This is a genomic window from Azospirillum sp. UENF 111221, assembly GCF_058780625.1.
In genome coordinates, this window is the sequence record NZ_JBSNCH010000005.1 from 447748 (window position 1) to 504934 (window position 57187).

45 protein-coding genes, 1 tRNA gene and 5 pseudogenes (2 of these 51 running past the window's edge) are annotated in these 57187 nt (G+C 67.6%); 26 read left to right on the forward strand and 25 right to left on the reverse strand.

What is annotated here, in order from left to right; genetic code table 11:
* On the reverse strand, positions 1-199 hold the start of the coding sequence (locus tag ACWPN3_RS16550) for a LysR family transcriptional regulator (RefSeq protein ID WP_109446172.1). The gene continues 704 nt to the left of window position 1, outside the view; only the first 199 of its 903 coding nucleotides appear in the window; its start codon is at positions 197-199; its stop codon lies off the left edge, out of view.
* Positions 200-329: 130 nt separating this feature from the next.
* Between ACWPN3_RS16550 and ACWPN3_RS16555 the strand changes: the two genes are divergently transcribed.
* Positions 330-1523 carry an MFS transporter gene (locus tag ACWPN3_RS16555; RefSeq protein WP_492240532.1) on the forward strand — a complete coding sequence of 398 codons (1194 nt, stop codon included), beginning with the start codon at positions 330-332 and terminating at the stop codon, positions 1521-1523.
* Positions 1524-1532: 9 nt separating this feature from the next.
* Here the strand turns inward: ACWPN3_RS16555 and ACWPN3_RS16560 are convergent, their stop codons facing one another.
* The gene (locus tag ACWPN3_RS16560; RefSeq protein ID WP_492240533.1) at positions 1533-2297 is read right to left on the reverse strand and encodes a class I SAM-dependent methyltransferase; all 765 of its coding nucleotides are present in this window, start codon (positions 2295-2297) and stop codon (positions 1533-1535) included.
* 166 nt (positions 2298-2463) lie between these two features.
* Between ACWPN3_RS16560 and ACWPN3_RS16565 the strand changes: the two genes are divergently transcribed.
* Together ACWPN3_RS16565 and ACWPN3_RS16570 are read left to right on the forward strand one after the other, a co-directional pair.
* Complete coding sequence (locus tag ACWPN3_RS16565; protein ID WP_492261589.1) at positions 2464-3249, forward strand: helix-turn-helix transcriptional regulator; 786 nt, start codon at positions 2464-2466, stop codon at positions 3247-3249.
* Between the two features lie 157 nt (positions 3250-3406).
* Positions 3407-4666, forward strand: coding sequence for a calcium-binding protein (locus tag ACWPN3_RS16570; RefSeq protein ID WP_492240535.1), 1260 nt, complete (start codon positions 3407-3409; stop codon positions 4664-4666).
* A gap of 155 nt (positions 4667-4821) precedes the next feature.
* On the opposite strand, the gene ACWPN3_RS16575 is transcribed toward ACWPN3_RS16570, so the two are convergent.
* The 5 genes from ACWPN3_RS16575 to ACWPN3_RS16595 all read right to left on the reverse strand — a co-directional run bounded on the left by ACWPN3_RS16575 (position 4822) and on the right by ACWPN3_RS16595 (position 11808).
* Positions 4822-4896, reverse strand: a tRNA-Gln gene (locus tag ACWPN3_RS16575).
* A 119-nt stretch (positions 4897-5015) separates the two neighbouring features.
* Positions 5016-7121: a hypothetical protein gene (locus ACWPN3_RS16580; protein WP_492240536.1), complete on the reverse strand. Its 2106-nt coding sequence runs from the start codon at positions 7119-7121 to the stop codon at positions 5016-5018.
* Positions 7121-9844, reverse strand: coding sequence for a DUF4159 domain-containing protein (locus ACWPN3_RS16585; RefSeq protein WP_492240537.1), 2724 nt, complete (start codon positions 9842-9844; stop codon positions 7121-7123). The genes ACWPN3_RS16580 and ACWPN3_RS16585 overlap by 1 nt, the downstream gene beginning before the upstream one ends.
* A gap of 48 nt (positions 9845-9892) precedes the next feature.
* Positions 9893-10822 carry a DUF58 domain-containing protein gene (locus ACWPN3_RS16590; RefSeq protein WP_109446186.1) on the reverse strand — a complete coding sequence of 310 codons (930 nt, stop codon included), beginning with the start codon at positions 10820-10822 and terminating at the stop codon, positions 9893-9895.
* A gap of 20 nt (positions 10823-10842) precedes the next feature.
* Positions 10843-11808 (reverse strand): AAA family ATPase, encoded by a 966-nt coding sequence (locus ACWPN3_RS16595; RefSeq protein ID WP_492241384.1) that lies wholly within the window; start codon positions 11806-11808, stop codon positions 10843-10845.
* A gap of 295 nt (positions 11809-12103) precedes the next feature.
* Here ACWPN3_RS16595 and ACWPN3_RS16600 point away from each other — a divergent pair, with 295 nt between their 5' ends.
* The 3 genes from ACWPN3_RS16600 (at position 12104) to ACWPN3_RS16610 (ending at position 14716) form a co-directional block, all read left to right on the forward strand.
* Entirely contained in the window at positions 12104-12700 is a 597-nt protein-coding gene (locus ACWPN3_RS16600) for a DUF1285 domain-containing protein (RefSeq protein WP_247872961.1), read from the forward strand.
* 32 nt (positions 12701-12732) lie between these two features.
* Entirely contained in the window at positions 12733-13371 is a 639-nt protein-coding gene (locus ACWPN3_RS16605; protein WP_109446190.1) for a CoA pyrophosphatase, read from the forward strand.
* A gap of 85 nt (positions 13372-13456) precedes the next feature.
* Positions 13457-14716, forward strand: a complete 1260-nt coding sequence (locus tag ACWPN3_RS16610) for a CCA tRNA nucleotidyltransferase (protein ID WP_492240538.1) — start codon at positions 13457-13459, stop codon at positions 14714-14716.
* On the opposite strand, the gene ACWPN3_RS16615 is transcribed toward ACWPN3_RS16610, so the two are convergent.
* Positions 14692-15906, reverse strand: coding sequence for a DUF2252 family protein (locus tag ACWPN3_RS16615; RefSeq protein ID WP_109446194.1), 1215 nt, complete (start codon positions 15904-15906; stop codon positions 14692-14694). The genes ACWPN3_RS16610 and ACWPN3_RS16615 overlap by 25 nt on opposite strands.
* A gap of 502 nt (positions 15907-16408) precedes the next feature.
* On the opposite strand from ACWPN3_RS16615, the gene ACWPN3_RS16620 reads away from it, so the two are divergent.
* A complete protein-coding gene (locus ACWPN3_RS16620) occupies positions 16409-17173 on the forward strand; it encodes an SDR family oxidoreductase (RefSeq protein ID WP_492240539.1) in 765 nt (254 codons plus the stop codon).
* Positions 17174-17234: 61 nt separating this feature from the next.
* Here ACWPN3_RS16620 and ACWPN3_RS16625 read toward each other — a convergent pair whose 3' ends face one another.
* Both ACWPN3_RS16625 and ACWPN3_RS16630 read right to left on the reverse strand, forming a co-directional pair.
* A complete protein-coding gene (locus tag ACWPN3_RS16625; RefSeq protein WP_492240540.1) occupies positions 17235-18818 on the reverse strand; it encodes a Ppx/GppA phosphatase family protein in 1584 nt (527 codons plus the stop codon).
* A 23-nt stretch (positions 18819-18841) separates the two neighbouring features.
* Positions 18842-20990 (reverse strand): annotated as a pseudogene (locus ACWPN3_RS16630) (RNA degradosome polyphosphate kinase).
* Between the two features lie 195 nt (positions 20991-21185).
* Between ACWPN3_RS16630 and ACWPN3_RS16635 the strand changes: the two are divergent.
* The 6 genes and pseudogenes from ACWPN3_RS16635 (at position 21186) to trmFO (ending at position 28268) form a co-directional block, all read left to right on the forward strand.
* Positions 21186-21704, forward strand: a complete 519-nt coding sequence (locus ACWPN3_RS16635; protein WP_109446202.1) for a SixA phosphatase family protein — start codon at positions 21186-21188, stop codon at positions 21702-21704.
* Positions 21705-21934: 230 nt separating this feature from the next.
* Positions 21935-22417, forward strand: a pseudogene (locus ACWPN3_RS16640) (CYTH domain-containing protein); the annotation flags it as partial.
* Positions 22418-22658: 241 nt separating this feature from the next.
* The gene (locus ACWPN3_RS16645; RefSeq protein ID WP_492261590.1) at positions 22659-23423 is read left to right on the forward strand and encodes a CHAD domain-containing protein; all 765 of its coding nucleotides are present in this window, start codon (positions 22659-22661) and stop codon (positions 23421-23423) included.
* 168 nt (positions 23424-23591) lie between these two features.
* Entirely contained in the window at positions 23592-26459 is a 2868-nt protein-coding gene (uvrA, locus tag ACWPN3_RS16650; RefSeq protein WP_492261591.1) for an excinuclease ABC subunit UvrA, read from the forward strand.
* 62 nt (positions 26460-26521) lie between these two features.
* On the forward strand, positions 26522-26719 hold the full coding sequence (locus ACWPN3_RS16655; protein WP_109446208.1) for a hypothetical protein: 198 nt from the start codon (positions 26522-26524) through the stop codon (positions 26717-26719).
* Positions 26720-26924: 205 nt separating this feature from the next.
* Entirely contained in the window at positions 26925-28268 is a 1344-nt protein-coding gene (trmFO, locus tag ACWPN3_RS16660; RefSeq protein WP_492261592.1) for a methylenetetrahydrofolate--tRNA-(uracil(54)-C(5))-methyltransferase (FADH(2)-oxidizing) TrmFO, read from the forward strand.
* 27 nt (positions 28269-28295) lie between these two features.
* Here the strand turns inward: trmFO and ACWPN3_RS16665 are convergent, their stop codons facing one another.
* Positions 28296-29150: a phytoene/squalene synthase family protein gene (locus ACWPN3_RS16665; protein ID WP_492240544.1), complete on the reverse strand. Its 855-nt coding sequence runs from the start codon at positions 29148-29150 to the stop codon at positions 28296-28298.
* A gap of 123 nt (positions 29151-29273) precedes the next feature.
* Here ACWPN3_RS16665 and ACWPN3_RS16670 point away from each other — a divergent pair, with 123 nt between their 5' ends.
* From ACWPN3_RS16670 to ACWPN3_RS16685, 4 genes are all read left to right on the forward strand, one after another.
* Positions 29274-30146, forward strand: coding sequence for a squalene/phytoene synthase family protein (locus ACWPN3_RS16670; protein ID WP_098739835.1), 873 nt, complete (start codon positions 29274-29276; stop codon positions 30144-30146).
* A 70-nt stretch (positions 30147-30216) separates the two neighbouring features.
* Complete coding sequence (gene hpnD / locus ACWPN3_RS16675) at positions 30217-31155, forward strand: presqualene diphosphate synthase HpnD (RefSeq protein ID WP_492240546.1); 939 nt, start codon at positions 30217-30219, stop codon at positions 31153-31155.
* Positions 31155-32543, forward strand: coding sequence for a hydroxysqualene dehydroxylase HpnE (gene hpnE / locus ACWPN3_RS16680; protein ID WP_492240547.1), 1389 nt, complete (start codon positions 31155-31157; stop codon positions 32541-32543). Before hpnD ends, hpnE begins: the two co-directional genes overlap by 1 nt.
* A gap of 5 nt (positions 32544-32548) precedes the next feature.
* A complete protein-coding gene (locus ACWPN3_RS16685) occupies positions 32549-33142 on the forward strand; it encodes a superoxide dismutase (RefSeq protein ID WP_492261593.1) in 594 nt (197 codons plus the stop codon).
* 76 nt (positions 33143-33218) lie between these two features.
* On the opposite strand, the gene ACWPN3_RS16690 is transcribed toward ACWPN3_RS16685, so the two are convergent.
* The 5 genes and pseudogenes from ACWPN3_RS16690 to yajC form a co-directional block, all read right to left on the reverse strand.
* Positions 33219-33596, reverse strand: coding sequence for an Mth938-like domain-containing protein (locus ACWPN3_RS16690; RefSeq protein WP_109446222.1), 378 nt, complete (start codon positions 33594-33596; stop codon positions 33219-33221).
* A 30-nt stretch (positions 33597-33626) separates the two neighbouring features.
* Complete coding sequence (gene secF, locus ACWPN3_RS16695; RefSeq protein WP_395459685.1) at positions 33627-34583, reverse strand: protein translocase subunit SecF; 957 nt, start codon at positions 34581-34583, stop codon at positions 33627-33629.
* A gap of 11 nt (positions 34584-34594) precedes the next feature.
* The gene (locus ACWPN3_RS16700; RefSeq protein WP_492261887.1) at positions 34595-35053 is read right to left on the reverse strand and encodes a preprotein translocase subunit SecD; all 459 of its coding nucleotides are present in this window, start codon (positions 35051-35053) and stop codon (positions 34595-34597) included.
* A gap of 103 nt (positions 35054-35156) precedes the next feature.
* Positions 35157-36194, reverse strand: a pseudogene (locus ACWPN3_RS16705) (SecDF P1 head subdomain-containing protein); the annotation flags it as partial.
* Positions 36195-36319: 125 nt separating this feature from the next.
* Positions 36320-36745 carry a preprotein translocase subunit YajC gene (yajC, locus tag ACWPN3_RS16710; protein WP_109446228.1) on the reverse strand — a complete coding sequence of 142 codons (426 nt, stop codon included), beginning with the start codon at positions 36743-36745 and terminating at the stop codon, positions 36320-36322.
* 225 nt (positions 36746-36970) lie between these two features.
* Between yajC and ACWPN3_RS16715 the strand changes: the two genes are divergently transcribed.
* Positions 36971-37852 carry an ATP-binding protein gene (locus tag ACWPN3_RS16715; RefSeq protein ID WP_492240548.1) on the forward strand — a complete coding sequence of 294 codons (882 nt, stop codon included), beginning with the start codon at positions 36971-36973 and terminating at the stop codon, positions 37850-37852.
* Here ACWPN3_RS16715 and ACWPN3_RS16720 read toward each other — a convergent pair.
* The 4 genes and pseudogenes from ACWPN3_RS16720 to serS form a co-directional block, all read right to left on the reverse strand.
* Positions 37809-38939 carry a peptidoglycan DD-metalloendopeptidase family protein gene (locus ACWPN3_RS16720; protein WP_492261594.1) on the reverse strand — a complete coding sequence of 377 codons (1131 nt, stop codon included), beginning with the start codon at positions 38937-38939 and terminating at the stop codon, positions 37809-37811. The two genes, ACWPN3_RS16715 and ACWPN3_RS16720, sit on opposite strands and share 44 nt — an antisense overlap.
* 112 nt (positions 38940-39051) lie before the next feature.
* Positions 39052-39705: a protein-L-isoaspartate(D-aspartate) O-methyltransferase gene (locus tag ACWPN3_RS16725; RefSeq protein ID WP_109446234.1), complete on the reverse strand. Its 654-nt coding sequence runs from the start codon at positions 39703-39705 to the stop codon at positions 39052-39054.
* Entirely contained in the window at positions 39702-40484 is a 783-nt protein-coding gene (surE, locus tag ACWPN3_RS16730) for a 5'/3'-nucleotidase SurE (protein WP_109446236.1), read from the reverse strand. The genes ACWPN3_RS16725 and surE overlap by 4 nt, the downstream gene beginning before the upstream one ends.
* A pseudogene (gene serS, locus ACWPN3_RS16735) lies at positions 40484-41756 on the reverse strand (serine--tRNA ligase). The gene surE and the pseudogene serS overlap by 1 nt, the downstream one beginning before the upstream one ends.
* 239 nt (positions 41757-41995) lie before the next feature.
* On the opposite strand from serS, the gene ACWPN3_RS16740 reads away from it, so the two are divergent.
* From ACWPN3_RS16740 to ACWPN3_RS16770, 7 genes and pseudogenes are all read left to right on the forward strand, one after another.
* Positions 41996-43204 carry an MFS transporter gene (locus tag ACWPN3_RS16740; protein ID WP_109446240.1) on the forward strand — a complete coding sequence of 403 codons (1209 nt, stop codon included), beginning with the start codon at positions 41996-41998 and terminating at the stop codon, positions 43202-43204.
* A gap of 120 nt (positions 43205-43324) precedes the next feature.
* Complete coding sequence (locus tag ACWPN3_RS16745; protein ID WP_109446242.1) at positions 43325-43888, forward strand: 1,2-dihydroxy-3-keto-5-methylthiopentene dioxygenase; 564 nt, start codon at positions 43325-43327, stop codon at positions 43886-43888.
* A 436-nt stretch (positions 43889-44324) separates the two neighbouring features.
* On the forward strand, positions 44325-45608 hold the full coding sequence (locus ACWPN3_RS16750; RefSeq protein WP_492240551.1) for a type III PLP-dependent enzyme: 1284 nt from the start codon (positions 44325-44327) through the stop codon (positions 45606-45608).
* A 143-nt stretch (positions 45609-45751) separates the two neighbouring features.
* Positions 45752-47173, forward strand: a complete 1422-nt coding sequence (locus ACWPN3_RS16755) for a homospermidine synthase (RefSeq protein WP_109446246.1) — start codon at positions 45752-45754, stop codon at positions 47171-47173.
* A gap of 239 nt (positions 47174-47412) precedes the next feature.
* Positions 47413-47688: pseudogene (locus ACWPN3_RS16760) on the forward strand (LPS-assembly protein LptD); the annotation flags it as partial.
* 304 nt (positions 47689-47992) lie between these two features.
* On the forward strand, positions 47993-49726 hold the full coding sequence (locus tag ACWPN3_RS16765) for an LPS-assembly protein LptD (RefSeq protein ID WP_492261595.1): 1734 nt from the start codon (positions 47993-47995) through the stop codon (positions 49724-49726).
* 107 nt (positions 49727-49833) lie between these two features.
* Positions 49834-50559: a hypothetical protein gene (locus ACWPN3_RS16770; protein WP_109446250.1), complete on the forward strand. Its 726-nt coding sequence runs from the start codon at positions 49834-49836 to the stop codon at positions 50557-50559.
* Here ACWPN3_RS16770 and ACWPN3_RS16775 read toward each other — a convergent pair.
* The 4 genes from ACWPN3_RS16775 to ACWPN3_RS16790 are packed head-to-tail and all read right to left on the reverse strand — an operon-like array spanning position 50550 to position 54869.
* Complete coding sequence (locus ACWPN3_RS16775) at positions 50550-52613, reverse strand: O-linked N-acetylglucosamine transferase, SPINDLY family protein (RefSeq protein ID WP_492261596.1); 2064 nt, start codon at positions 52611-52613, stop codon at positions 50550-50552. The genes ACWPN3_RS16770 and ACWPN3_RS16775 overlap by 10 nt on opposite strands.
* Entirely contained in the window at positions 52610-52978 is a 369-nt protein-coding gene (locus ACWPN3_RS16780; RefSeq protein ID WP_109446252.1) for a YdbL family probable chaperone protein, read from the reverse strand. The genes ACWPN3_RS16775 and ACWPN3_RS16780 overlap by 4 nt, the downstream gene beginning before the upstream one ends.
* Positions 52978-53226, reverse strand: a complete 249-nt coding sequence (locus tag ACWPN3_RS16785; protein ID WP_109446254.1) for a YnbE family lipoprotein — start codon at positions 53224-53226, stop codon at positions 52978-52980. The genes ACWPN3_RS16780 and ACWPN3_RS16785 overlap by 1 nt, the downstream gene beginning before the upstream one ends.
* Before the next feature lie 8 nt (positions 53227-53234).
* Complete coding sequence (locus ACWPN3_RS16790) at positions 53235-54869, reverse strand: intermembrane phospholipid transport YdbH family protein (RefSeq protein ID WP_492261597.1); 1635 nt, start codon at positions 54867-54869, stop codon at positions 53235-53237.
* Positions 54870-55141: 272 nt separating this feature from the next.
* On the opposite strand from ACWPN3_RS16790, the gene ACWPN3_RS16795 reads away from it, so the two are divergent.
* On the forward strand, positions 55142-55711 hold the full coding sequence (locus ACWPN3_RS16795) for a peptidylprolyl isomerase (RefSeq protein ID WP_109446258.1): 570 nt from the start codon (positions 55142-55144) through the stop codon (positions 55709-55711).
* 87 nt (positions 55712-55798) lie between these two features.
* On the opposite strand, the gene ACWPN3_RS16800 is transcribed toward ACWPN3_RS16795, so the two are convergent.
* Positions 55799-57187 carry the 3' portion of a serine/threonine-protein kinase gene (locus ACWPN3_RS16800; protein WP_492240555.1) on the reverse strand. It continues 1299 nt past the right edge of the window, so only the last 1389 of its 2688 coding nucleotides appear in the window; its start codon lies off the right edge, out of view; the stop codon is at positions 55799-55801.

Below are 57187 nucleotides of genomic sequence, written 5' to 3' on the forward strand. Positions count from 1 at the left end.
ACAGTTCTCCCTCGGCGGTCAGGCGCAGCTTCCTGGTAGAACGTTCGACCAGCCGCACTCCCAGCCGTTCCTCCAACCGACCGACCAGCTTCGCCGTGGATGACGGCGTCATGCCGACATCGCGCCCGGCGGCGCTGAAGCTGCCCTGGGCGGCAACCCGCAGGAAAACCCGCATTTCCCAGGCGCGCGGATCGCTCATTCCGGCATCTCCATCCTTGCCTTATCCCTGAATGACAAAATCATGCGAACTGGGCTGGTATTCCCCTTCCTGACCTTATGGCGCACATCGTCTCCCCAGCACAGTCCTTCTTGGAATGGAGACCTTGGAAATGCCACTTGCACTGCTGGCGCTGGCGATCAGCGCCTATGCGATCGGGACAACGGAGTTCGTGATCGTCGGCCTGCTCCCCACCGTGGCGAGCGACCTGGACGTCAGCCTGCCGCTGGCCGGCATGGTGGTCAGCGTCTATGCGCTGGGCGTCACGTTCGGCGCGCCCATCCTGACCGCGCTGACCGGCCGGGTGCCGCGCAAACCGCTGCTGCTCGGATTGATGGGGGTGTTCGTCGCCGGTAACCTGCTGGCCGGCATCAGCCCCAATTACGAGACGCTGCTGGTGGCACGGGTGCTGAGCGCCTTCGCCCATGGCGTCTTCTTTTCGGTCGGTTCGACCATTGCCGCCGATCTGGTGCCGGAGGACCGGCGCGCCTCGGCCATCGCCATGATGTTCTCCGGCCTGACCATCGCCATCGTCACCGGCGTGCCGCTGGGCACTTGGATTGGACAGACCTTCGGCTGGCGCGCCACCTTCCTGGCGGTGTCGGCGCTTGGCGTCGTCGGCGGGCTGGGCGTCGCGGCGCTGGTGCCGGCACGGCTCAGCCAGCCGCCGGCCGCCGGACTGGGCACGCAGTTGGGCGTATTGACGAAGCCGCGGCTTCTGCTGGCCTTCGCCATCACCGCACTCGGCTATGGCGGCACCTTCGTCGCCTTCACCTTCCTGGCGCCGATCCTCGAGACGATCACCGGCTTCTCGAACTCGACCGTCAGCCTCGTCCTGGTTCTGTACGGTGCCGCCATCGCGGTCGGCAATGTCGTCGGCGGCCGGCTCGCCAACCGTCGGCCGGTCCGGGCGCTCGCCTGGCTGTTCGCCTTGCAGGCTCTGGTTCTGATCGTCTTCACCTTCACTGCGGACGCCAAGGTTCCGGCGCTGGTCACGCTGGCCGGCATGGGGGCGTTGGCCTTCGCCAATGTCCCGGGCCTTCAGCTTTATGTCGTTCAGCTGGCGCAGCGTCACGCGCCGGAGGCGGTCGATGTCGCGTCGGCGCTGAACATCGCCGCCTTCAACCTGGGCATCGCGGCTGGCGCCTTCTTCGGTGGGCAGGTTGTTTCCTCCCCGCTCGGTCTCGGCGCCACGCCCTGGGTCGGTGGGCTGTTCGTTCTGGGCGGTCTCGTCCTGACGCTGGCGAGCGGTGCGCTCGACAGGCGGGAGACCGACCGCCGGGCGACTGTTCCGGCGACCTGCTGAACCGGCCTGTCAAACCGGGTCCGCCTCCAGCGTCAGCGTGTCGAGCAGGAAGCTGCCGTCATCGGTGATGTCGAAATGGGAGCGGACCTCTGCCGCCGCACTGCGCTGGAGCGAGCGGATGGCCTGGGCGTGGAGGTCCGGGGTGCGGGTGCGGGCGGTCCACACCGGGAACTCCATGCGCAGGCGACGCGGCGTCAGCGACCGGACGGCGAAGCCCGCCCGCGCCAACGCCGCCATCCATTCAGCCGCCGTATAGTTGCGGACATGCGACGGGTCGCGCAGCACCTCGACCACCTGCAAGTGGGTGTCCAGCATGGCGGCGGCCGGAGCGATGCAGTCGATGAAGACCGCAATCCCACCCGGTGCCAGCACCCGCCGCGCCTCCCGCAGTCCGGCCTCGAAATCACGCCAATGATGGGCGGTGAAGCGGCAGAGCACGACGTCGAACCGGCCATCCTCGAAGGGCAGCCGTTCGGCGGGCGCCTGCCGGGTGGCGATGTTGGACAGGCCGCGCTCCGTGGCGGTGCGGGCGACCACCTCCAGCATCTCCGGCGTCAGGTCGACGGCCACGACCTCCGCCACATAGGGAGCGGCGCGGTAGCTGACATGGCCGCCGCCGCAGCCCAGGTCCAGAACCCGCGCATCGGATCGGCCCTGCAAGGCCTGCTCGATCTGGTCCAGGTCGGCGCCACCGGCATGAACTGCGCTGGACACATAGGCATCGGCCCGTGGACCGTAATTCTCGGCAACAACGCCATGGTGATTCCGGGTCATCGAGGGCTTCCTTGTAATTCGGTGGCTGATTTGGCGAGCGTTGCGCCATTCGTAACCGGGTACAAGGCAGGTGGTTATCCTGGTATAAGCACTGCCACCATGATCCGCACATCCGCCCCCACCGGTCAGGCTCCCGCCGATCCAATGGCCGACCGCCGCCGCCTGCTTGCCTCCTTTCTGCGGCGTCACCGCGAACGACTCGACTCCGGCAGAGGCCGGCGTTCGAGCCGGTTCCGCCCGCCGTAGGACGCCCGGCCTGAGGCGGGAGGAACTGGCGCAGCTCTGCGGCATCAGTCCGACCTGGTACACATGGCTGGAACAGGGCCGCGACGTTTCGGTTTCTCCCGCGGCATTGGCGCGTCTGTCGAATGCGCTGCACCTGACCCCGGCTGAACGGGCCTATCTGTTTGAACTGACCCGCAAGCGCGACCCGGACATGCCGAGAGCGGGGCAGGCGGACGGCCCCCCGGCGTCGCTGCTTGCGGCGCTGGCGGCGATGACCGCGCCAGCCTATCTTCTCGACCGGTGTTGGAGCGCCGTCGGTTGGAATTCCCGGGCGGAGCGGCTTTTCTCCGGTTGGCTGGGCAGCGTCGAAACCAATCTGTTGCGCTATGTCTTCCTCGACCCGTCGGCCCGCGATTTCATTCAGGATTGGGAGAATCGTTGCCGCCGGCTGCTGGCGGAGTTTCGTGCCGAAACGGCCCGGCACCCGGACGACCCGACGCTTCGGCAACTGGTCGAGGAACTGCGGCAGGCCAGCCCGCTGTTCGCCCGGTTGTGGGAAGACCAGAGTGTTCTGGAGCGCGAAGGAGGCCTGCGCCGATTCAATCATCCGCTGGATGGCGCCCTGACGTTGGAGCAGGTGACCCTGCGTCCGGGTGACCGGTCCGCATTCACCTTGGTGATGCTGGTCGAGCCTTCCACGAACGAGTTCGCGGAGATCCAGGAGTAGGGCTGCCGATCCGACTGCCCTGCGCCGTTTGGCACCGGTTCACGAGCGGTCCGGGAGAACGGGTCGCAATTTTCTGCCGCAAGCCATTGCAGAAAAATGCAGTTGCATGTTTTTCGTACCCTGAGGTTGTGCTACCCTGAGGCTGTTTTCGTTCAGCTTGAGCGACCTTGAAATCATCATACGAATAAAACGCATCAAGCTGAAGGCGAACGTAACAAAAATCAGGGGAAGGCCTATGGCACGCTTTATCGCGGGTGGTGCGACCGGGGTTAACACCGACAATATCTATATCGCCGATCTTCTGTTTGCGCAGATATCGGGTGCAAACAGCACTTATATTGCAGCGAATTACGGCGGTGGTGCAGTCACCGAGTTCTATGGAAATTTCGCCTACAATTCGACCGGTACCAATGTGGTGGGGGGAACGATCTCCACCATACGCTCCCTGTCGAACGGCACGCCGACCTATACGGTCGATAATCTGGCGGTGCCCGCGACGACCTTCCTCGGATGGCTGTCGAGCGGCGGGAGCAGCACCGCACGCTCCTCGATCCTGTCCGGTGCCGACACGATGTTCGGCTCGGAGTTCAATGATACATTGCGGGGTTATGCGGGGAACGACACCATTCTCGGTGGCGGCGGATCGGATCTTTTGGATGGCGGGTCCGGCAACAACATCATAGACGGTGGGGCCGGTACCGACACCGTCCAGCGCAGCGGGAGCACGACGTCCAGCACCGGCTTCAGCTATGGCGGGTCGGTCTATGTCTACGACTCCAGCGGTTACGATCAGTTGATCGGGGTCGAATTCATCCGATTTACTGACCGGACGGTTGCAACCTCAAGCGTTTCCGCGTTCGATCCGCTGTCCTACCTTGCGGCCAATCCCGACCTTGCGGCAGCATTTGGCGGAAACACCGCGCCGGTGCTGAGCCATTATCTGAGCGCCGGCATCCGCGAGCGCCGCTCGACGACATTCGATGCCGCAGGCTACCTTGCGGCTAATCCCGATCTGGCCGCCGCATTCGGTGCGAACACTGTCGCCGCCACCCAGCATTATATCAATGCCGGACGTCTGGAGGGTCGCAGCACCAGCTTCAACGCGATGAGCTACATCGCCGCCAATCCGGATCTCATCCAGGTATTTGGAACCAACACGACAGCTGCGGCGCTCCACTATGCCACCGCAGGACGGCTTGAAGGCAGGTCGACGAGTTTCAACGCGTCTGCCTATCTTGCGCGGTACTCGGACCTTCGGTGGATGTATGGCACCAGCGAACTCGGCGCCGCGACGCATTATGTGACGTCGGGGTACCGTGAGGGACGGTCTGCCGCACCGTTGACGACATCCACCAGCCGTTCGGCGCAGTTCCTGGCGTCCGAACAGGCTTCGGCTTCGCTGGCCGCCGCTCTTTAAGGAAAGATTGGCTCGGGAGGTACGGAACGCCTCGCGTTCCGTACCTCGTGGCCAGTGCCGATCTCGAAAGGGGGCGGTGCTGGTCCGGCCGCCGGAAACGCGAAAACCCGCCGAAGGGCGGGCTTAAAGTTTACTGATTTAAAAATTGGGAGAGTTGGCTGGGGCGGCAGGATTCGAACCTGCGGATGGCGGTACCAAAAACCGCTGCCTTACCACTTGGCGACGCCCCAACCGGCGCGGCGATCTCTCGTATCGCCGGAAGGAGCGGCACCTTAATCGGAAGCCCGGCCGAACGCAACAGGCTGTTTTCAGAAAATTTTCGCGGTCAATCGGCCCTCCGCGACGGCGCTCAGCGGCCCTCCCTGCGCCATGCCATCAGCAGCCCACCCAGCACCAGGGCCAGCACCGCACCAACGGGCAGCAGCGGCACGTCGGTCACGCCGGTGACCGTATAGTCGCCGTTGGCGCGCAGGCCGATCCAGCCGGACCCGGTCTGGCTGCGGTCGGGCTGGGTGCGGCGCACATCGATGCCGGGATTGGCGCCGGTGTCGGTGTCGGTCACCCAGTGGATGCCGCCGCCGGTCGCCTCCGCCACCGGCTGCATGCGGTCGCCGGTTGACCGCACATCGGCCAGTTCCGGCGTATTCACCGCGCCTACCACCGCCAGCGTCGTCCGATCCCCATCGGAGATGCGGTAGATGCCAGGGGCTGCGGCGGTCACGGTGGCGACGGCCCGGCCGGTGCGGTCGTCGGTCAACTGCAGCGTGCTGGTCCGGTCGGACGGATCGGTGATGGTGACGGAACGCGGATCTGGAGTCAGGGACCGGCGTTCGACCGTGATGCGGTTGCCGTCCACATGGGCGCGCAGGTCGTTCTCCTCCAGCTCCGGCTCCTTCATCAGCCAGTGGGCGAGACGGCGCAGAAGCTCCGCCTGCGGACCGCCGCCCTCGAAGCCGCGGCTCCACAGCCAGATCTGGTCGGAAGCGAGCTGCGCCACCCGACCCTTGCCGACGCGGTCCAGCACCAGAAGCGGGCGGTTGCCGGCACCCTGCATCACCACCGTGCCGCTGTTGGGCGTCACATCCACCTGATGGAACCAGCGGCCCCAGCTCGGCGCCGCGTCCAGCCGGTCGCCGGGCAGTCCGGCGGTCACCGGATGGCGGCGGCCGACATCGGTGACGGTCGGCAGGAACGGGCTGTCCACCGTCTGGCCGCTGGGCGCCGCCGGCAGGATCGATCCCAGCGGCGTACGGTACAGAGACAGCGGCCCGGCATAGCCCTGGCCGGAGGTTTCCAGCAGGGCGCCGCCCTTGCGGACATAGTCGGCGATGTTCTCCAGATACATCTGCGGCAGCACGCCACGGCGGCGGTAGCGGTCGAAGATGATCAGGTCGAACTCGTCCAGCTTCACCTCGAACAGCTCGCGGATCGGGAAGGCGATCAGCGACAACTCACGGATCGGCGTGCCGTCCTGCTTCTCCGGCGGGCGCAGGATGGTGAAATGGACCAGATCGACGGCCGGATCGGCCTTCAGCAGATTGCGCCATGTGCGCTCGCCGGCATGGGGTTCGCCGGAAACCAGCAGCACGCGCAGCCGGTCGCGCACACCGTTCACCACCACCGCCGCGCGGTTGTTGGCGAGGGTCAGCTCCTGCTTCGCCGGCTCGACCTCCAGTTCCAGGACATTCTGGCCGCCATGGGTGATCGGCAGGTCGACGCGCACGTCGCGGCCGACCGGCACGCGGATGGTGCTGGGGGCGCCGCCGTCCTGGCGCAACGTGACCGCAGCGTCGGCGGACTGGCGGCCGGGCATGTCGTCGACACGGATGGTCAATTCGACCGGCTTGCCGACAAGGCCGTAGTTCGGCGCCTGCACGATGGCGATGCGGCGGTCGCCCTCATCGCGGTCGCCGGTCAGCAGCGTGTGGATCGGGCCGATGTCGGCCAGTTTGCCCGGCACCTGCGGAACGTCATGCACCTGACCGTCGGTGATGAAGACGGCACCGGCCATGCGGCGGCGCGGCACATCGGCCATGGCACGGTTCAACGCATCGAACAGATGGGTCTCGTTGATGGTGCCGCCGGTCTCGCCGCCCTCGGCGCTGCGGACGACGCGCACCTCAAGGTCGTTGAAGCGTTTCAGCCGCTCGGTCAGCTGTTCCGCCGCCCGTTCGGTGCGGGCGCGGCGGTCGCCGATCGCCTGGCTCGGCGAATCGTCGATCACCACGATGGCGACATCCTTGATCGGGTCGCGCTTCTCCTGGACAAGCGAGGGATTGATCAATGCCAGGGCCAGCACCGCCACCGCCAGCAGGCGCAGCCATATGCCGCGGGCCCGGCGCAGTGCGGCGATCAGCACCACAAGCAGGGAAAATCCGAAAAGAACGCCCAGCACCGGCCAGGGCAGCAGCGGCGCCAGCGCCACCGAAAGTCCGGAGAGCAGATCGACGGGCATCACTGGCCGAGCCTTTCCAGGATGGCGGGCACATGGACCTGATCGGCCTTGTAGTTGCCGGTCAGCGCGTACATCACGAGGTTGACGCCGAAGCGATAGGCGATTTCGCGCTGACGCTCGCCGCCGGGGATGACCGCGAACATCGGCTGGCCGTTGCGGCCGACCGCCCAGGCCGAGGCCCAGTCGTTGCCGCCGATAACGACGGACGACACGCCGTCATTCGCCGGCCCCTCGCGTGCTTCGATCCACAACTGCCCGCCGGCATAGCGTCCGGGAAAGTCGGTCAGCAGGTAGAAGGACTTGCGCAGCACATGATCCTGCGGCACCGGGGCGAGCGGCGGGATGTCCAGGCCCTGCACCAGCTGTTGCAAAACGGCCGGGCCGCCTCCCGGCGCCTGATCGCGGGTGTCGAACAGGATGGTGCCGCCGCTGCGCATATACTCGTTCACCCGCTGGCGCGCCTGATCGGACAGGGCTTTCTGCCGATCCGACACCGGCCAGTAGAGCAGGGGATAGAAGGCCAGCTCGTCCTGTTCGGGGTTGACGCCGACCGCTCCGGCCGCTTCGACGGCGGTGCGCAGGCCGAGCACGCTGACCAGCCCCTCAAGCCCGGCGCGGGCGGTGTCGTCGACGCTGCTGTCGCCGGTCTGGACATAGGCGAGGTAGGTCTCCGCCGTCACCTTGACCGCCTTGTCCTGATCGAGCGCGCGGGCGGGCTGCGGTGCCGAAGACAGGGCGAGTGCCAGCAGCAGGCCGGCCGCCGCGCCGCCGGCCCCGCGCCGCAGGCTGGGCGGGCGCAGCAGGCCGCGCAGGGCCAGCGCGATCAGCAGGTCGATGGACAGCAGGGCCAGGGCCGCCGCCAGCAGCGACGGCTTCAGCGGAACCTCGCCGCGGCCGCCATAGCCGTCGCGGCCGATACCGGCCGGCATCGGCGGCAGCGGGTCGATGGCGGTGACGGCGGCGGACAGGTTCAGCGCACGCCGGGCGTCGTCAGTGCCATAGAATCCCGGCGGATGGCGCGGTCCAATGACATCGGCTGTGGCGTTGCCGGGGATGGGGAAGGCGGTGGGCGGCGGCGGGACCAGCCGGCCGGTGCCGTCCAGCACCTCGACGGGATCGAGCGAGGCGGTGGCCGCCGTCCCCGTCACGCCGCCGCTGAGTGCCACCAGCCGGCGCAGCATGTCGACGAACAGGCCCGACAGCGGCAGGTTCGACCAGTCCGGGCTGGCGGTGGTGTGGACCAGCACGATCCAGCCGTCGCCGCGCTTCTGCGAGGTGACCAGTGGCGTGCCGTCGGCCAGCCGCGCCCAGGTGCGGTCCGCCAGATCCAGGGCGGGTTCGGCGAGCACCTGCCGGTTCACCTGGACATCGGGCGGAATGGTCAACCCCTCGAAGGGCGATTTCGGTGGGAAGGGCTGGAGTTTTGCCGGCTCGGACCAGGACAGGGCACCGCCCAGCGCGCGGTCGCCGATGCGCAGCCGCTCCGGCACCAGCGTGTCGGCATGTTGGGCCAGACGCGGACCGGCGAAGCGGACCAGCACGCCGCCCTTCTTCACCCAATCCTCGATGTCCTGAACCTCGGTCCCGGTCAGGGCGCCGATGTCGGACAGGATCAGCACAGCCAGATCGCGCTTCAGCAGATCCAGCGTCTCGCCGCGCCGCACCTCGTTGTAGGGCGACAGCGCGCGTTCGAGATAATAGAGATCGGACAGCAGCGGCTGGCTTTCCCCCTCCGCCCGGCCGGATGCGAGACCGACGGGGCGGCGGCGCCAGCGCTCGTCCAGCAGGACGGTGGCGCCGGCGGTGGTGTCGCCTTCGACCCGCAGGCTGGCGGCGTCGTTGCGCAGCTCGGTCGGCACGTCCAGCCGCACCTCCCGCATCTTCTGGCCCGGCTCGAAGGTGACGGTCTGGCGGGTCAGCAGCCGGCCGTCGGCGGCGGCGAGGCGGACGGTCACCGGCTCCGGCTTGGACGGATCGGCGCGGACGATTCGGGCGGTCAGTGCCGTGCCCTCGCTGGAGGGCGGCAGCAGCAGGTGGGGGGGATGTTCGGCGGAATCGTCGAGGACATCGGCGGAGCCCAGCCGCTGCAATCCGGCGGCGAGAGCGGCGGCCTGTTTGTCGCCGACGCCGTCGCTGAGCCACACCGCATGGATGGAACCGCGCCCGTTGGCCTGTGTCGCCACCGCCTTCAGGGCCTCCAGCGCCGCGGCACGGTCGGTCGGCCAGGGCAGGGGGGCCATCGCTTGGGCCACGCGGCGCGCTTCGGGTGCCGGCAGTACGGCGCTTGCATGGATCGGCTGTCCGTCGGCGGCCGGGGCGGTGGGCAGCAGGATCACCGGCCGCTGCTGGCGGTCGGCCTGGGCGATCAATTCGTCCATCGTGCGCTTGCGGGTCGGCCAGTCACGTCCGGCGGCCCAACCATTGTCCACCACCAGCAGCAGCGGCCCGCCGCCGGGCAGTGCCGCCCGCGGGTTCAGCAATGGACCGGCCAGGGCCAGGATGATCAGCGCCGCCACGATCAGCCGCAGAAGCAGCAGCCACCACGGCGTCCGGGCCGGCGTCTCCTCCCGCGCGGTCAGGTCGCGCAGCAGACGGATGGCGGAAAACTGGATCGCACGCGGGGCCGGCGGCGTCACTCGCAGCAGCCACCAGAGGACCGGCAGGGCTGCCAGTGCGGTCAAGACCCAGGGGGCGGCGAAGGCGATCGGTCCGAGACCCAGCATTGGCGCGTCTTCACGAGGGGGAGGGGCGAGAAAGGGTAGACCGGCGCGTCACACCGCCTCCATCGCCATCGCACCCCAGAGGGTGAGCAGCGCGGATTGCGGCGAACGGTCGGTGCGATGAACGGCGAAACTCCAGCCGGCGGTGCGGGCAAGCGCCGCCAGCCCGTCCTGCTGTGCCTTCAGACGCTCGCGATAGGCGTCGCGGACGGCCTCGACACGGGGAACCAGCAGATTTTGTTCGCCCTCCAGGCCGTGAAAATCGACACGGCCGTCATAGGGCAGCGTCTCTTCCGCCGGATCGAGGATCTGGACCAGATGGCCGCGCAGGCCCCGGCCGGTGAGGCCGGCGACGATGGCGTGGATCTCCGGCAGGGGGGACAGCAGGTCGCCGAACAGAACCGTCTGCGCATGGCGGGGCAGGGGCTCCACCCGCGGCAAAGGGTCGGGTGCGGCAGCGGCGCGCGGGTCGGTCATCAGACGGGCGATGCGGTCGATGGCGGTCTTGCCGTGGTCGGGCCGCACCCCGCTGTTCAGCAGGGCCACCCGCTCGCCGCCACGGGCCAGCAGCACGGCGGTGGCGAGCGTCAGAAGATCGGCGCGCTCCCGCTTGGTCGGCAGCCCGGCAGCGGAGCGGAAATCCATGGAGGCGGAGCGGTCGCGCCACAGCCAGACGCTCTGCGCCGCCTCCCATTCATTTTCGCGGACATAGACCGGCTGCGTCTTGGCCGACTGGCGCCAGTCGATCATCGACGGCGCATCGCCCGGCTGATAGCGACGGAACTGCCAGAAGGTCTCGCCCAGACCGACACGGCGGCGGCCGTGCACCCCCTGGGCAACGGTCGCCGCCACCCGTTCCGCCGCGACCAGAAGCGGGGGCAGGGCGGATGCCAACTCCTCCGCGCGATGCCGCGCCAACAGGGTGTTCGACAGCTGACCCGACGGCTGGTTCTTCTGCGGGGAGGTTGGGCTTCGCGGCATTGCGGCTCCGCTTCGAGGGGTCAGGCCAGGGGCGCGCAGAGGCGGTCGATGACGTCGTCCAGCGTCACCCCGTCGGCCCGCGCTGCGAAGTTCAGCGCCATGCGGTGCTTCAGGATCGGCTTGGCCAGCGCCACCACATCGTCCAGCGACGGCGACAGGCGGCCGTCCAGCACCGCACGGGCACGGGCGGCGAGCATCAGCGACTGGCTGGCGCGCGGGCCGGGGCCCCAGGCGACATGCTGGCGCACCTCCATCAGTTCCGACGTCTCCGGCCGGCCACGGCGGACGAGGTCGAGGATGCCGTCCACCACCCCTTCGCCGACCGGCACGCGGCGGACGAGGCGCTGTGCCGTCTGCAGATCGGCGGCGGACAGCACCGTCACAGCGCGCTCGTCGGTCGAGCCGGTGGTGGCGATCATCATCCGCCGTTCGGCCTCGCGGTCGGGATAATCGACGTCGATCTGCATCAGGAAGCGGTCGAGCTGGGCTTCCGGCAGCGGATAGGTGCCTTCCTGCTCCAGCGGATTTTGGGTGGCCAGAACATGAAAGGGCTGGGGCAGGGGGTGGTACTGGCCGGCGACCGACACCCGGTGCTCCTGCATCGCCTGGAGCAGGGCCGACTGGGTGCGCGGGCTGGCACGGTTGATCTCGTCGGCCATCAGCAGCTGGCTGAACACCGGACCGGGCAGGAAGCGGAAGGACCGGCGTCCGTTGTCGCCCTCCTCCAGCACTTCGGAGCCCAGGATGTCGGCGGGCATCAGGTCGGGCGTGCACTGGATTCGCTTTTCGGCGAGGCCCAGCACGGTGCCCAGCGTTTCCACCAGCCGCGTCTTGGCAAGGCCGGGAACGCCGATCAGCAGGACATGGCCGCCGGCCAGCAGCGTGACTAGCGTGCGGTCGATCACCTCCTGCTGGCCGAAGATCACGCGGCCGATGCGGTCGCGGACGGAGGCAAGGCGGTCGCCCAGCGCCTCGATCTCTTCCATCAGCCGTTGCGGGTCCTCCGGCACGGGAGGCTGCCCCCTCAGGATGTCCTGTGCGCTCAAGGTCTGCTGCTCCCCGATGGTGGGCCGATCGGTGTCATGGTCGCAGGATTCCGCGACGCGAAACACGGGATCCGCATGGTTGGCCCTGTTCCGGCACCTTGTCGACACCCATTTTCCGAATCCCGCCGGCGGATGTGCCGCCGGACGGGTGGTGGCGCCAGGACCATTGGAGTGGACCTAGCGGCCGAGTGTGGCGAAAATGCGCATGTCCGGGGACAAAACGGTTCCCAATTCCATGAAAGTCGGTAACGCGATGGCGAATGACAAGCGCTCAGATGGGCAAACCGGTTCGGAGACGGCGCCGGACCTGCCGTCCGGCTTGCCGGTGGCGCTGGGACGGACGCCGACGCTGGAGCAGTACGACATCCGCATTGCGCGCGACGGCACCTGGTTCCACAATGGCGATCCCATCCGCCGGATCGAACTGGCGAAGCTGTTCTCCACCGTCCTGAGGCGCGACGACGACGGCGATTACTGGCTGATCACGCCTGTCGAGCGCGGCCGGATCGTCGTGGACGACGCTCCCTTCGTCGCGGTGGAGATGACCGTGGCGGGCAGCGGGGCCGATCAGGTCCTGTCCTTCCGCAGCAACCTCGATCATTGGGTGGAGGCTGGCCCCGAACATCCGATCCGCGTCGCCGTGAACCCTGAAACCGGGGAGCCGGCACCCTACATCGAAATCAGAAGCCGGCTTGAGGCGAGAATCCTGCGCCCCGTGTTCTACGACATGGTGGAGCGCAGCGAGACGCGCCGCACCGAAACCGGCGAGTCCGAGGTGGGTCTATGGAGCAACAAGGTCTTCTTCACGCTGGGCAGGCTGCCTGGCGACTGAGCCTGGAGGAAGTCCGCCGACGTTTGCCGGCGATGAGCACCGATGCGGCGGTGGAAAGTGCCGTCCGGTCGAACCGGATGGCGCCGAAGCACGCCGCCAAAATCCGGGGCGACCACGACCTCAATCCGGAAATGGGCCCGCCCTCCACCCTGCGCGAGGCGGCGGTGCTGGTTCCGCTGGTCGACCGGCCGGAGGAACTGACCGTCATCTTCACCCAGCGCACCGCGACGCTGAGTGCCCATGCCGGCCAGATCAGCTTCCCCGGCGGGCGGATGGAACCGGAGGACGGCACTCCGGAGGAAACCGCGCTGCGCGAAACGGCGGAGGAGATCGGGCTGGAGCGCGGCCGGATCGAGATCGTCGGCCGGCTGGACACTTACGTCACGCGCACTGGATTCCGGGTGACGCCGGTGGTGGGGGTGGTGACGCCGCCCTTCATCCTGACGCCCGACCCGACCGAGGTGGCGGAGGTGTTCGAGGTGCCGCTGTCCTTCATCCTCGACCCGTCGAACCCGCAGCGCCACAGCCGCGAGTTCCTGGGCAAGCCGCGCTGGTTCTACGCCTTCCCTTACCCGCAGCGCTATATCTGGGGGGCGACCGCGGGCATGCTGGTGAACCTGCGCGACGTGCTGGGTGCCGCCGCCGGCAAAACGGGGGAGGGGGCGGATTGACGCCTCCGAACCCGAAGGCCAATCAAAAGGCCCGGAACCCGACAGCGGTGGAATGGGGGCCGGGAATCGGATAGCGTCGCGCGCCATGACCGTTGCCGCTCGCCTGTCGCCCCAGCCCTGGATGACCGCCCCCGAAAGCCTTGCGCTGTTCGCTGCCCTGGCCTCGGGCGGTGCCGACGCGCGATTCGTCGGCGGCTGCGTGCGCGATGCGTGGCTCGGCCGGCCGGTGAAGGACATCGACATCGCCACCCATGCGCCGCCCGAACGGGTCATGGAACTGCTGGAGGCAGCGGGGATCCGCGTCATCCCGACCGGCCTCGCCCATGGCACCGTCACCGCGCTGTGCGGCGGCAAGCCCTATGAGATCACGACGCTGCGACGCGACGTGGAGACCTTCGGCCGCCATGCCCGTGTCGAATTCACCGACGACTGGATCGAGGACGCCGCCCGCCGCGACCTGACCATGAACGCGCTGAGCTGCACGCCGGACGGCGCGATGTTCGACCCGTTCGGCGGTCTGGCCGATCTCGCCGCCGGACGTGTGCGCTTCGTAGGCGAAGCCCACCGGCGGATCGAGGAGGATGTGCTGCGCCTGCTGCGTTTCTTCCGCTTCCACGCCCATTACGGCCGCGGCGAGCCGGATGCCGAGGCACTGGCCGCCTGCCGCGATCTGGCGCCGCGCTTGCCGGCGCTGTCGGGCGAGCGGGTGCGGGGAGAGCTGTTCCGCCTGCTGACCGCCCCCTGCGCCGCTTCGGTCTGGCGGTTGATGATGGGGCAGGGGATCATGGTCCATCTGCTGCCGGAGGCGATGGACACGGACCGGCTGGAGCGGCTGATCGCGGTGGAACGCGATCTTGGGGTGACTCCCGACCCCACCCGCCGTCTGGCCGCCGTGCTGGACAGCGACCGGCCGGGCGCGCTCAGGGCTGCCGACGCTCTGCGCCTGTCCAACCACGAACGGGACCGCCTGCTGGCCCTGGTCGAGCCGCCGGTCGCTGTGGCGCCGGCGGACGACCGCAAGGCCCTGCGTCAGGCGCTGTACCGCGTCAACGATGCGGAACTGTTCGGCGACCTGCTGCTGATCGCCGCCGCCAGCCATGACGGTCCGCTGGACCTGGGCGCGTTGCGCAAGGCCCTTGCGGTGGCCGAAGACCTGCCGGGCTTGAAGCTGCCGATTGCCGGTCGCGACCTGCTGGAGCTTGGCGTTCCACGCGGCCCGCTGGTCGGCCAAACGCTGAAGCGCGTCGAGGCCTGGTGGATCGCCGAGGATTTCCAGCCGGGTCGCGACGCCTGCCTGGAGATGGCGCGTCGCCTTCCCGATCAGGCGTCGGGCCGTTCGGCGTAGCGGCGGCAATGCTCCAGATAGGCCGCTTCGTGACCGACGACTAGGTCAACGATGCTGGACCACAGCCAGGACGGCGCATCCAGGCTCTTGGTCCGGTTGCGGGCCAGTTCACCGCGCCATGACTTGCGCGTCGCCTCGTCCATCTGGCGGGCATGCGCCTTGCCGACCACGGCGGCCAGATAGAAGGCGACACGGGTCGCTTCCTCGCGCGTCAGATGATCGAAGTCGAGCTTGATGTCCTGCGGCAGCAGTTCGCGCAGGAAGACGGCGCGGTCGAGCAGGCGGGCAGGGCGCATGCGGTCGCCGAGATAGGGCGAGAGATTCTGCGCGCCGGTCACCACGCGTTCTGCATTGTCGCGCGGCATGCCGTTCTTGGCGGCACGCGGTGCTGCGGCCTGGACCGCCTCCTTGATGTCGATCAGGCTGAGGCCGCCCTCGTCGTAATGCCCCTCGCCGACGCCGAGAAGCACCGCGATCCGCAACCGGCCGAGCGAACTGCAGCCCTTCACCCAATAGGCCGCATCCAGAAGCTCGATCCGGTCGTTGTCGTCGCGGGAATGCAGGGCGGTCACCAGGCGGCGGACCTGATCCTTTGCGAACAGCTCCTCGACGGCGGCGCGCTCCTCGTCGGTCAGCGGCCAGAACCGCTTGCCGAGCGGGATGGTCGGCCGGATGTCCTTGATGCGGTCCCGGGCCAGATGCTTCCAGGTGCGGCCGATGGCCTGACGCATGCCCAGGCGGACGACCGATGGCCTCTTCCGCACCGCATCGCCACCCAGCTCGCCGTCGAGGGTCATCATGTAGCCCTCGATCATCCGTTCCAGCATCAGCGCCGTGGTGACGCCGGGCAGGTCGGACCCGCGTGCCGCGGTGGCGAGCGACAGGCCGAGCCGGATCAGGTCATGGGCGGGGTTGCCGACCACCGTCTGGTCGACATCGCGAATCTGGATGCCGATCCGGCCCTTGGCATTGGCGACCGGCCCGAGGTTGCCGACATGGCAATCGCCGCAGATCCAGACCGGCGGACCGTCGGGGACCTTGCCGCTGGACTGCTCCAGCCATTCGTAGAATTTCACGGTGCTGCCACGCACATAGGCGTGAGCGGATTCGGCCATCTTGAGATTTCGGCGCTGGGACAGGACCGCTTGGCGCTGATCGGGCGGGGTGGGCTGGTTTTTCGACGACATCATCCATCCGGATCCGAAGTTGCGACGACGGAAATGGGCAACGCATCGGTCATCCGCCATGCCGCAACCGGTCAACCCACAACGACCCAGCCATGCATGCTTACGGGGCATGTTCGGGAGAGCGTCCCATGCGAGCGACTAATGTTACGACCGTTTAGAGCCGCTCGCTCAAACCCAAAACCGAAGCCGCCGACCCGACCCCGCGGCGACCGCTCAGCACATCGCCGAGAACCTCGACGCGTTGCAAGTCCCGTTCGCTCATCGTGATCCAGCCTATCGCCAGCCTCCCAGCCGTCGCAAACCCGACGGAAAACTGACAGTTCTATGTTGCGAGGGACTGACAGTTTCACATTGCGCCTACAGAACAAAGACACATAAGTTAGGTTATGGAAAACAATTCCGCAACCGTCCGCTTCGGTCTTGCGAATTCGAAAGCAAGAATCGGATAGCCTTAACCTGACCGGTTTCGCGACTTTCGGGCCGTTCATCACATGGGAGAATGGCAATGAAACAGCTGGACGGAAAGATTGCAATCGTCACGGGCGCCAGTTCCGGGATCGGGCGCGAGGCGGCGCTGCTGTTCGCCGAGCACGGCGCGCAACTCGTTCTGGTGGCACGGCGGCGTGACGAGTTGGAACGGTTGGCGGATGAGATTCGGGGCAAAGGCGGCGATGCCGTCGCCGTGGCCGGCACCGTCGCGGATGCCGACGTCGCACGCGATGCCGTCCAAACCGCCATCCGCCGGTTCGGCGGACTGGACGTCGCTTTCAACAATGCCGGCACCACCGGCATGCAGGTTCCGCTTCCCGATATGACGGCTGAGATGTGGCACGAGGTGATCGATACCAACCTGACCAGCGCCTTCCATGCTGCCAAGCACCAGATTCCGGCGATGCTCTCCCGCGGCGGCGGATCGCTGATCTTCACCTCGACCTTTGTCGGCCACACCGTCGGCTTTCCCGGAATGGCCGCCTATGCCGCCAGCAAGGCCGGATTGATCGGCCTGACGCAGGTGATCGCGGCGGAATACGGGCCGCAAGGCATCCGCGCCAACGCCCTGCTGCCGGGTGGTACCGATACGCCGATGGGACGGGCGGTGTCGAACACACCGGAGGCGCTGGCCTTCGTGCAGGGGCTTCACGCCCTGAAACGCCTCGCGACGCCGCGGGAAATCGCACAGTCGGCGCTCTATCTGGCGTCGGACGCGTCCAGTTTCACCACAGGAACCGCGCTGCTGGTAGACGGAGGCGTGTCGATCACCCGGACCTGACACGAACGGGCAGGGCCGCACGCCATTCACCGGCGTCCGGCCCTGCCCTATCCCTCCTGCCCTATTCCGCCGCCTGAGGCCGCAGCGGCTGGACCACGTCGCCCTTGAGATTCATCGCCTTGGCCAACGCATCGATGCGGCGCTGGACCGCTTCGCCGGCCGGGACGCTGCCGTCGTCGGGCAGGGTCAGCACGATACGGCCATCGCCGACCTTCAGGCTCGTCCGCTCCAGCAAGGCCGTGGCGCCGCCCGACAGCGTGTGGGCAAGGCGCAGGGCCAGCCCCAGCACCAGCGCCTTCATGCCCTGCCCTTCGCTCACCAGCGTCCGCACCGGCGCGGTCAGCGGCATATCGATGGTGCCGGCATAGCGGGCATGGGCGGCAAGCGCGAGGAAGGCACGCTCGTCATGGTCCAGCGCCGGAAACGGATAACGCAGCACGCGCAGGAAGGCATGCTCCGCCCGGTAGTCGGGATGGTCGGCCCAGCCGACGTCGCTCAGCAGGCAGGCGGCATGGCGCAGCCGGATGGCGTTGTCGTCCTCGCCGGCGAAAAGCCCGGCGGTCCAGGACATCAGCAGGGCCGGATCGCCCATCCGCACGAAACGCCGCGCCCAATCGGCGGCCGACGCCATCAGCGGATCCTCACGCTGCCCCTCCGGCGAGAGCAGAGAATAGAGATGCCCTTCGCGCAGGCCGTAGGCGGAGAAGACCAGCTTCGACGGTTGGGCGATGCGCAGCAGCCGTTCCAGCACCAGCCCGGCGAGAGGCAGCGTGTCGAGCCGGCGGCGCGATCCCGCCATCTTCTCCAGCGACGAGCGGCTCTGCCGGCCGATCAGGCCGGTGAACTCCCGCGCGTCGGCGGATGGAATGGTGTAGTGGTGGATGATGTGCAGCGGGTGGCCGGACTGCTCCATATGCAGCTTGGCGATGGCGCGCCAGCTGCCGCCGACCGGGTAGAAGGGCCGTCCCTTCATCGCCGGCAGCCAGGGCAGCGATTCCAGATGCTGGTCGATCAGCTTGGCCGGGCCGCCCTTGGTCGAGCCGACCTCCATCAGCCGCAGCGGGCCGAGCGGCAGCGTCACCTGCTTGCCGATCACCCCGCGGTCGAGCGTCACCAACTCCAGGCTGCCGCCGCCGAGATCGCCGACGAGACCGTCCGCGCCGGGGGTGCCCGACAGCACGCCCATGGCCGACAGCCGCGCCTCCTCCTCGCCACTGATGACGCGGACGGTCAGGCCGGCCCGGCGCCGGATGGCATCGACGAAGGCGGCACCGTCGCGGGCATCGCGCACGGCGGCGGTGGCGATCACGTCGAGCCGGCCGACGCGCATGCCCTGGGCCAGGGTCGCAAACCGCTCCAGCGCCGCCAGCCCCTGGGCGACACCGTCGGGGTTCAGCACGCCGGCCTTCTCGACGCCGCGCCCCAGACCGCACAGCACCTTCTCGTTGAACAGGGCAAGCGGCGAGCGGGTCAGCCCATCATAGACGACGAGACGGATGGAGTTCGACCCGATGTCGATCACGCCCACCCGCTCTCCGACGCGCTCACCGGCGGTCGCAACGCCCGAAGCGCCGACGCCAAAAGATCCGACACCCGCCTGCCCCAGCTCGCCGAAATTGGCGGCGGCGCGTTTCTCCATGCTCATACTCTCACTCCCGTCACCCGCCCTCAGGACACCGTGTGCAGCATCAGCCGCGGCGGCGTGCGCTTATTGCTGAGCGCGCTGCCCCGGCCGGACAGGCTGGGGTTGGTCATGAAGTAATTATGGGCACTGAACGCATCGGGGCCAGCCTTGATGCGATGGTACACGCCATCGGGCCCCAGCTTCCAGGTGCTCGCGTCGTCCTTCATGTTGGCGACCATGATCTGGTCGAGCACCTGTTCGTGCACCGTCGGATTCTCGATCGGCACCAGCGTCTCGATGCGGCGGTCCAGGTTGCGGGTCATCCAGTCGGCGGAGGAGATGAAGATCTTGGCCTGGTTGCTCGGCATGGGATGGCCGTTGCCGAAGCAGATGACGCGGCCATGCTCAAGGAAGCGGCCGACGATGCTGCGCACCCGGATGTTTTCCGACAGCCCCTTCACCCCTGGCCGCAGGCAGCAGATGCCGCGGATGATCATGTCGATCTGCACGCCCGCCTGCGAGGCCTTGTACAGCTTGTCGATGATGACAGGATCGACCAGGGAGTTCAGCTTCACCCAGATGGACGCCGGACGCCCGGCGGCGGCATGGGCGATCTCCGCCTCGATCAGGTCCGAAAGCCGCTGGCGCAGCGTGATCGGCGCTATGGCGATCTTCTCCAGCACCTTCGGCGTGGCGTAGCCGGTCATGAAGTTGAACATCACGGCGGCGTCGTGGCACAGCGCCGGGTCGCAGGTGAAGAAGGAGAGGTCGGTGTAGACCTTGGCGGTGATCGGGTGGTAATTGCCGGTGCCGAAATGGACGTAGCTGCGCAGCGCCTTCTTCTCGCGCCGCACCACCAGCGACACCTTGGCGTGGGTCTTCAGATCGACGAAGCCGTAGACGACCTGGGCGCCGGCACGTTCAAGATCGCGCGCCCAACGGATGTTCGCCTCCTCGTCGAAGCGGGCCTTCAGCTCGACCAGAGCCGTGACCGACTTGCCGGCCTCCGCCGCCTCGATCAGCGCGGCGACGATGGGGCTGTCCTTGCTGGTGCGGTAGAGCGTCTGCTTGATCGCCACCACCTGCGGGTCGCGCGCCGCCTGCCGGATGAACTGCACCACCACGTCGAACGACTCGTACGGGTGGTGGACGACAATGTCCTTGTGGCGGATCGCCGCGAAGCAGTCGCCGCCGAAATCGCGGATCCGTTCAGGGAAGCGGGCGTTGAAGGGACGGAAGACCAGGTCCGGCCGCTCGTCGACGATCAGCAGCTTGGTGTCGGTCAGGCCGATCAGCCCGTCCAGGATGAAGACGTCGTCCGACGCGACGTTCAGTTCATGCCGCAGGAACTCACGCAGGTCGGCCGCCATGCCGCTGTCGGTGGCGAGCCGGATGACGCTGCCGCGGCGGCGGCGCTTCAGCGCGCTTTCAAAGGTGCGGACAAGGTCTTCCGCCTCTTCCTCGATTTCGATCTCGCTGTCGCGCAGCACGCGGAAAACGCCATGCGCCTTGACCTGGAACGGAGGGAACAGGCGGTCGATGAACTGCATCACCACCTTTTCCAGCTGGATGAAGCGGATGTCCGATCCCGGCAGGCGCAGGAACCGCTCAAGCTGGGTCGGCAGCGGCACCAGCGCGTCGATGTGCCGGCCCTTGACCGGGTCGTGCAGCTGGAGCGCCAGCGAAAAGCCCAAATTCGGCAGGAACGGGAAGGGGTGGGCCGGATCGACGGCAATGGGCGTCAGGATCGGGAAGATATCGTCCAGGAACTTGGCTTCCAGCCAGTCCAGTTCGCCTTCGCTGAGGTCGGCCGGATCGACGACCGAGATGCCGGCACCACGCAGTTCACCTTTCAGCGAACGCCACGTGGCCTGCTGGCTCTCCATCAGGGCGGCGATGCGCTGCTTCACCGCGACCAGCTGCTGGGCGGGCGTCAGAATTCTCAGGGCTGGGCGTTTTCACGCCGGCGGCGACCTGCCCTTTCAGGCCGGCAACGCGGACCATGTAGAATTCGTCGAGGTTGCTGGCGGAGATCGACAGGAAGCGCAGTCGCTCCAGAAGCGGGTGATTCGGGTTGGCCGCCTCGTCCAGGACGCGCTGGTTGAAGGCCAGCCACGAAAGCTCCCGATTGATGAAGCGTTCCGGGGCGTTTGGCTCGATACCGACCGAATCGAGTTCCTGGAGATGCGTCACGTCGACCTCTGAAATCGTGAAATCCCGAACGCCGGCGCTTGGCTTTGAACCATGCCGACGACGGTTATATGGTGGGCAGACAGAGTATCCCATATGCGTTACGGTTTCAGGACTCCCATTTGGTTAAACACTGCGACTTCTTCCCGCTTCGCCCTGCCCCACCCCTCGCCCCTCCCCTGCCGGTCGATTTCCGCCATGAAGACGCTGTTTCTGCTGCGCCATGCCAAATCCTCCTGGGACGATCCGTCGCTGGGCGACCATGACCGCCCGTTGAACGCCCGCGGAGAAAAGGCGGCCACCCTGGTCGGCGCCTATCTGGCCAAGCACAACGCGCACATCGACCTCGTGCTCTGTTCCACCGCCGTGCGGGCCGTGGAGACGCGCAAGCGGGTGATGACGGCGATGGGTGCACCCTATCCGCCGGTGGAGCATGAACGCGGCCTGTATCTGTGCGGCGCCCACACGCTGCTGGAGCGCCTGCGCGACGCACCCGATTCCGCGACCGGGCTGATGCTGGTGGCGCACAATCCCGACCTGCACGAACTGGCGAACGCCCTGACCGGCAGCGGCGATCATGGCCTCCGCCACGATCTGGCCGACAAATTCCCGACCGGCGCCTGCGCCGTTCTGGTCTTCGAGACGCTGCATTGGGCCGACCTGGAGATGGGCGCCGGCAGGCTGGCGGATTTTGTGCAGCCGCGTAAACTCTCTTAACCTGCGGCGGCGGTTGGGGTATCCACGGATCCACCTGATACGCTCCAGGCCGGTTCGGCCGCAAGGCCGCGCCCCGGCCGGATTCGGGAGGAAGCCGACCCTTGACCCCCGTCAGCCCGCCCACGGCACCGCCCGTCAGCCCGCAGTCCGGCCCCGACGCCCAGCCGGCCGCCTCGACGTTCCGCGAGGTGGAGTTGAAGCTGCATGCGGCGACGGCGGATCTGGCGCGGGTGGCGGCGCTGCCGGGGCTGTTGGCGATTGCCGACGGTCCGGCAGCGACCCAAAGGCTGCGAACCGCCTATTTCGACACGCCCGACTTCAAGCTCGCCGCCAACGGGGTGGCGTTGCGCGTGCGGCAGGAGGGGGACCGTTTCCTCCAGACCCTGAAGACGGTCAACAGCGCCAGCCCCGGCGATTCGGCCGCCGTCGCCGTGCGGCGGGAGTGGGAATGGGTCGTCGCCGGCGAGGCCGTCGATGTCGGCGCGTTGACGGATCCCAGCGTCGCCGGGCTGGTGCCGTCGGCGGCGCTCGATGCGCTGGATTGCCTGTTCATCACCGATTTCCGGCGCACCACCCTGCTGCTGCGCCCCGATCCGCTGACCGCGGTCGAGCTGGCCGTCGATGACGGCGGCGTCTATGCCGGCGGCAACTCCCTGCCGATCAGCGAAGTGGAACTGGAGCTGAAAGCCGGCAAGGTCGCCAGCCTGTTCGATCTGGCGCTGATGCTGCAGGCTGCCATTCCCATGCGCATCGGCACCGAAAGCAAGGCGGAGGCCGGCCTGCGGATGGTCACCGGCAGGGCGCCGGGACCGGCGGAAGCCGAACCGCTCGGCCTGTCGCCGCTGACCACCGTGGCGGAAGCCTATCGCCACATTCTGCGTCAGGCGCTGCGCCAGTTCCTGGCCAACGAGTTCCTGCGCGCTGGCCGGCGGCGACGTGGAGGGGCTGCATCGCATGCGCGTGGCTCTTCGCCGGCTGCGCACCGCCCACCGCCTCTTCGCTCCGCTGATCGCCGCGCCGGAGGCCGACCGGCTGGTCGAGGAAAGCCGCGGGCTCGCCAAGCGGCTGGGACCGGCACGCGGCTGGGACGTGCTGATGTCCGGCGTCCTCGCTCCCCTCCTTGCCGACCCGACGGCGGCTCCGGGCATCGACCGTGCGGAGTTGGGACGGCTGGAATCGCTGGCCCGCTCCGCCGGTGCCGGTCCGGCACGCGAAGCGATGGCGGCGATTCTGGCGCCCGGCTGCACCACCACGGTCCTCGGCCTCGCCGCGTGGCTGGAGCATGGCCTTTGGATGTCGGAGGCGGAGGGCGACCGGCGGGCCATGCTGTCGGCGCCGGTCACCACGCTTGCCGGCGGCTGGCTGTCTGCCCGCATGGCAAAGCTCGGCAAAGCGGCGAAACCGCCGGAGGATGCCAAGGGGCGCGACAAGCTGCGCCGGCGGCTGCGCACGCTGCGCTATACCGCCGATTTCTTCCGGGGACTGTATCCAGAGGCGGCCACCCTGCCCTTCTTCGCGGCGCTGGAACAGTTGCAGGCGGCGCTGGACGCCGATCAGGACGCCGTCACCGGCACCCGCATGCTCGCATCGCTGTCCGGCGCCGACCCGAAGACGGTCGGCGCGGTCGCCGCCTGGATCGAGCGCCAATCCGAAAAGCGGCGCAAGGCTCTGCCCGAGCTGTGGAAGCGGTTCCGGGCCGTTCCGCCCTTCTGGTCATGACCGACCCGCGCGGGGCGCCGGTGGCAATACCGCGCCTGGCGCATATATCGTCAGCCGACCGGCGGGAGGGGGCCAATTGAGCCATTTCCTCTGCCGGCCGATTTTCGTCATGCGTCGCGGCGCCTTGCCGCTTTCCATCCGGAAAAGCTTCGGGTAAAAGAACACTCCATGAACAAGTACATCAGCGTCCGCGGCGCGCGGGAACATAACCTGAAGAACGTCGATGTGGATCTGCCGCGCGACGAGCTGATCGTCATCACCGGCCTGTCGGGATCGGGCAAGTCGTCGCTCGCCTTCGACACGATCTATGCCGAGGGGCAGCGGCGCTATGTGGAGAGCCTGTCGGCCTACGCGCGCCAGTTCCTCGAGCTGATGCAGAAGCCGGACGTCGATTCCATCGAGGGCCTGTCGCCGGCCATCTCCATCGAACAGAAGACGACCTCCAAGAATCCGCGCTCCACCGTCGGCACGGTGACGGAAATCTACGACTATATGCGCCTGCTCTGGGCGCGCGTCGGCATCCCCTATTCGCCGGCCACCGGCCTGCCGATCGAAAGCCAGACGGTCAGCCAGATGGTCGACCGCATCATGGCGATGCCGGAGGGCACGCGCCTGCTGCTGCTGGCGCCCTTCGTCCGCGGCCGCAAGGGCGAGTACAAGAAGGAAATCCAGGACCTGCGCAAGCGCGGCTTCCAGCGCGTGCGGGTCGACGGGACCATGTACGAGATCGACGAGGTGCCGGCGCTCAACAAGAAGCTGAAGCACGACATCGAGGTGGTGGTCGACCGCATCGTGGTCCGCGAGGGGCTGGGCAACCGTCTGGCCGATTCGCTGGAGACCGCGCTGGGGCTGGCCGACGGCATCGTCTGGGTCGAGAATGCCGAGACCAACGAGCAGACCGTCTTCTCGCAGAAATTCGCCTGCCCGGTCAGCGGCTTCACCATTCCGGAGATCGAGCCGCGGCTGTTCTCCTTCAACAACCCGTTCGGCGCTTGCCCGGCTTGCGACGGGCTGGGCAGCAAGATCTATTTCGACCCGATGCTGGTGGTCCCGGACGAGCGGCTGTCGCTGTCCAAGGGAGCCATCGCGCCGTGGGCTGGGTCCACCTCCAAATACTATGACCAGACGCTCGAGAGCATCTGCGAGCATTTCGATGCGTCGATGACAACGCCCTGGCAGGATCTGCCGGAGAAGGTGCGCAAGACGATCCTGTTCGGCTCGGACGGGTCGGCCATCACCATGACCTATGACGACGGCCTGCGGCGCTATGAGACCAACAAGGCGTTCGAAGGCATCGTCAACAATCTGGAGCGGCGTTTCCGCGAGACCGACAGCGCCTGGACGCGCGACGAGCTGTCGAAATACCAGTCCTCCCAGCCCTGCGAGGTTTGCAAGGGCGCCCGCCTGAAGCCGGAGGCGCTGGCGGTCAAGATCCGCGGCCGCAACATTTCCGAAGCGGCGGAACTGTCCATCGCCGGCGCCGGTGCCTGGTTCAGCGAACTGAACGAGCATCTGCGCCCGAAAGACCGCGAGATCGCCTACCGAATCCTCAAGGAGATCAACGAGCGCCTCGGTTTCCTCAATGCGGTGGGGCTTGAGTACCTGACGCTCAGCCGCGGGTCGGGCACGCTGTCGGGCGGCGAGAGCCAGCGGATCCGGCTCGCCTCGCAGATCGGCTCCGGCCTGACCGGCGTACTGTATGTGCTGGACGAACCGTCCATCGGCCTGCACCAGCGCGACAATGACCGGCTGCTGGAGACCCTGAAGCGCCTGCGCGACATCGGCAACACCGTGGTCGTCGTCGAACATGACGAGGATGCGATCCGCAGCGCCGACTATCTGGTCGACATGGGACCCGGCGCCGGCCAGCATGGCGGTTCGGTCATCGCGCAGGGGACACCGGAGGAGGTTCAGAAGAACCCCGACAGCATCACCGCCCAGTATCTGAACGGCACCCGCTTCGTTCCGGTGCCCGACACCCGCCGGCCCGGCCATCCCGGCCAGTTCCTGGAGGTGCAGGGCGCGCGGGCCAACAATTTGCAGAACGTCTCGACCAAAATTCCGCTCGGCACCTTCACCTGCGTGACCGGCGTGTCCGGCGGCGGCAAGTCCACGCTGATCATCGAGACGCTGTACAAGGCGGTCGCGCGCAAGCTGATGGGCGCCCGCGAGCATCCGGCCGAACATGACGCCGTGCTTGGGCTGGAGCATCTGGACAAGGTCATCGACATCGACCAGTCGCCGATCGGCCGCACCCCGCGCTCCAACCCGGCGACCTATACCGGGGCCTTCACGCCGATGCGCGACTGGTTTGCCGGACTGCCGGAGGCAAAGGCGCGCGGCTACGGTCCGGGCCGCTTCTCCTTCAACGTCAAGGGCGGGCGCTGCGAGGCCTGCCAGGGCGACGGTGTCATCAAGATCGAGATGCACTTCCTGCCCGACGTCTATGTCACCTGCGATGTCTGCCACGGCAAGCGCTACAACCGCGAGACGCTGGAAGTCACCTACCGCGACAAGACCATCGCCGACGTGCTGGACATGACGGTCGAGGAGGGCAAGGAGTTCTTCAAGGCGGTTCCCGGCATCCGCGACAAGCTGGACACGCTGGAACGCGTCGGCCTTGGCTACATCCACATCGGGCAGGCGGCAACCACCCTGTCGGGCGGCGAGGCGCAGCGCGTCAAGCTGTCCAAGGAATTGAGCCGCCGCGCCACCGGCCGCACGCTGTACATCCTCGACGAACCGACCACCGGCCTGCATTTCGCCGACGTCGAAAAGCTGATGGAGGTGCTGCACGCGCTGGTCGACCAGGGCAACACGGTGCTGGTTATCGAGCACAATCTGGAGGTTATCAAGACCGCCGACTGGATCATCGACCTGGGGCCGGAGGGCGGGACCGGCGGCGGCGAGATCGTCGCCGAGGGCACGCCGGAGGAAGTCGCCAAGGTCGAGCGCAGCTATACCGGCCGCTATCTCGCCCCCTACCTAAAGGCGAAGCCGGCGGTGCGGAAATCGGCAACCCGAAAGAGGGCGTGAACAAACGCAAGCTGCGCCTTGTTCTTGCAGGCAGACTTCGCACTGCATGGGAGACGAGGGGCATGAGCAAGACGCTTCTGACCGGTGTGGGGGCCGCCCTTGGTGCGGCCCTGCTGCTGGCGGCCTGCGGGTCCGACAAATCCACCACCAGCACGACCACCACGACGACGACGACCCCCAGCTATGGCTCGACCACCGTGGCGCCGGCTCCGACCGGCTCCACCACCGTCGAACGCAGCACGACGACGAAGAGCGAGTGAGCCACTGCTTGGTTGACGCCCCAGGCTCACTGTTCCGCTTGGCTCGATGTTCTGACTGACTCCTGATCGACTTGCAGCCGGCCTTCCCCGTGAAGGCCGGCTGATCTGTGTCTGACGGCAGCCGTTTGAGGACTGTCGTTTTGGAAGCGGACAGCCTAGATTGCGCGTCAATCATCCGCAGTCTTCTGTTTGGAAAATCGCTTCTATGACCGACACCCTTCGCCCCGTCCATGTCATCGGCGGCGGTCTCGCCGGCTCGGAAGCCGCTTGGCAGCTCGCCTCCCGCGGCGTGCCCGTCGTGCTGCACGAGATGCGGCCAGTCCGCAAGACCGAGGCCCATGATACCGACAAGCTTGCGGAGCTGGTCTGTTCCAACTCCTTCCGGTCGGACGATGCCGAATACAATGCGGTCGGGCTGCTGCATGAGGAGATGCGGCGCTGCGGCTCGCTGATCCTGCGCTGCGCCGACGCGCACAAGGTGCCGGCCGGCGGCGCGCTGGCCATGGACCGCGACGGCTTTGCCGATGCGGTGACGGAAGCCGTCTCCACCCATCCGCTGATCACCATCCAGCGCGAGGAAGTTGCCGGCCTGCCGCCGGAGGAGTGGGACAGCGTCATCGTCGCCACCGGCCCCCTCACCTCCCCCGCCCTTGCAGAGGCGGTGCGCGACCAGACCGGCGAGGAGTCGCTGGCCTTCTTCGACGCCATCGCCCCCATCGTCTATCTGGAGAGTGTGGACCTGTCCAAGGCATGGTTCCAGTCGCGCTACGACAAGCCCGGTCCCGGCGGCACCGGCAAGGACTACATCAATTGCGCCTTCGAGAAGGACGAGTACCGCGCCTTCATCGCCGCGCTGATCGAGGGCGAGAAGCTCGACTTCAAGGAGTGGGAGAAGAACACTCCCTACTTTGAAGGCTGCCTGCCGATCGAGGTGATGGCGGAGCGCGGCGTCGATACCCTGCGCTACGGCCCGATGAAGCCGGTCGGCCTGACCAACCCGCACAAGCCGGAACGCCGCCCCTATGCGGTGGTCCAGCTGCGCCAGGACAATGCGCTGGGCACGCTGTACAACCTCGTCGGCTTCCAGACCAAGCTGCGCCATGCCGAACAGGCCCGCATCTTCCGCATGATCCCCGGCCTGGAGAATGCCGAGTTCGCCCGGCTCGGCGGCATGCACCGCAACACCTTCCTGAACAGTCCGCGCATCCTGGACGGCGCCCTGCGGCTGAAGTCGCTGCCGCGCCTGCGCTTCGCCGGTCAGGTCACCGGCTGCGAAGGCTATGTGGAGAGTGCGGCGGTCGGCCTGCTCGCCGGCCGTTTCGCCGCGGCGGAGCGTCTGGGGCAAGAGATCAGCGCTCCCCCGGTGACCACGGCGCTCGGCGCCATCCTCGGCCACATCACCGGCGGGGCGGAGGCGGAAACCTACCAGCCGATGAACGTCAATTTCGGCCTGTTCCCGCCGGTGGACGACAGAATCCGCGGCCGCGACCGCAAGCTGGCCTACACCCGCCGGGCGATGGCCGACCTTGACGGCTGGCTGCACGGCTGACCGGCGGGTTTCCGCGATGCCCGGGCGTCAGTAGCGCCCGCGCATCGCCGCCCAGCCCATCCGAAGCTGACGGAATGGATTGGCCAACAGGACGCGCGGGGCGAACACGTCGTTGCCCTCGCGCGCGATCACGCCCAGATGCAGGTCGGCCAGCGTCGCCGGTAGCAGCGCCGGAACCGCGGCCTTCGGCAATTCGCGGCGCAGCTTGCGGGCCTCGGCCAGATGCCCGCGCGCCACATCGGCGATCTCGCCCACCACCGGCCGCAATTCCGGCGTCGAGCGTCCGGCGAACAGATCCTCAGCTTTGGCACCATGGCGCTGCATCAAATCGTCCGGCAGGCGCAGACGGTGCTGACGCGCCAGGAACGGCACCGCGCGCAGGATGCCGGACAGGGCATAGGCGATGCCGACATGGCGCCCGGCCGCCATCGCCGCCGCATCCCGCGCGCCCAGGATCTCCAGCGCCAACTGGACCAGCGGCGCCCCGGTCACTTCGGCATAATTGACCAGACAGGTCAGGTCGGCCGGCGGCGTGTCGTCCAGATCGGCTTCCCGGGCGTCGACCAGCCGGTCGAACAGGGCACGGCTCAATCCCAGCCCGCGCGCCGCCTGCGCCAGGGGCTCCATCACCTCATGCCGGGGTACGGGTCCATCCTCATAGACGGCTTCGATCCCGTCGCGCCAGAATTGAAGTCTCATCTGGCCAAGGATCGGTTCACTGACCACCTCGCGCGTCTTCGCGATCTCAAGGTTGAAGGCGTAGAGTGCGAACGTCGCCTCGCGCCTGTCGGCGGGGGTGAACAGACCTGCCAAAAAGTGGTCGTTGTCATATTTCCGAACCTCCCGTCCGCAATAGGACAGGTCGGTCGCAGCCTTCACCATGGGATGCCCGATTGGAAAAAGAGGGGAGGAGCGATGGAAGGACGGGCCAAAGCCTGTTGCTACGCCTATATGAAGCACACACGGTCGCACCGCCAGCCCCGACGCGCAGCAGGCAGGGATCCCATGACGGATTTCAACATCGCCCCGACGAAACCCCGCAAGACCGGTCCGGTCGCACGCAAGGACGAATCGGGAGAGAATTTCCCCGTCGCGTCCCGGCTGATACCGAAGCACCTGCGTCCGCATGTGATCGCCTTCTACCGCTTCGTGCGCTTGGCCGACGACATCGCCGATGATGCGGATCTCGAACCGGAGACCAAGCTGGCTTACCTGGAGGCGCTTGAACGGGCGCTGACCTCGGGCCAGGCCAAGCATGCCTATCTGAAGCCGGCCACCGATCTGCGGGAGAGCCTGCAGAAGACCGGCGTCAGCGACCGCCATGCCCGCCAAATTCTGCGCGCCTTTCGCCGCGATTCGGTCGGTGCCCGCTGCCACAGCTGGAGCGACCTGCTTCTCTACTGCCGCTTCTCGGCCAATCCGGTCGGCCGCTACCTGCTGGAGCTGCATGGCGAGGGTGTGGCCGCCGGGCCGGCGTCCGACGCGCTCTGCTCCGCCCTGCAGGTGCTGAACCATCTCCAGGATGCACGGGAGGACTGGACGCAGCTCGGGCGCTGCTACATCCCGCTGGCCTGGTTCGACGAGGCGGGAATCAGCGTCGAGCGCCTTGTGGAGGGTGAGAGCGACGCGCGCATGCGCGCCATCTTCGATCAGGCGCTGGAGCATACCGACCGCCTGCTGGAACGCGCCGCTGCCCTGCCCGGCCTGATCCAGCATCGCGGCCTCCGCATGGAGGCGGCGGTGATCCTCAGCCTCGCCGAATCGCTGTCACGGCGCCTGAAGTCCCGCGACCCGATGAAGACGCGGGTGACGCTGGGTGCCCACCACAAGCTGGCCGCCGTGGCGCGGGGGCTGGCGCGGAGCTTCTCCGCCGCATAAACTCCGGGGCCACACGTCGCGACGTGCACCGTCAGGCACGTCACGACGTGCAATGCCCAGGATGCTACAGATGACCCCTCCGCCGCTGGAGACGGCCCCGCTGGAACCGGTATCCACGACGTCGCCGGACAGGAATGCGCCGGATAGGAAGGTGTCCGATACGGCGACGTCCGTCACCGCCAAGTCGGGCAGCACCTTCTATTGGCCGATGCGTCTGCTGCCCGCCTCCAAGAGGGCGGCGATGTTCGCCATTTATGCCTTCTGCCGCAGGATCGACGACATTGCCGACGAACCGGGCGAGCCTGCCGACAAGCGGGCCGCCCTTGACTCCTGGCGGCGCGACATCCGCGACCTTTATGTCGGCGGCGTCCCCGGCAGCCCTCTGACCGCTGCGCTGAAAGGCGCCATCGAGCGCTACGGACTGCCGCGGGCCGAGCTTGAGGCGCTGATCGACGGCATGGCGATGGATGTTGCCGGCGAGGAGGCCGGCGGCTTCCAGGCGCCCGATCTCGACACTCTGCGGCTCTATTGCCGGCGCGTCGCCGGCGCCGTCGGCATGCTGGCGATCCGTGTCTTCGACCGTGCCGACCCAGACACGGAGCGCTTTGCCCTGGCGCTGGGCGAAGCCCTGCAACTCACCAACATCCTGCGCGATCTGGCCGAGGATGCGGAATTGCACCGGCTGTACCTGCCGCGCGAACTGCTGCGGGCCGCCGGGATCGACGCCACCGACCCGGAGACGGTGTTGGCCCACCCCGCCCTGCCAAAAGCTTGTGAGGCGCTGGCCGATCTCGCGGAAGCCCGCTTCGCCGAGGCACGCTCCGCCATTGCCGGGCAGGCGCGCGGGTCACTGTGGGCCGCAACCGCCATGATGGTGCTGTACCACCGCCTGCTGAAGCGCCTGCGGGCGGCCGGCTGGCGCGACCTGAAGGCTCGAGTCCGCGTCGGCCGGCGGGAAAGCGCCTGGGTGGCGGTGCGTTGCATGCTCGGCATCCCTCCGGCCGGCTGATGAGCGGCACCGGAACCGTCCATGTCATCGGCGCCGGGCTCGCCGGGCTGGCAGCCGCTGTCCGGCTGGTGGAGGCGGGGCGATGCGTGGCGCTCTACGATCAGGCACCGCAGGCCGGCGGCCGCTGCCGGAGCTTCCATGACGCGACGCTTGGCCGGCTGATCGACAACGGCAACCATATGGTGCTCAGCGGCAACCGGGCTTTGCTCGACTACGCCCGGCGGACCGGTGGAACGGATGCGCTGGAGGAACTGCGGCCGGCGGCCTTTCCCTTCCTCGATCTGCGCGACGGCGCCGCCTGGACCCTGCGCCCGGGAGGGCTGTGGCTGTTCGACCCGGCGCGCCGGGTGCCGGGCAGCCGGCCGCTCGACTATCTCGCCGCCCTGCGCTGCCTGACGGCCGGGCGAGCGCACTCCGTCGCCGACCGCCTTCCTCCCGGTGGAGCGCTGTTCGAGCCGCTGTGGCGCCCTCTGGCGGTGTCTGCGCTGAACGGGCCGATGGAGCGCATCTCGGCCCGCCTGTTCGGCGCGGTGCTGCGGGAGACGCTGCTGCGCGGTGAGGCCGCCTGCCGGCCGGTTCTGGCGCCTCGCGGCCTGTCCGCCGCCTTCGTCGAGCCGGCCCTGGCGCGCTTGCGGTCGGCCGGTGCGGCGCTGCATCTCGGCGCCCGGGTCGATGGGCTGACCTTCGATCAGCACCGCGTGAGCGGATTTGCCGCCGCTGGCAGCGCCGTGACGCTCGGACCGCTCGACAGCATGATCGTCGCGGCACCGGCCTGGGTGGCGGAACGACTGGTTCCGGGGTTGACCGTGCCGCCGCCGGGGCCAGCCATCGTCAATCTGCATTTCCAGCTCGATGGGCCGGTGCGGCTGCCGGGCGGCCTGCCCTTCGTCGGGCTGGTCGGCGGGACCGCGGAATGGCTGTTCGCCCGCGATGACCTGCTGTCGGTCACCGTCAGCGATGCGGATGCGCTGGCCGATCTTCCGGCCGGGGAGATCGCCGGCCGGCTGTGGGCGGAGATCGCTCCCCACCTTTGCCCGGCACCGCGACTCGGGGGCCCAATTCCGCCCTTCCGCGTGGTGAAGGAGCGGCGGGCGACCCCCGACCAGTCTCCCGAATCGGTGACGCGTCGACCGGTGACGCGCACGCGGCGGAGCAACCTGACGCTGGCCGGCGACTGGACGGAAACGGGACTTCCCGCCACCTTGGAAGCCGCCGTGCGCTCGGGAAACCGGGCGGCGGAGGCGACTTTGTCGAATGGAAATAACCCTATACGACGTTCGAGAGTGTTTCCGGCCTTCACAAGCTTCCGTCATCGGCCTATTTGGACGGACGGAGGTGCCGTGCTCGCAAGGCCCGGCCCGGAAGGACAATCAAAGAAGAGAGGGTAAATCAAATGGCGTTCGAACTTCCGCCGCTTCCGTATGCGTACGACGCTCTGGCTCCGTATATCTCGTCGGAGACCCTGCACCTGCACCATGACAAGCACCACCAGACCTACGTCACCAACCTGAACAACCTGACCAAGGACACCCCGCTGGCCGACGCCAGCCTGGAGGAGGTCATCAAGGCCTCTGCCGGCAATTCGTCCAAGGTCGGCATCTTCAACAACGCCGCCCAGGTGTGGAACCACACCTTCTTCTGGCAGTGCCTGAAGAAGGACGGCGGCAAGATGCCGGCGGCCCTGGAGCAGCGCATCGTCGCCGACTTCGGCAGCGTCGAGAAGTTCAAGGAAGAGCTGACCCAGGCCGCCCTGACCCAGTTCGGCTCGGGCTGGGCCTGGCTGTACCTGGACGGCGGCAAGCTGAAGGTCGGCAAGACCGGGAACGCCGACACCCCGCTGGCTCACGGCCAGAAGCCGCTGTTCACCATCGACGTGTGGGAGCATGCCTATTACGTCGATTTCCAGAACCGCCGCGCCGACTTCGTGAAGGCGGTCATCGACAATCTCGCCAACTGGGACTTCGCCGCCGAGCAGTTGGCTGCGTAAGGTTCCCTGTCGAGGGATGAAAAAGCAAAGGCGCCCGAAAGGGCGCCTTTGTCGTTTCTGGAGAGGATGACCGGCCTTAAACCGGCAGCATCGCCGCCGCCACCCGCCGGCCCTCAGCCAGCAGGACATTGTAGGTCCGGCACACCGCACGGCTGTCCATCAGCTCCACCACGACGCCCTGCTCGCGCAGTTCGAGACGCAGCGCCTTCGGGATCATGCGCATGGTGCCGCCGGTGCCGAGCAGCAGGATCTCCACCTTCGGCTCAGCCGCCAGCACCGGAGCGAAGTCGCCCACCGACAGGGAGGCGACGTCGGTCGCGTCCCATGCCAGGGTGCGGTCCGGCAGGACAATCACCGAGCCGACGCGCCACTGGCCGGAAATGCAGAACTGTCCCGGACCGTAGCCGTCGATGACCTGACGGTCCGACGGGATCATCGGCATGATGTCGGCCATGCTGCCCTCTCCTTCCCCAAACGTCCGGCGTTACGGTGTGGTCGCCGGGGTGTTGCCCGCCGAAGCGGCGTCGGGAGAACCGCGCCGCAGGCGGTTCTCGCCGAGGAACAGCAAGATGGGGGCGGCAATGAACACCGACGAGCTGGTCGCAAGGATAACGCCGAAAATCAGCACGATGCCGAAGTCCTGCAACGCCTCGCCGCCGAACAGTGCCAGCGGAATGATCGACAGCAGGGTGCAGACGGAGGTGCCGACGGTGCGGTTCAGCGTCTCGTTGATCGACATGTCGATCAGGTCGCGCAGCGGCATCTTCTTGTAGATGCGCAGATTCTCGCGCATGCGGTCATAAACGACGACCTTGTCGTTCACCGAATAGCCCATGACGGTCAGGATCGCCGCCACGGCCGTCAGGTTGAACTGGATATCGGTGATGGCGTAGAAGCCGACGATCTTGGTGATGTCGAGGATCAGCGTCACCACCGCGCCGAAGCCGAACTGCCATTCAAAGCGGAACCAGATGTAGACCAGCATCGCCAGCATGGCGAGGCCCAGCGCCAGCATGCCGTTGGCGAACAGCTCGCCGCTGACCGACGCGCCGACCGCTTCGACACGGCGGACCTGGGTGCCGGGGATGGACTGGGCCAGCGTGTTGCGCACCTTGTCGGCAGCGACCTGCTGGGCGGCGTCATCGCCGGGCTGCCGCTCGAGACGGATCAGCACGTCCTGAGGCGACCCGAACTCCTGCAATGCCACCTGCCCCATGCCGAGGCCGGACAGCGTGTGGCGCAGCGAGGCGAAGTCGGCGGCCTGCGGCGTGCGGGCCTCGATGACGATGCCGCCACGGAAGTCGATGCCGTAATTCAGGCCGGGGTGGAAGAACAGGATGACGGACGCGATGGACAGGATCGCCGACACGACGAGGCCGGCGATGCGGCCGTTCATGAAGGGGATCTTGGTGTTGTCGGGGACGAGGCGGAGATGGAACATCGGATGACCTCTCAGACCGGCAACACGGCCGGACGCGTCCGGCGCAGCCACGTCACCATCATCAGGCGCACAAGCACCGTGGCGGTGAACATGGAGATGAGGATGCCGAAGGTGATGGTGACGGCGAAGCCCTTGATGGTGCCGGTGCCGAAGACGAACAGCAGCGCCATCTTGATGGCCGTCGTCAGGTTGCTGTCGACGATGGTGCTGTAGGCGCGGCTGAAGCCGGCCTCCATCGAGGCGAAGACCCCGCGGCCCTTCTTCGTCTCCTCGCGGATGCGCTCGTTGATCAGGATGTTGGCATCGACCGCCAGGCCGAGCGACAGCAGCACGCCGGCAATGCCCGGCAGCGTCAACGTGGCCTGCAGCAGCGACAGCGCCGCGAGCGTCAGCACGAGGTTGATGAACAGCGCCGAGCAGGCGAAGGCGCCGAACAGCCCGTAGCAGGCGATCATATAGACGCAGACCATCACGAAACCGACGACGACGGCAGTCAGGCCGGCACGGATCGAAATCGGCGCCCAGGTCGGGACCGACGGTCCGCTCCTCGATCACCTTCAGCGGGGCCGGCAGAGCGCCAGCACGCAGCAGGACGGCGAGGTCGTTGGCGTTGGCGGCGGTGAAGTTGCCGCTGATCTGGCCGCGGCCACCGGTGATCGGCTCGCGGATCACCGGGGCGCTGATGACCTTGTTGTCGAGCACGATGGCGAAGGGTCGGCCGACATTCTGCTTGGTCACCTCGGCGAACCGGTTGGCGCCGGCGGTGTTGAACTCGAAGTTCACCACCCATTCGCCGGTCTGCGGGTTGGTGCCGGCCGACGCGTTCTGCAGCGTGGCGCCGTCGACCTCGACCTTCTTGCGGATGACGTATTTGGACTGGTAGCGGTCGCCCTCGGTCGACGGCAGGATCTCGGATCCCGGAGGGGCGCGGCCGGTGCTGGGATCGGCGTTCACGTCGACCAGGCGGAAGGTCATCTTGGCGGTGGTGCCGAGCAGCCGCTTGATGCGGTCGGGATCCTCGACGCCGGGCAACTGGACCAGGATGCGGTCGTTGCCCTGGCGGGCGATGGTCGGCTCGTTCACGCCGGTCTCGTCGATGCGGCGGCGGACGATCTCGATCGACTGCTCGATGGCCTGGGTGGCGCGGTCGCGCAGCGCGACCTCGCTCAGCGCCACGGTCACCGTGCCGCCGTTGACGGTCACGTCAAGGTCCGGCTGCCCACCACCCAGAGCCGTGCGGCCCACCGGGCTGGAGAGCTGGCGCAGGGCCTTCACGGCTTCCTCAGCCTGGGCCGGGTCGCGCAGCTGGACGGTGACGGCGCGCTCGCCGGCGTTCAGCGCGGTGTAGCCGACATTGGCGGTGCGCAGCTGCTGCCGTGCGCCGTCCACCAGACCTTCCACGCGGTCGCGGATGACGGTGGCCATGTCGACTTCAAGCAACAGATGCGATCCGCCGCGCAGGTCGAGACCCAGCGACACCCGGGTGTTGGCGTACCAGGACGGCAGCGCCGCCAGCGTGTCGCGGCCCATGAAGTTGGGCAGCATCAGGATGAACCCGGCGATGCAGGTCGCCAGGATCAGGTAAATCTTCCAGCGCGAAAAATAGAGCATGCGTCACTCGAATCCGATCAGACACCCGGTCCGGGCGACCGGCCCGCCCCGTCGACGGGGCGAGCGGCCGGACCGGACGGGAAGCGCCTTCGGGCCGACCCGTGGAAGAGGGGCCCGGCTACGGCTTACTTGCGGCCGAACAGCTTGCCGATCCCGCCGGCGGCGGTGGTGTCGGCCGGCTTGACTTCACCCTCGGCGGCCGGAGCGGCGTCGCCACCGGACTTGCCGGCCGGCTCGGTCTTGGCGAGCACCAGATTGACGGTCGAGCGCAGGCAGCGCACGCGCACATTCTCCGCGATCTCGACGGTGATCTCGTCGTCGGTGCCGACCTTGGTGACGATGCCGATGATGCCGCCGCCGGTCACGACGCGGTCGCCGCGGCGGATGGCCGACAGCATCGCCTTATGCTCTTTCATCTTTTTCTGCTGCGGACGGATCAGCAGGAAGTAGAAGACGACGAAGATCAGGATCAGCGGCGCGAACTGGACGAGCATGTCACCGCCGCCGCCAGCCGGGGCCGCCGTCTGTGCATAAGCCGTCGAAACGAACATCTGGAAGCTCCTTACAGGTTTGGTCTCGGCACCGGATCGGCGTTCCGCCGGGACGCCGCGACTATAGCCGCCCATGACCGGGATGCAATGGTGATGCGCCACAATCCGCGGGCGCACCACAGCTTGTGTGCTTGCCTTGCTGTGTTACGGTGCGAAGGCGTCGGAAAGATGGCTGCGCGGGCACCCACTTTCCATGGAACATCCAGAAAAAATTTCCGGAAAATTATGTCGCAATCCATCGAAAAGTCCGGTGCCGATCAGGCGCTCGTCCCTTTGCTGACCCGCATCGCCGAGGCGCTGGAACGTCTCGCCCCGCCGCCGGACCGGCCGCTGGACTTCGGTGCGGCGGACGCCTTCGTCTGGCATCCCGATCCCGACCGCCTGGAAGGGGTTCCGGTGGTCAACCGCGTCGACATCATGCTTCTTCAGGGCATCGAGCGGCAGCGGGAGATCCTGCTGGACAACACCCGCCGCTTCGCCGCCGGCCTGCCGGCCAACAACGCCCTGCTATGGGGGGCCCGCGGCACCGGCAAAAGCTCGCTGGTCAAGGCCGCCCACGCCGCCATCTGCACAGAGCGGCCGGGCGAACTGGCGCTGGTGGAAATCCACCGCGAGGACATTCCCACTCTGCCCCGCCTGCTGAGCCGGCTGAAGGGCGAGGCACGCCGCTTCATCCTGTTCTGCGACGACCTGTCCTTCGACCATGACGACGCCCATTACAAGTCGCTGAAGGCGGTGCTGGACGGCGGCATCGAGGGGCGGCCGGACAATGTGGTGTTCTACGCCACCTCCAACCGCCGGCACCTGATGCCGCGTGACATGATCGAGAACGAGCGGTCGACCGCCATCAACCCGGCGGAAGCGGTCGAGGAGAAGGTGTCGCTGTCGGACCGCTTCGGTCTGTGGCTCGGCTTCCACAACTGCGACCAGGACACCTACTTCGCGATGATCGAGGGCTATGTCCGCCATTTCGGCCTGGAGATCCCGGAAGACCGCCTGCGCGCCGAGGCCGTCGAATGGTCGGTCACGCGCGGAAGCCGGTCGGGCCGGGTCGCCTGGCAGTTCATCCAGGACTTGGCTGGCCGCCTCGGGAAGCCCCTTCGCTGACCTTGCGGTCCATCTGGTCGCTCGGGTCGACGGCCTGGCTGCCCTTGCGCAGCTCGAAATGCAGCTGGGGCGAGGACACGCCGCCGGTCTGGCCGACCCGGGCGATCACCTGCCCCCGCTTCACCGAGGCGCCGCGCTCCACCTCGATCTTGTCGAGGTGGGCGTAGGCGGTGATCCAGCCGTCGGAATGCTTCAGCAGCAGCAGGTTGCCGAAGCCGCGCAGCTCGTTGCCGGCATAGGCGACAACACCGTTGTCGGCGGCGACCACGGCGGTGCCCTTCGGGGCGGCGATGTTCAGCCCGTCATTGTGCAGCCCGTCCGGCTTCGGCCCATAGCCGGAGAGCAGCTTGCCCTTCACCGGCCACAGGAAGCGGGCGCCGCCGCGCGGTGGCGGGGCGCCGACCTCGGCCTTCGGTTCCGGCTTGGGCGGCGCGGCTGCGGCAACCTCCTGCTGCGGAGCGGCGGCAGGCGGAGCGGCTTGTGGGGCTGGTGCCGGAATCGGCGTTGCCGCCGGCTTGCTGCCGGGCGGACGCAGCATGGTCGGCGCCTGGCCCGGCTGATAGGCGGCGTCGCCGGTTGCGGCAGGAGGCGCCGCGGCCGGTTCCGACGCGGCCCCAGGCTTGGACGGCGGCGGCAGCGGCGTTGCGGCGATGCTGCCGGAGGAGGACGCGCCGGGCGGCGGAAGCTCCGCCGCTTGTACCGACCCGCGACCGGCAGGCGAGCCCTGCGGCGTCAGCGGAACGGCACCGCCGGAAGCGACCATGGTTCCATTGCTGTCGTTGCTGCCCGGCAGGCGCAGGGGCTGGCCGACCTGCACCGCATAGGGCGGGGTCAGGTTGTTCAGACGGCTCAGTTCGCTGACGTCTACATTGTGCATCCGGGAGATGCTGTAGAGGCTGTCACCCTTCTGCACGATGTATTGACGCGAGGTCGGCAGCACCAGCCGCTGGCCGACCTCCAGCCGGTAGGGCGGAGCCAGCCTGTTGGCCTCGATCAGGTCGCGCAGCGGAACATTGTAGCGGCGCGACAGGCTATAGGCGCTGTCGCCCTTCTGCACGCTGATGGCGCCACCGGCCAAATCCGGCACCTCGGAAACCGTGGTGAAGGGGGCAAGCCCCCCACCCGCTCGCAGGCGCCGAGCGCCAGGACGGCGGTGGACAGGACCAGGGCGGGCAGGACGCGCTTGGAAAATGCGGGTTTCATGCGGAACGGACCGATTGCGGCGGGTCGGACAGCAGCGGAACGAAACGGACGGGCCACAGGTCCTCCCGGATAAGGCCAGCTTCGGAGCGCCGGAAACGCACGACCCTCTGGTCGCGGTGATCGGTCCCCAACGGAATGACCAAGACACCATCAATGGCGAGTTGATCCGTCAAGTCTTTTGGCGGCTCCGGCCCGCCCGCGGCTGTGACCAGTATACGGGCGAAGGGCGCCTGCTCCGGCCAGCCCCGCGTCCCGTCGCCGAGCCGCGTGGTGATGGTGCCGATGTCGAGCGCCCTGAACCGCCCCTCGGCCTCACGCAGAAGCGGCTTCAGCCGCTCGATGGTGAAGACCCGGCGGCAGAGCCGCGACAGCACCGCCGCCTGATAGCCGGAGCCGGTGCCGACCTCCAGGACAAGATGTCGCGGGAGCAGTTCCAGCGCCTGGGTCATCAGGCCGACCACCAGCGGCTGGCTGATGGTCTGGCCCTGATCGATCGGCAGCGCCGTGTCCTCCCACGCCCTGTCCTGGAAAGCCTCCGGGACGAACAGCTCGCGCGGGATCCGCTCGATGGCCGCCAACACCCGTGTGTCGGTGACGCCGGCCCCGCGAAGGGCCATCAGCAAGCGGATCTTGCGCGGGTTGTATGTCACACGAAGGCCTGCCTCAACGTCTGCAACGTCGGCGTATGGGTGAGGTCGAGATAGACGGGCGTCACCGAGATGCCGCCGTTGAAGACCACATGGATGTCGGTGTCGTCCGCCACGTCGGCTTCGCCGCGCAGCGTGCCGATCCAGATATAGGGCTTGCCACGCGGGTCGACACGCTCGAACAGCTCGTCGCCGATCTTGCGCTTGCCGTGGCGCACCACCTGGATGCCGGTCACTTCCGCGGCCGGGCGGGCCGGGAAGTTGACGTTCAGCAGCACGTTCTTCGGCCAGGCCACCGTCACCGCCTTGCGCACCACGTCGGCGCCATGGGCGGCGGCGGCGGACCAGTCGATCGGCTGGCCCGGCTCGTAATGCTGGCTCATGGCGATGGCCGGCACGTTCAGCAGCGTCGCCTCCATCGCCGCGGCGATGGTGCCGGAATAGGTCACGTCCTCGCCGATGTTGGAGCCCTGGTTGACGCCGGACAGGACCAGCGTCGGACGGGCGTCCTTCATCACATGGTTGACCGCCAGCAGCACGCAGTCGGTCGGCGTGCCGTCGACGGTGAAGCGGCGATCATCCAGTTTGCGCAGGCGCAGCGGCCGGTTGATGGTCAGCGAATGGCTGGCCGCCGACTGCTCCATCTCCGGCGCCACGACCCAGACGTCGTCGGACAGTTCGCGCGCGATGGCTTCCAGGACCTTCAATCCCTGGGCATGGATGCCGTCGTCGTTGGTGACGAGGATCCGCGTGCGGGACAGGTCGAGCGGCAGGTCGAACATCAGATGGAAATCCTCTCCACTCCGCGCATGTAGGGGCGGAGCGCTTCAGGAACCAGGATCGAACCGTCGGGCTGCTGGTAATTCTCCAGAACCGCGATCAGGCAGCGCCCGACCGCCACACCCGATCCATTGAGGGTGTGCACGAATTGAGTTTGCTTCTCGCCCTTGGCCCGGCAACGGGCTTTCATCCGCCGGGCCTGGAAATCGCCGCAATTGGAAATGCTGGAGATCTCGCGGTAGGCGTTCTGGCCCGGCAGCCACACCTCGACGTCATAGGTCTTGCGCGAGGAGAAGCCCATGTCGCCGGTGCACAGCACGATGGTGCGGTAAGGCAGGCCCAGCCGCTCCAGGATCGTCTCGGCACAGCGGGTCATGCGCTGATGCTCGTCCTCCGACTGTTCCGGGGCGGTGATGGCGACCATCTCCACCTTCCAGAACTGGTGCTGGCGGATCATCCCGCGGGTGTCGCGCCCGGCCGATCCGGCTTCCGCCCGGAAGCAGGGGGTCAGCGCGGTGTAGCGCAGCGGCAGCTCCTCCGACGCGACGATCTGGTCGTTGACCAGATTGGTCAGCGGCACCTCGCTGGTCGGGATCAGGTAATGGTCGGACGAGGTGGTCTTGAACAGAATCCTCCTCGAACTTCGGCAACTGGCCGGTGCCGAACAGGGCGGTGTCGCGCACCATCAGCGGCGGCGCGATCTCGGTGAAGCCGTGCTCGCCGGTGTGGATGTCCAGCATGAAGTCGGCGAGCGCGCGCTCCAGACGGGCCAGCCCGCCCTTCAGCACGGTGAAGCGGGCGCCGGACATGCGGGCCGCCGCCTCGAAATCCATCAGGCCCAGCGCCTCGCCCAGCTCGTAATGCTGCTTGGGATTGGCGATGTCGGCCGGCGTGCCCCAACGGCGGACCTCGACGTTGGCGGTCTCGTCGGGTCCGTCCGGCACGTCGTCGGCCGGGATGTTGGGGATGCCGGCCAGGATGGCGTCGAGTTCGGCGCCGAGCGCGCGTTCCTCCTCCTCCACCTGGGGCAGGCGGTCCTTCAGGGTCGCCATCTCGTCGAGGATCGGTTGGGCATCGCGCCCTTCGCGCTTGGCGAGGCCGACTTCCTTCGCCGCCTCGTTCCGACGGGCCTGCATCTCCTGCATCTGGGTCTGCGCGGCGCGGCGGCGGCCGTCGAGGTCGAGCACGGAGGACGACATCGGCGCCAGTCCACGACGGCCAAGGCCGCGGTCGAAGGCTTCGGGATTCTCACGGATGGCGCGAAGGTCGTGCATGGCTCGAACAATCAACGAATTGTGTGGGGCACTGGTTATACGGCGCGACCCCGCCAAGGTCCAGTGCGAGGCCATCTCAGCACCTCCCCTGATACGGATATGAAGGCGGCCTCCAAGGCGACTTGCGCGGACGGCATGGCGGCTGCGCCCCGGCAATGGTTGGAATGGGCAGGCACGGCAGGGCAATGTCCATATTGCGCCGCAACCAGCGGCGAAGGATCGAAGCAGGAGCCGAGCGCGTGCGCGACGAGATCGAGACCGGTGGCGAGGCCCCCTATCTACAGGCCGGAACGCCCGCCTATCGCCGTGCCAGCCGCATCCTGTTCGTCGCCGGCTTCTCCACCTTCGCCACGCTCTATTGCGTCCAGCCGCTGCTGCCCGACTTCGTGCGGGAGTTCGGGGTGACACCGGCGGAGTCGAGCCTGTCGCTCTCCCTGACCACCGGTATCCTGGCGGTGGCGCTGCTGGTGGCCGGCGCCATTTCCGACGGCATCGGCCGCAAGCCGGTGATGGTCGCAGCACTGCTCGGCGCCGGCATTCTCGGGATTGTCGGCGCGCTGATGCCGGGCTGGCATGGTTTCCTGGCGGTGCGGGCGCTGGAGGGGCTGGCGCTCAGCGGCCTGCCGGCGGTGGCGATGGCCTATGTCTCCGAAGAGGTCGATCCGAAATCGGCGGGCGTCGCCATGGGGCTCTATATCGGCGGGACGGCCATCGGCGGCATGTCGGGCCGGGTGCTGACCGCCATCGTCACCGACCTCGGCAGTTGGCGGCTGGCGGTCGGGATTGTCGGTGCGCTGGCGGTTGCAGCAGCCGTCACGGTCTGGTTCGCCCTGCCGCCGTCGCGGCACTTCGTCCGCCGCGCCGCCGGGCTGCCGGCCCTGATGCGGGCATGGCGCGGATTGCTGACCGATCCGTCTCTGCTCGGGCTCTTCTCGCTCGGCTTCCTGCTGATGGGCGGCTTCGTCACCATCTTCAACTATATCGGCTTCCGCCTGAGCGAGCCGCCGTTCGACCTGCGCCCGGCCATCGTCGGCGCGGTGTTCCTGGTCTACAGCTTCGGCGTCGTCAGTTCCCCTCTGTTCGGCGGCTGGTCTGGCCGATTCGGGTCGAACCGCACGCTGGCGGCGGCCGTTGCCCTGATGGTGGCCGGGCTGGCGCTGATGGAGATCGACAGCCTGTTCGCCATCGCCTTCGGCATCGCCCTGTTCACCTTCGCCTTCTTCGGCGCCCATTCCATCGTGTCGGCCTGGATCGGCCGCCGCGCCGCGGTGGCGCGCGGCCAAGCCTCCTCCATCTATCTGTTCTGCTATTATCTAGGCTCGACGCTCGCCGGGACGCTCGGCGGATTGTTCTGGCACGGCTATGGCTGGACGGGGGTGGCGGCCTTCGTCGGCCTATTGCTGGCGGTCGCGGTGGCGGTGACGGTCGGCCTGCAACGCGGCCGCTGACGGTCGAGCTGCGGCGCTACCGTCGATGCGCGGCGAACGGTCGCTGCTGCGATTCGGCTTATTGCGCTGCGTCGGCCGGAACTTCACGTTGTACGCGTCCATTCGGCGGGAGTGCGCGCGGTGAGCGATCTGACGGTATATCTGGAAAGCGATGCCCACCGGCCGGAACTCCGCACCGCCGATGCGGCCCTGATCGCGGCTCATCTCGCCCATGCCGGTATTCTCTATGAACGCTGGAATGCCGATACCTCCCTGCCCGACGACAGCGATGAACAAGCCGTGCTGCAAGCCTATGCCGTCCCCATCGAGCGGTTGAAGCAGGCGCGCCGTTTCCTCAGGGCGGATGTCGTCCGCGTCACCCCGCAGACGGGCGGCATCGCCGCACTGCGTGCCAGATTCCTCGATGAACACACCCATGGGGAGGACGAGGCGCGCTTCTTCGTCGAGGGTGCCGGCGCCTTCTATATCCACCTGAAGGCCCGCGTCTTCCGCGTGGTGTGCGAGGCCGGCGACCTGCTGAGCATTCCCGCCGGCACGCCGCACTGGTTCGACATGGGGCCGACGCCGCGCTTCACCACGATCCGGTTCTTCGGCCGTCCCGATGGCTGGGTGGCCGCCCTTACCGGCGACGCCATTGCCGCGCGCTTCCCGCCCTTCGAGCCGGACGCTGTGCCGGCGGCCTGAATCCGCCCTATTCCCGCCTCAAAAAATTCACTTGAATCACGGGCGGAAAAGCGTAAATCAATCGGCACGACGCACCCGCACGTGCCTATGGCCCTCTGTGGTTATGCTACGACGTACCGCGTCCTTTTTGGCAGAACCGACCATTCCAGTGGGTCGGTCCCGAGAGGGAGGTCAGTATGTACGCTGCCCACGGTGGGGCTGTGAGACGGTAGCCCTTTAGCCGGTAAACGACGCGCTGTTGCCTGGAGCTTCACAGCCCGGGGCCGCTGCTCGCACCGGCTTTTTCCGTCTCCCCCCTTCCCAAATCCGATCAATCGGCGATTCCGCTGCGCCACCTGCGCCCAGTCTTGTGCTGGGCAGCTCGTGACGCGGCCGGGGATCGCCGTCTGCTCACCGGACCGGCCTGCATGCCGCCGTCCGGGGATAGGAGTGCGCCATGGGTTTCCTGCGTTCCCGTTCCGCCGTCACCCCGCTCCGCCGCGTCGGCCTGAACGACAGCAGCGCCGTTTCGCTGTCCACCGGCCGCCGTTCGACCGTGACGCAGGCCGTCGCCCTGCACCGCCCGGAAGAGCCTATGCACTGCATCCGCCCCGGCGTGCTGGCCGACACCGCCGACAGCTTCCTGAAGGCATTCGCCGGTGCGACCGAGGCCGTCGGCCGTGGCGGCGACGTGCTCTATGCCGTGAAGTGCAACCCCGAGCCGGCGGTGCTGCGTGCACTGTGGGCCTGTGGCGTGCGCCATTTCGATGTCGCCTCCCCCGGCGAGATCCGCCTGATCCGCCAGATGTTCCCGGACGCCGTCCTGCATTACATGCACCCGGTCAAGGGCCGTCAGGCGATCCGCAACGCCTATCACCAGTATGGCGTCCGCGACTTCGTCCTCGACAGCCGGGAAGAGCTGGACAAGATCCTGGAGGAGACGGACTGCGCAGGCGACCTCGGCCTCGTCGTGCGGCTGTCGCTGCCGAAGGGCAACGCGGTCTACGACCTGTCGGGCAAGTTCGGCGCCGCCATCACCGATGCGGTGGAGCTGCTGCGTGCCGCCCGCGCCGTGGCTCCGAAGCTCGGGCTGTCCTTCCATGTCGGCTCGCAGATGCTGGATCCGTCGGCCTACGAGCGCGCCATCGCGCTGGCCGGCTATGTCATCGCCGAGAGCGGCGTCGACCTCGACGTTCTGGATGTCGGCGGCGGCTTCCCCGTGTCCTATCCGGGAGTCACCCCGCCGCCGCTCGGCGACTTCATGGCCGCCATCGCCCGCGGCGTTGCCGCCATCGACCTGCCGGCGCACTGCCGCCTGTGGTGCGAGCCCGGCCGCGCGCTGGTTGCCCCCGGCGTCTCGCTGGTCGTTCAGGTGGTGAAGCGGCGCGGCAGCGAGCTGTTCATCAATGACGGCGTCTATGGCGCGCTGTCGGACGCCGGCGTGCCCGGCTTCCGCTTCCCGGCGCGGCTGATCCGCCCGTTCGAAGCCATGACCGATGCCGGGGACGAGGCCTTCAGCTTCTACGGCCCAACCTGCGACAGTGCCGACAAGATGGCCGGTCCCTTCCACCTGCCGGCCGACGTCAAGGCCGGGGACTGGATCGAGCTTGGCCAGCTCGGCGCCTATGGCTCCTGCCTGCGCACGGCCTTCAACGGCTTCGACCAGGCACGCGTCGTCGAGGTGTCGGACGCCCCCCTGCTCGCCACTCCCGGTTACGAGCTTCGCTCCTGCGCTGCCTGAACGCGAAGCCGGTTTCTGTGGATAAAGCGTAAAGACATCCGTAACATTCAGTCGCCCGGCGCGTCCCGTTTCCGCTTCTCCGAAGTGGGCGGGAGCGCCGGCTTATGTCGTCGGCCTAAACTACCTCGGGGAGACAAAAAATCATGGCCCTGGACACGAAGCTCTGCACGTTCACAGGCCGCATGGTCATCGTTGGATTCGGTTCGATTGGCCAGGGTGTCTTGCCGCTGCTTCTCCGTCACATCGACGGACTTACGGCCGACCGGATCACCATCGTCACCGCCGAGGAGCGCGGGCGCGAGGAAGCGGAGCTTTACGGCGTCGCCTTCCACAACAACCCGCTCGACAACGACAATTTCTTCCAGGTTCTGAAGCCGCTGATCGACAAGGGCGATTTCCTGGTCAACCTGTCGGTCGACGTCTCGTCGCTTGCGTTGATCGAGTTCTGCCAGCGGGTCGGCGCCTTCTACACCGACACCTGCACCGAACCGTGGGCGGGTGGCTACACCGATTCCAGCCTGTCACCGTCGCTGCGCTCCAACTATGCGCTGCGCGAATCGGCGCTGGCGCTGCGCGGCCGTTACGAGGGCGGCCCGACCGCGTTGATCACCCATGGGGCGAATCCGGGTCTGGTGTCGCATTTCGTCAAGCAGGCGCTGCTGAACATCGCCGCCGACACCGGCGTGGAAACCGATGTCCCGACCGACCGCGACGGCTGGGGCCGGCTGGCGCAGAGGCTTGGCATCAAGACCATCCATGTGGCCGAGCGCGACACCCAGGTGTCGAACCAGCCCAAGCAGATCGGCGAGTTCGTCAACACCTGGTCGATCGACGGTTTCGTCAGCGAAGGCTGCCAACCGGCCGAGCTGGGCTGGGGCACGCACGAGAAGGACTTGCCGCCCGACGGCCGCCGGCACGAATTCGGCTGCGACGCCGCCATCTACCTGATGCGCCCCGGTGCTGCGACCCGCGTGCGCACCTGGACCCCGCTGGAGGGGCCGTTCCACGGCTTTCTCATCACCCACAGCGAGGCGATCTCGATCTCCGACTATTTCACCGTGCGCGACGGCGACCGCGTCGTCTACCGGCCGACCTGCCACTATGCCTATCACCCTTGCGACGACGGGGTGATGTCGCTGCATGAGCTGGCCGGCAAGAACTACAACATGCAGGCTGAGCAGCGGCTGATGATGCATGAGATCACCGGCGGCATGGACGAGCTGGGTGTCCTGCTGATGGGCCATCCCAAGGGCGCCTACTGGTACGGCTCGCGGCTGGACATCGACACGGCGCGCTCGCTGGCGCCCTACAACAACGCCACCTCGATGCAGGTGACCTCCACCGTTCTCGGCGGCATCGTCTGGACGCTGGAGAACCCGAATCGGGGGTTGGTGGAACCGGACGAAGTCGACTTCCGCCGGGTGCTGGACATCGCCACCCCCTATCTCGGCGAGGTTGTCGGCGCCTATGGCGACTGGACTCCGCTGCAGGACCGCAACGTCCTGTTCCCGGAAGACATCGACGAGGACGATCCCTGGCAGTTCAAGAACTTCCGGGTGAATTGAGAGAGCTTGGATGAAGCGCCGCAGCCGCAGCCGTCAGTTCAGGCGCACCGGCTGCGGCAGCGCTGCCACAGGGGGGACGGCGACACGGTGACATTGCCCGCGCAAGGGTCTTGAAACCGTTGACTTGGGCTTTCGCTTCCCCCAATCGTTCCGACATGCCCAAGCACGTCTCCCGGCGCGCCCGCGCCAAAGCTCCGACCGTCGCCAACCCCATTCTGCGCTCCGGCATCGTCGGGCTGATGGTGGCGTGTGGGGTCGCCGCCGTGGATCTCGCCCTCCCGGAGTCGGCCAATGCCCAGACTCCGGCCAAGCAGGCGCTGACTCCGAAGCCGACTCCCAAGCCGGCCGACGGACCGCTTCCGGGCAGCAAGCCTGCCGCTCCGGCCCAGGCCGGCGCGACCGGCACCGAATCCAAACAGGACCCTGTCCTGCTGACGGCCGATCAGGTCACCTTCGACGAGGTGAACAGCGTCGTCACCGCCAGCGGCAATGTCGAGCTGGCCCAGGGCAAGCGCAGCGTCCACGCCGACAAGATCACCTACAACCAGAAGACCAAGGTCGTCACCGCAACCGGCAAGATCCGGCTGGTAGAGCCGTCGGGCGACATCGTCTTCGCCGATTACGCCGAGCTGACCGACGATCTGAAGGACGTGTTCATCGAGAACATCCGCGTCCTGATGACCGACAATGGCCGCATGGCCGGCAACGAGGGCGAGCGGCGTGAGGGCCGCCTGACGCGCGTCAACCGCGGCGTCTACAGCCCTTGCGACCTGTGCAAGGAAGACCCCACCCGTCCGCCGCTGTGGCAGAATCCGCGCCGTGCGCATCGTGCACGACAACGAGGAGCACGAGGTCCGCTACCGCGACGCGACGATGGAGATCTTCGGCATCCCCGTCGCCTACACGCCCTATCTGTCGCACCCCGATCCGTCCGTCGACCGCAAGAGCGGGTTCCTGACGCCGTCCTTCGGCAACAACTCCAATCTCGGCGCGATCCTCAAGACCCACTATTACTGGGACATCGCGCCGGACCAGGACGCCACCTTCGACCTGCATTACTACTCGCAGCAGGGGCCGCTGCTGGGCGGCCAATACCGCAAGCGGTTCGAGAGCGGACGGCTGGAGCTGGAAGGCGCCATCACCCGCGGCGACGTGGCCAACACCACCATCGTGCCGAAGGAAACGCGCACCCGTGGCTATGTCGCGGCGCGCGGCCTGTTCGACATCGACGAGACGTGGCGCGCCGGCTTCGACATCAAGCGGGCCAGCGACCCGACCTTCCTGCGGCGCTATTACGATTTCCGCGAGGATTACCTGACCAGCAAGGCCTTCGTCGAAGGTTTCCATGGCCGGAACTATGCGGCGATCACCGGCTACAGCTTCCAGGACATGCGCTACGGGAACCCGATCCCGGAGCCGGTCACCCTGCCCTATGCGCAGTACAACGCGCTGGGCGAGCCGGGCAGCCTGCTGGGGGGCCGCTGGTCGTTCGATACGAGCTTGCTGGCGGTGTCGCGCTTCAGGAATGCCGGCCCCGACACCCAGCGCGTCATGGTCCAGCCGGGGTGGGAGCGCAACATCGTCTCCAACGCCGGTTTCGTGACGACCCTGTCGGGCAGCGTGCTGGTCGCCGGCTACAAGGCGCAGCAGTTCAACTACAACGACCCGACGGTCCGCGGCGACGACAATATCAGCCGCTTCCGCTTCTTCCCGCAGGGGCAGGCCACCGTCCGCTATCCGTTCGTCCGCTACGGCGAAAGCTCGTCCCAGCTGGTGGAGCCCATCGGCCAGTTGACCTTTGCGCCGAAGCTGCCGAACGGCCGGCTCTTCCCGAACGAAGACAGCCTGGACGTCGAGTTCGACGATGTGAACCTGCTGCAGCCCAACCGATTCACCGGCATCGACCGGCTGGACGACGGCATGCGCTTCACCTACGGCTTGCGCGGAGCGATCTACGGCTACACCCAGGGATCGGCCAGCCTGTTCCTGGGCCAGAGCATTCGCCTGAGCGACAGCAGCGCCGGTTTCTCCGGCGATTCGGGCCTGGAGGAGCGGGTGTCCGATTATGTCGGCCGCCTGGATCTGCAGCCCGCCGACTGGCTGGACGTCAATTACGGCTTCCGCGTCGATCACGAGACCTTCCGTCCGCGCCGTCACTCGCTGAACGCCTCGGCCGGCGTGCCGCTGCTGCGGCTGTCGACCTCCTACACCTACGTCGACCAGACGACATCCCGCAACGCGGTCACCCGCAACCGGGTGGAGCAGGCGAACTTTGGCGTTTCGTCGCAGTTCACCGATCGCTGGAACATCGGCATCGCCCACACCCAGGCGATGGAACCGCAGCCGGGTCCGCGCTCCAGCCTCGCCGTGCTGACCTATGGCGACGAATGCCTGCTGTTCCAGACCATCGCCCGGCGCGACTACACGATCAGCACCACCGGCGAGAAGGACGGCAACACCATCTTCTTCCGTCTGGTCTTCAAGAATGTCGGCGAGTTCAAGAGCCCGGGCATCAACGCAGGCTTCCTGGGCGGCGGGTCGGCCAACCAGTAGTCGCCTTCGGGAAAAGACGGCACAAACCAACGGCCAGGGGGTTGCATCCCCTGGCCGTTGCCATTAGCCATTGAGGTCCGACGAGACAGCCCGCCACGATCGAAATCATGACCCTGGGACGTTACGACTACGAAAGACGGTACCGCAAACGCATGCGGGCCGGCGTGATCAAGTTCATGCTGCTGGCGGCACTCGTGCTGGGGGTCGGGCTTTTCTCCTACCAGATGGGAATCGAGCAGCTGAAGGGCCGCGACGTGACCCTGCGCGAGGAGATCGCCACGCTGTCGCGCCAGAAGGCGGAGCTGGAGCTGCTGGCCAGCCAGATGCAGCATGCCGCCCGCACCGCCGAGGCGCGCGCGGCCGAACTGGAAGGCCGCCTTCAGCGCGAGGTGCCGACCGGCGATCTCGCCAAGCTGAGCCAGCTGGTGGGGGAGCGGCTGAAAAGCGGACTGGACGCCAACCGCCTCGCCTTCGTCATCTCGCAGGCCCAGGTTCCGCGCAACTGCCAGCCGACCGACACCAAGCGCTTCACGCTGAGCACCCCGCTGCTGAAGGGCGGCGCACGCGGCGTCACCTTCGGCAACGGCACCGTCACGGTCACCGGCGAGGGGCAATCGGCGCACAACCCGCAAGGCAATGCTGAAAGCTGGTTCGATCCCGGCCAGCCGGTAACGATCCGCATCGCCGGCATGGGTGGCAAGGGCACCACGGTCAGCGGCGTCCTGCCTCTGCACCAGTCCCTGGTGGTCGACAACAGCGAATACCGCTTCACCATCGCCGCGGCCCAGCGCTCCTTCGTCGAGGTGACCGCCGACCGCTGCGCCTATCCCTGAGGCGGAACGGCAAATCCGCGCGGCGGCTCTCCCGCCGCGTGGATGTCCCACATGGTCGTGAAAGCCAATTCGATGGAACGGGCGAACCGGTCGGTGTCGAATAGGGGAGCGGTGGCGCGAGCCCGCTCCAGCCGCAGCTTGAGAGTGGCCAGTTCGGCAGGCTGCACCGCCAGTCGCTGCGCCGTCGCTTCATAGGCGTCCCAATCCGCCACAGCCAGTTCGGGCAAACCGGCCGCGTGCAGCAGGCTGGCGGCAACCCGCCCGGCAAAGGACCGGCCGGGGGCCGTCAGCACCGGCAGCCCGGCCCACAGCGCGTCGCTCGCCGTGGTATGGGCACCGACTGGGGCTGAATCGAGGAACAGGTCAGCCAGCCGGTGGCGCGCGAGATGCGCCGGTCCCGGAAGGCGCGGGGCGAAGACCAGGCGTTCCGGCGCGACACCGCGGTCCTCAGCAACACCCCGCAGGTTGGCGGCGACCTCGGCCGGCCCGTCGAGCAGCCACAGGACCGATCCCGGCACGCGTTGCAGAATCCGGCACCAGCGACCGAACAGGTCCGGCCCGATCTTGTAGGACGCATTGAAGGCGCAGAAAACAACGGCCTCGGCCGGCAGCCCGCAGTCGGCGCGGCTTGGCATCGGCCCGATGGCGCGGTGCCGGTCGTTCGGCTGGTAGCTGTCGGGCAGATGGACGATGCGCTCGCTGTAGAAGCGCTGATGATCGGCTGGCGCCACCACCGGGTCGGCGATGACGTAATCGATGGCCGTGCTGCCCAGCGTGCCCGGATAGCCGAGCCACTGCGCCTGCACCGGTGCCGGCCGGTATGCCGCAATCCCCGGACGGGCATTCTGGGTGTGGCCTTTCAGATCGACCAGAATGTCGATGCCTGCCTCATGGATCAGCCGGGCTGCCGCCTCGTCGGTCAGGGCCGACAGGTCGAGAAGGCGGTCGAATGCGGCGACCAGCCGCCTGCGCAACGGCCCGCCGTCGTTGGGGCCGTGGGAGCAGCCAATGATCTCGAAGCGGTCGCGGTCGTGCCGTTCGATCAGCTCGGCGATCAGCACGGCGGTGGCGTGCTCGTGGAAATCGGCGGACAGATAGCCGATCCGCAGCTTTGCACCGCGGTCGGTGCGCTTCGGGAAGCCGGGCCGGATGCCCCGCGTCTTCCAGCCGGAATAACGCTCGGCACAGGCACGCTCCAGCGCCGGCCCTGCCCCTTCCCCCAGGAAGATCCAGGGGTGTGCCTGCTGCGTCCGCCCCTCCCGCACCAGATCGACCAGCCGGGCGGACAATGCCGGCAGCCCATCCCAGCGGCAGAGATGGCGGCGTTGCTGCACCAGCTGCGCCAGAACGCCACCGGCATCGGGCAGGCCGATGCGCAGCGCGCGGTCGAAGCCGACGATGCTTGCTGGCGCGTCCTCCACCGGACCGCCGCGCTGGCCGCGCTCCTTCAACGCAAGGGCAAGGTTGGCCTGTCCCTCTGCCAGATCGGGCCGCAGGCACAGGCAGGTACGGAAACCGGCGGCGGCGCGCTCCAGGTCGCCGCGGTCGCGGTGCAGGGCGGCCAGGGCCAGCCGGGCCGGCACCAGCTTATGGTCAAGTTCCAACGCCCGGCGCAGAGCCGCTTCCGCCTCGTCCAGCCGGCCAAGCTCGCGCAGGAGCACACCCTGGTTGCACGGCGCCGGTGCGAAGCCGGGCATCAGCCGGGCGGCTTCGCCATAGGCCGCGGCGGCCTCCGCCGGACGGCCGAGCGCCTGCAGGGTCACGCCCCAATTGTAATGGTTGCCGCCGAAATCGGGAAGCCAATCCAGCGCCTTGCGGTGATGCGCCTCCGCCTCCGCAAGGCGGCCCTGACGCCGCAACGCCTCGCCGAGGTTGGAGCGGGCGACCGCCTCCTCGGGCGTGCCGGCCTGCCCCAGCGTGTCGAGTGCGGCGAACAGGGCCGACAGCAACGCCGCGTCGCCCGCCTTGCCGGCAAGGCGGCGGCGCAGATCGCCGATGGCGCCCTTGCCGCTTTCCTTTCCGGCCTCCTTCAGGGTCGGCGGCGGCGAGGTCACTTGCGCTGCCACTCGCCCGCGGCGGTCATCACGAATTGTCCGGCCGGAGTGCGCTCGATCAACTGCTGGCCGGCAACCGCCTGGACCTTGTCCAGCGCCGTGCCGTTGCCCTTGGCGATCTCCTGATAGCGGGCGAGGCGCTGGGCGTTCACCTGCTGGGCCAGCGCCTGAGCGGAAGCAGGCGCGCCCGGAACCACGCCGACCATCCCGTCCGGGCGTTCGCCCAGCTGACCGGCGGCTTTGGCGGCGGCCAGCGCATCCTGGGCCAGCACCAGTTGCGGCATCGCGACCGCCAGCAGGCCGGCGGCGAGTGTGGAGAGGGCAAGCCGGTTGAAATGCCGGCGGCTGAGGGGGCTTCTCGTCATCACTTCTTCCCCTTCGTCGAAGAAGGCGCGGTATCGGTGGGAAGGCCGAACAGGGCGGGGTCGTTGCGGATCGCGTCGTCGACGTCGCGCTCCAGCTTGACCCGCACCTCCTGCTCGATCCGGACATTCAGGTTGATCTCGATGGGCTTGTCGGGCGCCTCGATCTTCACCGTCGGGGCGCAGGCGGCAACGGCGGTGGAGATCAGCAGGGCGGCCGTCAGGCCGATGTGGGAAAGTCTGGTAACCATGGTGGCGATCAGTGGTCCTTCTGGTCGGAGCCGGTCATCCGCTCCCGCACTGTGTCGGGAATCCGGTAGACGTCGAGGTTCTGGCGCAGAATCCGGTCGAGCGCGCCGGACAGCTTAAGGTTAAGCGCAACCGGATAGCCATCGTAGAATGACGGGTTGGCCCCGCGCAGGGAAAAGCCGGCGCTGAGTTCGCCGCCGGCCTGCCCGTCGATGGTGATCCGCAGGGTTTCGTAATGGAAGTCGGTCAGGGCGCCCATCAGCATGGCGGTCGGGCTGCCTTTCTCCCCCTTCAGGCCGGATGGCGGCTGGGCGGGGTCGTAACGCAGCGTGCCGGGGCCCGCCGATTCGAGGACACCGCCGTTCAACGTGACGGTATCGCCGGCAAGGACCACAGGGAGGGTGCCGGCCAGCTTGCCGCTTGCCTCCAGCCCATCCACGGCGATCAACTCCAGCAGCTTTGCCGCATCGATGCCGTCGGCATGCAGGGTGACAGTTCCCTTCGGCTTGTCGGGTGACAGTTCGAACGGGTCGGCATGGAGCGTGCCGCCGGCCCAACGCCACTCGGCCCGGTCGACATCGAGACGCCCGTCACGGCCATAACCGAACAGAAGCGTCCCATCGGTCAGCGGAATGCCGACATCCAGCAGGCCGATGGACAGCTTCTGTCCGTCCGGGATCACCGGGGGCGACAGGCTGGACAGGGCGACCGTACCGCTGACACCGGCAACCGTCACCGGACCGGCGGCGCCGGCCAAGCCCTTGACCACCGCTTGACCGGCCGTGGTCAAGCCCTTGGGGGTCAGGGAAAGCGTGGCCTTCCCGGACAGCGTGCCGGACGCTTTCTCCAGGAAGGTCGCGCCCAACGGCGAAATGGCGACGAGACCGGGTCCGTTCCCGGCAAGTCGGATCGGCTTCGCCACCGCCTCCAGCCGCCCGGTGCCGGCGGTCTGGTCATAGGTACCGTTAAGCGTAACCGTGAGAAGGCCGTTTGCGCCCTTGGCGGTGCCGTCGATGGTCCACGGAGCTTCCCCCGCCTGAACCGCCTGCATGGTGACGGCCAGAGGCACGACGGGCGCCGGCTTGGCCGTATTGGTCAGCCGTACGACGGTGCCATCCGCCCGCCGTCCGGTGCCGTCCTGCCCCAGCCGCAGCACGACCTGCTCGGCCCGCAGACTGCTCGTCGGCATGTCGAGGCGCGGCGCTTGCAACTCTGCCGCGACGGTCATGGAACCGGGCGCCCAGCGCAGAAGCTCACCCTTCCGCGCGGCGCACAGCGTCGCTCCCTGCGGCAGGTCGAGACGCTGGCCGGAAACCGTCAGTCCGTCCGCCTTGGCCGGCAGGCAACCGTCGGGGGTCACGGTCACGGCGCCGCCATCCGTCCCGACTACCAGCGCGCCGAACAGGACCAGCCGTCCCGACATCGGCAAATCCAGCGCCTTGGCCGCCGCTTCGAGCGGGCCGCTGTCGCCGGTGATTTCGAGCCGCAGCCCCTGCCACCCGTCGGCGATGCGCAGTCCGGTGACGGTCACACTGGCACCGGTGAAGCCGGTCCCACGCAGCACTTCGGTCGCGGTGGCGCCGATCAGCGCCGGTCCGGCCAGGATCACCCCGCCCAGCCCGACGACGCCAAGCGTCACCGCCACCGCCACCGTCCCCGCTATCGCCCTCCCCAGCCTCAATGTTCCTGCCCCTTCCCGTCTGCTCGTCAGGACCGGCATGCCACGTCCACGCCCGGATGAACACCCGGACGAGCGGCCGTCATCCGTGACCTTTGGCGGAATCTTTCGGGTGTCAGACCGACCGGCCCGTCTATCGATTGGCCGACCGGTCGAACTCCCCGCCAGCGCGGCTTTGCATTCCGCCGCTTTTCCCCTATGGTCCGGGGCGCGGATTTCGGCTCATCGGAGTGTTTCGCATGAAGCGGTGGACCCGCGCATTGCTGGCGGCTCTGTTCGCCACAATCTTCACAGTCTCGTTCTTTACAGTTTCTCAAGGGGAGGCGAAGGCCTTGGATCCGGAAAACACCATTTACCTCGACCTGAAGGACGGTCGCGTGGTGATCGAACTGCGGCCCGACCTGGCGCCGAACCACGTCGCCCGCATCAAGGAACTGACCCGCCAGGGCTTCTACAACGGCGTCGTCTTCCACCGCGTCATCGACGGCTTCATGGCCCAGACCGGCGATCCGACCGGCACCGGCATGGGCGGCTCCGGGCAGAAGCTGAAGGCCGAGTTCTCCAGCACCCCGCACATCCGCGGCACCCTGTCGATGGCCCGTGCGCAGGATCCGAACAGCGCCGACAGCCAGTTCTTCATCTGCTTCGCCCCGTCCCAGTTCCTGGACCGCCAGTACACCGTCTGGGGCCGGGTGGTCGAGGGCATGGAGTTCGTCGACATGATCAAGAAGGGCGATCAGGCCCGCAACGGTCAGGTCTCGAACCCGGACAAGATCATCAAGATGCAGGTCGCTGCCGACGCGAAATAACGTCGCCGGATCAGCCGATCAGAAAAAGGGGACCGGTTCGCCGGTCCCCTTTTTCTTGCGCGCCGATTCCGAACCCGGAGTCCGGCCTCAGCCGCCGGACAGCGCGTTGGTCATGGCCCGAAGCAGATCCTTCATCGATTGCGGCCGGTTCTGCCAGCGCATGGACAGCCCCGACAGAAGCACCTTCTCGAATCCGGGCGCCAGCGCCACGCCCAGTTCCGACGGCTTCGGCACCCTGTCGTTCATGAAACGGGCAGTGGCGTCGGGCGGCGTACGGCCGGTCAGCGCCAGATAGATGGTGGCGCAAAGCGCATAGACGTCGGACCAGGGGCCTTGCCGCCCCTCATTGGAATATTGCTCCGGCGGGGCATAGCCCGGCTTGAGGATCACGGTCATGCCGGCCCCCGGACGGGCGGTCTGACGCGCGGCACCGAAGTCCAGCAGCTTGCGGTCGCCGCCATTGGTCAGGAAGATGTTGTCCGGGCTGATGTCGCGATGGATCAGCCCCTGGTCGTGGATGGCCTGCAAGGCCTTGGCGATCGGCATCACCACGGCCAGGGTCCGCTTCACGTCGATGCGTCCGCCGCTGTCGACCAGATACTTCTTCATGGTGCGGCCCTCCAGCAGCTCCATGACCAGATAGGCGGTGCCGTTCTCCTCGAAGAAATCCTGGACGCCAACGATCTCGCGCACGTCGCGCAGCCGGGCGAGCGTCCGCGCCTCCTCCAGAAACTTCTCCAGACCGGCGGCGAAGGTCTCCGCATGTTCGTCCGAGAAGGGGGAGACCGCGGCGGCGTTGGGAACCCGGGCGATCAGGTTGGCCGGATAATATTCCTTGATCGCCACCTTCACCTGCAACCGGTCGTCCCAGCCCAGATAGGTGGCGCCGAATCCGCCCTGCCCCAGCACCCTCCCGGCCCGGTAGCGGCCATGCAGCAGCGTGCCGGGCACAAGATGCACGCCCGGCCGGTTGTCGGACTTTTCGGGGAAACCGCAGGCGGCGCAGGTGCCGACACTTCCTTGGGCACCTTTTGGGGGGCTTCCTTGTGCCGTGTAGCAGCTTGGGCACAGGCCGGGCCTGCCGGAGGAGGCCGGCTTCGACACCGCTGTGCCTGTCGGCTGCTGGCTGACCGGGTGAAGGATTGTCTCGGCGCCGCGCATGCCTTTTGGGAGAAGCGCGGGGGCCGGAAGCTGTGGCACCTCCACGGTGTGCTGCACCGCCGCCTGAGGAAAAGGCGGCAGAACGGGAGGCGGGGCGGGCGAGGTCGCCAACTGGCGCAGCCGGTCCAGCAGTTCCAACAGACGCCGGACCTCGGCCTGGGCGACTTCGCTCTCCGGCTGGGCAAGTTCGGCCTGGAACTGCGGTTGGCGGACGATCTCGAGGATGTGCTGGCGGATCAGCGGCAGCGCCCCGTCCTCGCGGATCAGACCGGAGCAGGCGACCTCCGCCAGCCGGACGGTACGGCGGCGCAGGAC

What these genes read in the sequence shown, in the direction of transcription:
- ACWPN3_RS16555 (WP_492240532.1), top strand. Translation starts at nt 330, where the DNA reads ATGCCACTTGCACTGCTGGCGCTGGCGATCAGCGCCTATGCGATCGGG.
- ACWPN3_RS16560 (WP_492240533.1), bottom strand. Translation starts at nt 2,297, where the DNA reads ATGACCCGGAATCACCATGGCGTTGTTGCCGAGAATTACGGTCCACGG.
- ACWPN3_RS16580 (WP_492240536.1), bottom strand. Translation starts at nt 7,121, where the DNA reads ATGCCCGTCGATCTGCTCTCCGGACTTTCGGTGGCGCTGGCGCCGCTG.
- ACWPN3_RS16585 (WP_492240537.1), bottom strand. Translation starts at nt 9,844, where the DNA reads ATGCTGGGTCTCGGACCGATCGCCTTCGCCGCCCCCTGGGTCTTGACC.
- ACWPN3_RS16590 (WP_109446186.1), bottom strand. Translation starts at nt 10,822, where the DNA reads ATGCCGCGAAGCCCAACCTCCCCGCAGAAGAACCAGCCGTCGGGTCAG.
- ACWPN3_RS16595 (WP_492241384.1), bottom strand. Translation starts at nt 11,808, where the DNA reads ATGGAAGAGATCGAGGCGCTGGGCGACCGCCTTGCCTCCGTCCGCGAC.
- ACWPN3_RS16600 (WP_247872961.1), top strand. Translation starts at nt 12,104, where the DNA reads ATGAAAGTCGGTAACGCGATGGCGAATGACAAGCGCTCAGATGGGCAA.
- ACWPN3_RS16605 (WP_109446190.1), top strand. Translation starts at nt 12,733, where the DNA reads ATGAGCACCGATGCGGCGGTGGAAAGTGCCGTCCGGTCGAACCGGATG.
- ACWPN3_RS16610 (WP_492240538.1), top strand. Translation starts at nt 13,457, where the DNA reads ATGACCGTTGCCGCTCGCCTGTCGCCCCAGCCCTGGATGACCGCCCCC.
- ACWPN3_RS16615 (WP_109446194.1), bottom strand. Translation starts at nt 15,906, where the DNA reads ATGATGTCGTCGAAAAACCAGCCCACCCCGCCCGATCAGCGCCAAGCG.
- ACWPN3_RS16620 (WP_492240539.1), top strand. Translation starts at nt 16,409, where the DNA reads ATGAAACAGCTGGACGGAAAGATTGCAATCGTCACGGGCGCCAGTTCC.
- ACWPN3_RS16625 (WP_492240540.1), bottom strand. Translation starts at nt 18,818, where the DNA reads ATGAGCATGGAGAAACGCGCCGCCGCCAATTTCGGCGAGCTGGGGCAG.
- ACWPN3_RS16635 (WP_109446202.1), top strand. Translation starts at nt 21,186, where the DNA reads ATGAAGACGCTGTTTCTGCTGCGCCATGCCAAATCCTCCTGGGACGAT.
- ACWPN3_RS16645 (WP_492261590.1), top strand. Translation starts at nt 22,659, where the DNA reads ATGCGCGTGGCTCTTCGCCGGCTGCGCACCGCCCACCGCCTCTTCGCT.
- uvrA (WP_492261591.1), top strand. Translation starts at nt 23,592, where the DNA reads ATGAACAAGTACATCAGCGTCCGCGGCGCGCGGGAACATAACCTGAAG.
- ACWPN3_RS16655 (WP_109446208.1), top strand. Translation starts at nt 26,522, where the DNA reads ATGAGCAAGACGCTTCTGACCGGTGTGGGGGCCGCCCTTGGTGCGGCC.
- trmFO (WP_492261592.1), top strand. Translation starts at nt 26,925, where the DNA reads ATGACCGACACCCTTCGCCCCGTCCATGTCATCGGCGGCGGTCTCGCC.
- ACWPN3_RS16665 (WP_492240544.1), bottom strand. Translation starts at nt 29,150, where the DNA reads ATGGTGAAGGCTGCGACCGACCTGTCCTATTGCGGACGGGAGGTTCGG.
- ACWPN3_RS16670 (WP_098739835.1), top strand. Translation starts at nt 29,274, where the DNA reads ATGACGGATTTCAACATCGCCCCGACGAAACCCCGCAAGACCGGTCCG.
- hpnD (WP_492240546.1), top strand. Translation starts at nt 30,217, where the DNA reads ATGACCCCTCCGCCGCTGGAGACGGCCCCGCTGGAACCGGTATCCACG.
- hpnE (WP_492240547.1), top strand. Translation starts at nt 31,155, where the DNA reads ATGAGCGGCACCGGAACCGTCCATGTCATCGGCGCCGGGCTCGCCGGG.
- ACWPN3_RS16685 (WP_492261593.1), top strand. Translation starts at nt 32,549, where the DNA reads ATGGCGTTCGAACTTCCGCCGCTTCCGTATGCGTACGACGCTCTGGCT.
- ACWPN3_RS16690 (WP_109446222.1), bottom strand. Translation starts at nt 33,596, where the DNA reads ATGGCCGACATCATGCCGATGATCCCGTCGGACCGTCAGGTCATCGAC.
- secF (WP_395459685.1), bottom strand. Translation starts at nt 34,583, where the DNA reads ATGTTCCATCTCCGCCTCGTCCCCGACAACACCAAGATCCCCTTCATG.
- ACWPN3_RS16700 (WP_492261887.1), bottom strand. Translation starts at nt 35,053, where the DNA reads ATGGTCTGCGTCTATATGATCGCCTGCTACGGGCTGTTCGGCGCCTTC.
- yajC (WP_109446228.1), bottom strand. Translation starts at nt 36,745, where the DNA reads ATGTTCGTTTCGACGGCTTATGCACAGACGGCGGCCCCGGCTGGCGGC.
- ACWPN3_RS16715 (WP_492240548.1), top strand. Translation starts at nt 36,971, where the DNA reads ATGTCGCAATCCATCGAAAAGTCCGGTGCCGATCAGGCGCTCGTCCCT.
- surE (WP_109446236.1), bottom strand. Translation starts at nt 40,484, where the DNA reads ATGTTCGACCTGCCGCTCGACCTGTCCCGCACGCGGATCCTCGTCACC.
- ACWPN3_RS16750 (WP_492240551.1), top strand. Translation starts at nt 44,325, where the DNA reads ATGGGTTTCCTGCGTTCCCGTTCCGCCGTCACCCCGCTCCGCCGCGTC.
- ACWPN3_RS16755 (WP_109446246.1), top strand. Translation starts at nt 45,752, where the DNA reads ATGGCCCTGGACACGAAGCTCTGCACGTTCACAGGCCGCATGGTCATC.
- ACWPN3_RS16770 (WP_109446250.1), top strand. Translation starts at nt 49,834, where the DNA reads ATGACCCTGGGACGTTACGACTACGAAAGACGGTACCGCAAACGCATG.
- ACWPN3_RS16780 (WP_109446252.1), bottom strand. Translation starts at nt 52,978, where the DNA reads ATGACGAGAAGCCCCCTCAGCCGCCGGCATTTCAACCGGCTTGCCCTC.
- ACWPN3_RS16785 (WP_109446254.1), bottom strand. Translation starts at nt 53,226, where the DNA reads ATGGTTACCAGACTTTCCCACATCGGCCTGACGGCCGCCCTGCTGATC.
- ACWPN3_RS16795 (WP_109446258.1), top strand. Translation starts at nt 55,142, where the DNA reads ATGAAGCGGTGGACCCGCGCATTGCTGGCGGCTCTGTTCGCCACAATC.